Below are 54,590 nucleotides of genomic sequence, written 5' to 3' on the forward strand. Positions count from 1 at the left end.
CGCCGACGACGACTTCCATCCGGTACGCGATGGCGAACCGACCGACGATGCCGTGACCGACAGCCTCTATGTCGTGATGTCGAACAGCCAAGCCGTCGTCGACCTCCTTGCCCTCTTCGCGCGGTGGCAGGAAAACCGCCAAGCAGCAATGCCTTTCGGCTTGGCACCGCTACGTGATGTCTTTAATCTGTTGCGAGAAGTGAGGCGCTGGGGACCCCAAGATCGTGTCCGCGAGACCGGTCTGCTGGAGCGCTGGCGCGAAGACGTCGCCGTCGTGGGCCAGTCAGCGACCATGGCCCGCGTCGAAATCGAACTCTGGTTCCGCCGCGACGCCGCACGCCGAGCGGCCGCCGAAACGGCAGTGCGAGCACTCATCACCGACGCTGGCGGCCAAGTCATCACCCAAGCCGCCATCACCGGCATCGGCTACCACGCCATGCTCGCCGACGTCCCTTCCAGGTGAAGTCCTCGATCTTGCCGCGGCCCNGCAGCCAACCGGTGTTGGGATAGTGCAGCCGGATGAGATCGCGCCACACCGACACCGGCATGTCGTAGCGTTCCTCCGATGAACCCCTTGACTCCGAGACGCTCTCGGCGAAGCCCACCGATCAGCGTCCCCGCATCGCGCTGCTCGACGGACTGCCGATGGCCGGCCACATCGCCCTCGCAGAACGACTGGTCATCGACGATCCAGATGAGATCGCCGTCTCGTACACGGCACCACAAATGCAGCACGGTACCGCCATGGCATCCCTCGTGGCGGCGCGCTGTTTAAGCCGTTCCCTCACAACATCTTCGACACGGCCATCGGGGAGCGACAAGACATAACGGCGCATGACGTCCAGCGCGAATTCTTCGATGTCGGCGTAGCTTGAGCCGGCAAGCTTGTCAGCGAGAGTGCGCGGCGCCATACCAAGGTTCCCGCCGAGTCGCACGCGCAGCTGCTCCAGGAAATCTGTTGCTTGCGCCCGAGATGGCGGAGCCAGGATTAGCCGGACCTGGAATCGGCGCCACGCCGCGCGGTCGAGCAGTTCGCCGTGGTTGGTCGCGCATACGGCGACAACATGTGAGGGCAATCGGTCGATCTGTAGGAGCAGCGTCGACACGACGCGTTTGATCTCGCCGGTTTCGTGCGCATCGGCGCGCTCTTTGGCGATGGTGTCGAACTCGTCGAAGAAAAGTACACACCGCCGTGTCCGGGCGAACTCAAACACATGATCGATTCGGCTCGTCGTTTCCCCAAGGAAGCTGGACACCACCCCGAGACAGTTGGGTTCCTAAGGGGGCCCGCAATGCCCTTAATATGTCACAGTGACGAAAAACGGTGGGCGTGCCAAGGTGGCGCAGGTGGGTGTCCGTTCTCATTGATTCTGGGGCATTCTCATTGAATCTGGGGTAAGTGCGTGTCTTTCTCATTGAATCTGGGGCACGAGGCTTAGCGTTTATGTGTGCTGACGTCGGCTGTTTCGGCTGGGCCAGGTGTAGCGAGTGCAGTGGACTTGGAGTTCAACACCCGCGAGGGATGCACGCGGCAATCGCTGGACCGATGTGCTGCAACCCGGTTTGAGTTGGACTGTTCACCAGTGCGGAATTTCCCCTCGTTTCGAGGTCAGCGTAACTTTCCCGGGCTGTGGTGGTTCGCCACAACCGGCGCACATGTAGGTCACGAGTCCTGGGTAGAACGTGACCAGTTGATGGCGTTGGATGCCGATCCGGATGTTGTTGGTGTTCTGTCGCAACCATTTTGGATTCATTGGCGTGACGGCACGCGGCATGCTCCTGACTACTTCGTGCGGCGCCGCGATGGATCTGTCGTCGTAGTCGACGTTCGTGAGGACGACCGGATCTCTGACGCTGATCGGGACGTGTTCGATCGGTCTGCCGCCACGTGCGCGATGGTCGGTTGGGATTACCTGCGTGTCGGTTCCCTCGATCCAGTGCTGCGGGCGAATCTACGTTGGTTGTCGGGTTATCGGCATCCGCGAGTATTGAAGATCGGTTTGGCTGATCAACTGGCGGAGGTCTTCGCTCGGGTCCGTCCGTTGATGGCTGGTGTGCACGCGGTCGGGACTCCTTTGGTGGTGCTGCCCGTACTGTTTCATCTGCTCTGGCACGGCCGTTTAGTTGCCGATCTGCAAGGAGCGGCACTTGGCGACGACACGGCGATTGGCCTCGGGACCGGGTGGTGACCTGACGTGCGAACGGGTGTCGTCCGAGAGGGAGACGAAATCCGTTTATCAGCAGGTGTTTTCACCGTCGTAACCCTGTCGGGCGGATCAGCTCGACTGGTTGACGCTGTCGGCGAGCAGATTGTGGTGCCGCTCTCGCAGCTGATGGTTGATCCGGCATTGGAATTGGTGTCGGGGTCGCGACCGCCACTGTGTTCTGAGGAAATGCTGGCTGGCATTCCCGAGGCAGCCGTCGAGCAAGCACGGTGGTGGGAGCGCCACATCGTGGAGATCCTCAGCGGCCGCCCGCCTGGGACGGCCGCGGGCATTCGTCCCCGCCCAGAGTTCGACACGGCGAAACGATCTCTGCGGCAGCGTGAGCTGGCCAAGTTGGACGAGCTGCGTGCCGCCGGCCACGACGTGAGTCGGAATGCGTTGCAGCGTCGCCGATTTGCCTACGAACGGGACGGGCTCCTGGGAGTGGTTGACGGGCGCCATAATCGGCGGCGCGCGGTATTCGGCCGTGTGGACGACCGTGTCGTCGCCGCGGTGCGGGATGCGATCGAGGGCGAGACCGACCTGTCAACGGGAACGGTGCAGCGTCTGCAACGGCGGGTCGCCAAGACGCTGGTGGCCACCTATGGTGCCGACGACGCGCCCGCGATGCCGTCGCAGCCCACCTTCTACCGGCTGGTCAAGCGCCTCGCGGAAGGACGGCACACGTTCGGGTCAGCACGGACGCGGCGATCGCTGTCCAAGCAGCCCGATGGCCCATTCGGGTCGATCACCGTGGTGCGCCCCGGCGAGATGGTGGAAATCGATTCAACCCTTCTGGATGTACGGGTAGTGCTCGATGACGGCATGGTAGACCGAGTCGAGCTGACTGCGATGGTCGACAACGCTACGCGGTCCATCCCGGCCGCGGTGCTGCGACCGACGACCAAAGCAGTGGACGCGTCACTGCTCTTGGCGCGGGCATTGACGCCCGAACCGATGCGCCCGGGATGGGCCGATGCGCTGCGGATGTCCCGGTCGGTACTTCCGCACCACAGCCTGACCAGTGTCGATCAGCGCCTGGCCGATGCTGCGGCCAGGCCGGTGATCGCTCCCGAGACGATCGTCTGCGATCACGGGAAAGCGTATCTGTCCCAAACATTTCGGCAAGCGTGCTGCACATTGGGGATCAATCTGGAGCCGGCTCATCCCGACTGCCCGACCGATAAGCCGAAGATCGAGCGGACATTGCAGTCGGTGGGCACCCTGTTCGCACAGTACGTGGCCGGTTACGTCGGTTCATCGGTGGAGCGGCGTGGGAAAAACGCCGAGGACGACGCGGTGTGGTCGATGATTGAGCTGCAGGCGCTGCTGGACGAGTGGATCATCGCGGTGTGGCAGAACCGCCCCCACGATGGCCTGCGGGATCCGGTGACGCCGGGGAAAGCGTTGTCTCCCAACGAGAAATACACTGCCCTCGTTGAGGTGGCTGGCTATGTACCGGTCCCACTGGACGCCGACGACTATATCGAATTGCTTCCCGTGCAGTGGCGCACAATCAACAGTTACGGGGTCCGGATCAACCATCGCACCTATGACGCCAAGGCGCTCAACCCATACCGGCGCCAGCATTCCGGGGTCGATGCCCGTAACGGACAGTGGGAAGTGCACTACGACCCGTATGACGTGTCGAGGATTTGGGTGCGCAATCACCACGAAGACGGATGGCTGGCCGCGACGTGGACGCACCTTCGGTCCTCGCCGGTGCCGTTCGGCGAGACACTGTGGCGCCACGCCCGCTCCGTAGCCGACCGCAGAGGGGCCCAGAAGACCCAGGAAGCGGAGATTGCGGCCATCGCGGAGGACTTGCTGGACCGCGCCGCCGCTGGGCCGCAGCAGCAGACGAAAGCCGAGCGCCGAGTGACTGGACGGACCAGCGCCGCGAGCGCCGGCCGGGACTGGCCGGACCCGACGGAATCATCCGAACATCATGGCCCGTCACCGTCGGAACGGGCCGCCGACAACGAGACTTTCGACGATGACGGCGAGATGGCGGAGGTCATACCCCTGCCGGTGTTTGATGCACGCAAGGAGGCCCAAACGTGGCGACTGTGACCGAGATTGCGGCGGTGGGTCAGTTAGAGGATCGCCGCCAGCCGACCACGACGCTGGAGGGCTGGCGGCGTTTTGTTGATGCCGATCCGCCGGAGTTCACGTTGCTCGCCGACGACGAGTGGGCCAGCCTCGGTGAGGACGAGCGGACGGCCTACAACGAGGCCCGGGTTGCGCATCATTCGGAGCTGGTGGTGGTCACCACGTCGGCGATCGAAGCGATCACCCATCAGGGCCGGCTGTTGACATTGCTCAACCAGCGCGAGATCGGGGCCCGGCGCGGGCTGATCATCTCCGGCGGGGCAGCGACGGGGAAAACTACGGCGATCAAGCAACTGGGTCGGTTTCACGAATTGCGCACCCGTGCACGGTTTCCCGGCGATGAGAGCCGGATTCCGGTGGTGTATGTGACGGCCCCGCCGAAAGGGTCGCCCCGCAAGTTGGCGATGGAGTTCGCACGGTTTCTGGGGCTTCCCACGCTCAATCAGCGGATGAACGTGACCGATATTTCCGATGCCGTGTGCCAGGTGCTCATCGATGCCCGTACCGACATCGTGGTGGTCGATGAAATCCACAACCTCAACCTCGACACCCGCGCCGGCGAAGAACTGTCCGACCACCTCAAATACTTCACCGAGCATCTGCCTGCGACATTCGTTTACGCCGGGATCGAAGTGGAACGCTCGGGGCTGTTCACCGGCACGCGGGGACGGCAGTTGGCCGGCCGTTGCGGGGTGATCCACACCAGCGCATTCCCCGACGCCAAGGAGTGGCGACAACTCGTCGCCGCCATGGAAGGTACCTTGCGTCTGCATCGACACGAACCGGGAAGCCTTGTCGCCCAGGCCCGTTACCTGCACCGCCGCACCGGCGGGATGATCGGCAGCCTGGCCCACTTGATCCGGGCTTCAGCAATCCAAGCGATGCTCGACGGCACCGAGCACATCACCCGCGAGGCCATGGACGATATTTTGATCGACTACGCCGCCCACACGGCCGCGGCCCGCACGGCCAGCTGACGTGGCAACTGTCAGGCCGTGGCCGCGCGGACCACGCCAGCGGCTCCCGCGAACGATCGCACCGTTCCGTTGGGAAGCCGTATCGTCCTACATCGACAGGCTGGCCCGCGCCAACCATATCGGCGTCTCCACACTGCGCGGCCATGTCGCCGAATCATGCGCAGCCCGGCCGCGACCGGACTGGTTGGCCGTCGTCAGCGGCCAACCTGAGCAGGTAATCCGGTCCCGTCTCTGCGGGCTTGCTGGCGACCCCACCGCGCTCAAGCAATATCTCCGCCGCCCTTTGTGTCAAAGATGTATGGCACGCAAGGGAATACACGAACCCGTCTACTGCTACCTGCCTGCACATGTCTCCGTATGCCACCGTCACCGACGCTGGATCGGTTCACCAACGCGCGTTCTTGACGACCAGGTGGATCTTCGTGACCGGCCCACGGTGCTCAGTGCCGGGCGCACGCATCGGCGCTTGGCCCGTCAGTATTCAGAGGTCGACCTTCATGACGCCTTGGGCGACGCCCGCCACATCCTGGTCTTCTGGGCTCACGCAGAGCGTCACGTGGCGGCGGGGATTCTGCAGAATGGCCTAGAAGCGCACGTGGTGGCCTACCCCGATGTGATCGCCGTAGCCGCAACATTGCTCACAGCTCGCCCTCGGGTTGAACAGCCCAGGACGCCAACGGAACCCGCCTGGCCGACGCTACTGCTCGACCGCATCAACGAACGCACCGGCGCCCACCATGCCGACGCCACCCCCGTCGAGCAATGGGCGCAGTACCGACGCCTATTCGCCACTGCCGTATTGACGACACGCTCAGACGGCGCAGAACTGGCGTGTCGCGCTGAGGGGTCGGCAGTCTTGAATGTGCCTTATCAGTAAGGCACTTGTGGTGTGCATCTGACTGTGTCCGACGGTTGTATCTATCGGCTTTCTAATCGTTAGGGACAGTGGTATCTGGCTGGGTGTATCGGCCGGTGAATCATCACCGGCGGCGCTGCTTGCCGGTGATTGGCCGGCGGTGGGTGGTCCAGTACGCGGCCACCGCGCTGACCACCACAGCGAAGGCGGCAATGACGCTGGCCGGGAGGGCGTGGTCCTGCAGCCATCCGGTCGCGGTGGCCGACCAGCCGGTGAGCAGGTTGCCGCCGCTGGCGGTGTGCCCGGTGGCCGCGGGCAGCCAGTACCACGCGAGGTAGGCGCCGGTGGCGATGAGGACAACGGCGGTGACGCGGGTCCCGTGGCGGGCGAGGATACCCAGATGCCGGGTCAGGGCCGTGCCGGCGATGGCGGTGCCGACGCTGACCAGCATCAAGATGGTGGCGGCACCGGCTGTGTATGCGGTGAACACTGCCAGCAGACCGCCCCATCCGCTGGTGGCCTGGGCCTGGGCGATCACCGCGAGCAGTACCCCGAAGGTGCAGGACAGTGACGCCAGGGCGTAGCCGATTCCGGCCGCGAGCACACCACCGGCTGTTGGGGAGTCCGGCCGATGACGCGTCCGGGCAGGCATACGCAGACCGATGGTGCGGCCGGTGAGCATGAAGCCGCCCAAGATGGCCAGGGTGAGCCCGATCGTGATCCCGAGCCAGGGAGCAGCCGTCACCAGGGTCCGGGCACCGGCACTGATCGCGATACCGGCGAGGGTGAGGGTGCCGGTGAACCCGATGGTCAGGACGGCCCCGGTGCGCAGTGCCCGGGCCAGCCGCACGAGCACCGCATCGGTGCCGCCGGTGGCGATGGTGCCGGTGATCCACGCCGGTAGCAGCGCGAACCCGCAGGGGTTGACCGGGGCGAGCATGCCAGCGGTAAACGCGAGCGCGAGCAGGTTCACCGTGCGGCGCTGCTGCCGAGGGCGGCCAGGATCTGATCCTGGGACGGGGCGTGGCCGCGGTAGCTGATCTGCCCGGACGGGTCGATGACGAGGGCGGTGGTCGGCGCGGTCACCTGGTAGCGGCTGGTCAGGGCCCCGTTAGTATCGACGACCGCGGGCAGGCTGGTGCCGCCGATCTGGTCCAGGAAGTGGCGAACATCGGCGGGTTTCTCGGTGGGGACGATGTCGACGGCTAGGAACTTGGCGCTGCCTCCGGCTTTCTCCACGGCCGCCCGAGCAGCGGCCAGGGATTTACCGCCGCCGACGCATTCGCCGCACCCGTAGGAGAAGAACAGGATCGCGGTCGGGGCGGCAGCGGGCAGTTCGACGGTTTTGCCGTCCACCGTGGTCAGTGTCGCCGCCGTCGCCTGGGTTGTGGCGTTGGCGTGTGGCGGTGAGGTCGGATTGCTGGTTGTGGCCGATTGGCCGCACGCGGTCAGCGCGCCCGCTGCCAGCATCACAGCCGTAACGCCCGCCCACCTGTGGGGTGTAAACGAACGCGTTTCAGACATTGTCGATGCTTCCTTTCGTCAGGTCGTCGAGCGTGTGCGTCGCGGGTGAATGGCTGTCGGCGGGACAGCAGTGATCGCCGCGTTGACCGCGGCGGGCGAAGGCGACCACAGCCGCCAGCAGCAGCGCGACGGCTGCCCCGATGACCCATGGATTCTCGAGCAGTCCACACACGGCGGCGAGCGCGCCGCCGGCGATCAGGACTGGCGCGGCGCAACACAGGGCCGTCACCAGCACCGCTGCCGCACCCAGCAGCACGGGATTTCTTCGTGGACGTTGATTCATTGATTTCTCCTCATCAGGTTGGGTGCGGCTGGTCAGCTGCAGCAGCCGGGGTGGGCAGTTGGCGGGGTATGGAGCTGGGTAAGGATTTGTGTGGTCAGGGCTGCGCCGAGTTGGTGGGCCTCAGCGACGCTGACGATCTGACCTTCGGGGTGCTCGGCGAGCCACGGCGCGGCGTCCTGCGCGCAGGTGAAGTAGTGCACCTGGTTGCAGAATGAGGACCGGATCGAGGTGAGGTCGTCGGGGTTGACCAGCGAGACCACCGCGGTCTCGGGCTGCACGCTGGTGACACCGTTTTCGCCGACCGAGACCCTGATCGGGTGCCCGCTGACGGGTGATTCGGATTCGATGCTGGCGGGCCGGTCCAGGATGGTGGGAAAGATGAGGGTGTCCAGGGCGCACCAGGTGTAGAGCTCTTGGCCGGCCACGGTGAATCGGTGGCGGGTCGGGCGCAGGGTCAGGCCCTGGCCGACGATGCGGCCCTGCTCGTCGTATTCGGTGTCGGGTACCGCGGCCAGACGCCGGGTCACCTCGTCAACCGGGAGGCCGACGGCCGCGGCGAGCGCCTCCACGGTGACCGGCTCGCCGGCGGCGAGCAGCCGCAGCAACGGCACCAGCATCGTCGGGTCGAGCCCGGACTCTTCCGGAATGGTCAGGCGGTCAAGGAAATTGGGCATCAGGAACCTTTCGAGTGAGCCATGCGTCAGGATGCGCAGCAGGACAGTCGGGACATATCGGCGCTGAAGGACTGGGCGGCGATTTTGATGCCTTCGGCCATGGTCAGATACGGGGCCCAGGACCCGGCGACCTGGTCGACGGTCATCGCGGCGTCGAGGATGTAGACCGCGGCGGCGGCGATCTCGCCAGCATCCTTGGCGACGGCGGTGATGCCGTGGATGCGGCCGGTGCCGGCGTCGGCGACGAGTTTGATGAAACCGCGGGTGTCTCGGTTGACCACCGCACGCGGCACATGTTTTAGCGGCAGCACCCGGCAGTCGTACCGTGTCCCGGCGGCGAGGAGCTCGGCCTCGGTCGTCCCGGCCGCACCGACCGCGGGGCTGGTGAACGTCACGCGGGGCAGATGGCGGTAGTCGACCCTGCGGCCGGCGTCGGTGAAGATGTTGTCGGCGACCATCGCGCCGTGATGGGCGGCGACGTAGACGAACTCGCGGTGCCCGGTCACGTCGCCGGCCGCCCAGATCCGTGGGTTCGACGACTGCAGCCCGTCGCTCACCACGACCTCGTTGTTCTCGCCGGTTTTGACCTGCACCGCTTCGAGATTCAGGCCGTCGGTGTTCGGACGGCGGCCGGTGGCGACGAGGACTTTCGCGGCACGGAACTGCTGCGTTCCGCCGGTGATGGTCGCGGTGACCGTGACCTGATCGTCGGCCTGCTCGACCTCGCTCACCGTGGCGCGGCGCACCACCCGGATGCCGTCGTCGGCGAACACCTCCAGCAGCGCCATGCCGACTTCCGGCTCTTCCTTCGATGCCAGCGTGGAGCGGACCAGCACCGTCACCGTTGACCCGAGCCGGGCGAACAGTTGCGCCTGCTCCAACGCGACGTAGCCGCCGCCGATCACCAGCAGCGACTCCGGGACCTCGGTGACTTCCATCGCGGTGGTCGAGGTCAGGTAGGCGACGCCCTCGAATGCGGGCGGGATGACTGGGTTCGCGCCGGTGGCGATCAGGTAGTGCTCGGCCTCGATGGTGGCATCGCCGACCTCGATGACGGGCGCGTCCGGGGTTCCGGCGAACCGCGCTTGGCCCTGAATGCGCTGCCAGCCATACGATTCGGCCACGTTGAGGTACTTCTCTGAGCGCAGCGACTCCACCAGATCGTGCGTGCCGGCGATCAGGGCCGCCATGTCCACCGGGCCGGCCGTGGTGGCGATGCCCGGGAACCGGGCAGTGTCGGCTGCGGTATGCCGGGCCTCGGCCGCTGCGATCAGGGCCTTTGACGGCACGCAGCCGGTGTTGACACACGTGCCACCGAAGATGCCGCGCTCGATCATGACGACGGACTTGCCGAGCGCGGTAGCGCGGATCGCCGCGGCCATCGCCGCGCCGCCGGAACCGATGACCGCGAGGTCCAATCCCTGACTCATGCACCCATCCTTGACCTTCAAGTAGGCTTGAAGGTCAAGTGTTCTGAGGAGACATCGTGAGAATCGGGAAGCTCGCCGAGGCGACCGGGGCCACCACCGCGACGCTGCGCTACTACGAAGACGAAGGCCTGCTCCCGCCCGCCGAACGTTCCCCGGCGGGGTATCGCGACTATGCCGCCGACACGATCGCCCGGGTCGGCTTCATCCGACGGGGACAGGCCGCCGGGTTCAGCCTCGCCCAGATTCGGCAGATCCTCGACATCCGTGACAGCGGCCACGCGCCGTGCACGCACGTGCGCGACCTGCTCGACATCCGACTGACCGACCTCGACGAGCAGATCAGCGCACTGGTGGCACTGCGCGAGACCATCGCCCGGCTGCGGCAGGGCGCCGAAAGCGTCGACCCGGAATCATGCAGCGCCGATGACGTATGTCGATACCTCTAGGAGCCACCTCCGTGGCACCGGAGGCATGTATTTCGTCAAGTCCGTTGACCCCGGCAGTCGTCATGAATTTCCGCCCCACTGGAGGTCGTTGGTGCGCGGGAGCGCGGGGCCTGCTGAGCAGTAGGCTCACCCGATGCGGTGGGATTTCACTCGAAGCTGGTCGCATTGGCCGTGCTGAGCCCAGCCACACTCGTTCAGGCGATCGCCACCTTCGCCATCACCAATATCGACGACATCGTGGTCCTCGCGGTGATGTTCGGCCAGGCGCCCGGTCATCGTGGCGCAGCCATCCGAGTGACCGCCGGTCAGTACCTCGGCTTCACCGCCATCTTGGCAGTTTCGGTCGGCGGCGCACTCCTGGGTGCCACGCTGCTTCCTCCAGCCGCACTGCCGTACTTCGGGCTGCTGCCCATCGTGTTGGGGCTGCGGGCGGCATGGCTGGCCTGGCGGGATCGCCGCACCCAACCGGCGCCGACCGATGATCCCGCAACACTGTTGACGCCTGGCACCTGGCAGGTCGCAGTCATCACCTTCGCCAACGGCGGCGACAACATCGGCGTGTACGTTCCGATCTTCGCCGTCTCAACGATCGCCACCATCGGTGTTTACATCATCGTGTTCCTCATCGGTGTGGCCATCTGGTGCGCGGCCGGCCGATATTTCGCCTCCCACCCGATCATCGCCAAAGCACTCTCACGCTGGGGCCACATCGTTCTGCCCGTTGCACTGATCACAATCGGGGCCCTCATCCTCATCAAAGGCGGAGCGTTCGCCCTCTAGCTCGGAGCAACTTCACCACTCAGGGCCAGGAGGCGCTCCTGCATCGGCATGTGTTGGCGTTCAACCACTTTGGTGATGTCCCGGCCCGTATCCGCTATGACAATCTAAAACGGGCGGTGGCCAAGGTGCTCAAAGGCCGCAGCCGGCACCCGAACTACCAACACGAGCGAGCGCACCACAGAATCATGATCGTGTGTCACGAGAGACACGATCACAGTAGTTATACCGAAGACGTACCCGAGCCAACGGAATCGACAGGAGACCATTCCGGCTACCCTGCTGCGCTCGCAGCCGGGCGCGGAAGCAGGGTTGCCCCAGATTCAATGAGAAACGTCGCGATCGAAATTCTCATCCAATCTGGGGCAATGCAGGTCAGACTAGTAAATGTGCCCCAGATTCAATGAGAACGGACAGTGGGGCAAGTGTGCCATCAGTGAACTCGATTGGCCGACTCGGCGCGAGGTCCGATCACACGGCCAGCGCGGAAGCATCACGAGACGCACAGCTCGATAGGCGAATGACTGAAAACCGTGTGCGCTCGGTCGGCGCATTAGTGAAAAAGTCGGAGATCAACTGCAAAACGACAACTATCGGCGCACGGAAAGCGCTGATCGGCATGCACACCTCGGCATATCGCTCTACCGATAAGCCACATTATGTCAACTGGACTCCGCCCTGTTGGGAATCAGGACTCCTTGGCCCTGTTGGGAATCAGGACTCCTTGGAGTAGTCGACGCTGAGCCAGTACTCAGGTCGCATCCGGAACAAAAGCGACTCAGCGTCTGGATGGTCCCTGGCGAACGACTCCGTGAATGCGTTGCCCCCCTCCTCGCCGAGGTAGCGAACGGCGATCGCGCGCATGGTGGCGTCGTCGGCTGTCTCGATCGAGGTCAACGATCCCTCGGCAGTGACGTAGCGGTATGGATAGGTCTCATCCTGAGCAGTAATGGAGAAGCGCCCGGCATTGGTGATGAGGCGAGCTTTGAGCGACCCCGCCAAGCTGGACACGAGAACCTCGCCTCCGGGCTCGTAGGCGTACCAGATCGGTACAGACAGAGGTGCCCGATCAGGGCGCTCGACGGCGATAACACCAACGTGCAGATCGGCCAAGTACGTCTCGCGTTCCGTGCTGGTCATTTTCGACATGCTCTGACCAACCCTGTGTCCCCCGGCACGATTCCCGACCTCAGTTGCGGGAGTCGATTTCCTGCTCGGAGGCTTTACCGGATTTCCGTCGGATGATCCCCGGACTCGGGTGGTAAGTACTCGGTGAAGAACGCCGTCAGACGCTCGATGGCCTGGTCGAGATAGTCTGGCTCGTCGTACATCTCATAGTGTCCCGCGCCCTCGACGACCATGAGATCGACCGGGTTGGGTGCGAGTTCCCACAGTCTCATCCCTGCCTCGTATTGCCCCGTGCTTCCCCGACGGCCCGCGACGATCACCTGCAGAGGCTGGGTGAGCAGTTGGTCGACGAGGTGGAAGGCGTCATAACCCATCAGCAGTGCGTCGCTGCGACGGAGGCGGCGGTTGGTCGAGTTGGGGTGCTGACCGCGGGGCGTGCGGTAATACCGGATCGCCTGGAGGGTGTCGATGTCGTCGATACCGGCGGCGTTGGCATCGTCGAGGGTGTCAGGCAACCAGTTCAGCCGGTCGTGGTCCTCGCCGGCACGTCGCGCTGCGGCGAGTTGGTCGAGTGCGGCGACGGGACCATCGGGCGAGAACGCGGCACTGCGCCATGACGTACCCATGTCGCCGGCGACCACGGTGGCCAGTGCTTTGATGCGGTGATCGGTGCGCGCGGTGTGCACTGCGTAACCGCCGCCCGCGCAGATCCCGAGCGCACCGATTCGCTGGGGGTCGATACCCGGCACGGTGGCGAGGTAGTCGATCGCATACGAAATATCCTCACCCCGCCGGTAAGGATCTTCCAGGTCACGGGGTTCTCCCCCGCTGCGTCCTTGGTGCGCAGGGTCGAAAGTGATTGCAGCCAAGCCATTTTTGGCAAGGCGTGAGGCGTAGGTGGCGCCGATCTGCTCCTTGACACTGCTTCCCGGTGTCGACAACACCACCGCGGGCGCGGAGCCGGCCGAGTCGAACCCGTCTGGCAGGTGCAGCTCACCAGCAAGGTCGATGTCACCGCGGGCAATGGATACCTGACGCGTCATCTGTTCGGGCTCCCCTTCGGTCGGCAGTGCGCGTGGACTGTGTCGATCGGTAGTAACAATCGTTGACGCCGCTCGTGTTCCGTAGTGCGCCGCAGACAATGAGCGACGTCGCCGGCCGGACAGTCACCCCACGGAGACATCGTCAAGCTATTGCGCCGCGGCCTCACCACTCGAAGCGGCCCGATTGCTCAGGGAACACCACCAGGGTGGACACTATCTCGTGGCCCTTTCTGCAACAGTCTTCAAAGTCGAACTCGGCGTCTCCGATGTCGATCACGGTTACTACGCCGATCACACGCTGACCGTGGCCCGTCATCCCAGTGAGACCGATGAGCGGATGGTGGTGCGGTTGTTGGCGTGCGGGCTGCGCGCACATCGGCTCAGCGACGCCGACGGTGAGTTGGCATTCGGGGCGGGCCTGTCCACCCCTGGCGTACCGGATTTGCGCCTCGCCGACTACACGGGCCGGATCCTGGAGTGGATCAACGTCGGCCAGCCCGATGAACGGGTCTTGGGCAAGGCGGCCAGCCAGGCCGACAAGGTGCTGCTCTTCCCGTTCGCCGCCGGCGTGGCCACCTGGTGGCGCACCGTCGGCCCCAAAGTGGCGGGGCTGCAGAACCTGTCGGTGGTCCAGATCCCGCACGAACCGGTGCAGCTACTGGCCCAGAGTGTCGATCGACGGGTCTCGGCGCAGGTGATGGTGATCGAGGGCCAGGTGACGATGACCGTAGGCGGAGTCGACGTCACCTTCACGCCCGAGCCATTGGATTGAGCATCTGAGCCTGTCCCCTCCCTTCGGCTACTCAGGCCATGTGTTGTTCAGGATGAGGTCGACGAAGTCGACCCGCTCGAAGGTCGGATCGAAGTGCGCGAGCACATCGTCGTTCATGGTCCCGAAGGTGGTGTCCGGCCGGTGCTTCATGCCCTCGTGAAACGCCGCGAGGATGCGGTTCTTGAAGTCGGGGCGGGGATGCGCCGCAGTCACCGCGTCGACTGCTTCAGCGGGCAGATCCTCGCGGCCGATGCCGAGGACGTCCGTCTCCACGCCGGCGATGACCAGGACGGTCTCGGGGTCGAGGAACTGCGGTACGCCCGGGGTGGTGTGCAGTGCGATTCCCAGCCACACCTTCCTGGCGTCCGCGACGTCGACGCCGTGCTGCAGCAGAAAGTTCTGTGCCGCATTGGCACCGTCGACCTCGAAGCGCTGATCGGACGTGCGGTATCCCTCGGTCAGACCGAGGTCGTGAAACATCGCTGCGACGTAGAGCAACTCGAGATCCGGTTGCAGGCCTCTGCGTCGGCCATGCAATGCGCCGAAGGCGAACACTCGGCGCGAGTGGTCGAAGAGCAGATCGTCCTCGGCATCGCGAATGAATGCGGTCGCCTCGCGCACCAATGTGCTGTCGGGGATGGTGATGCCGGCGATCGTCTGAAACGACTGGGTACTCATGTCAAAACCTCCTCAGCTGGACTACTACGGTCAAGTCAACGCACGTAAAGACGTCATCACATACGGCGAATGAGCCGTTCTGCCCACAAGTTGCGACACAATGACGCAGTGGCCGCAGCTGGTCCTCATGTGCGCGTGGTGGTGATCGTCGTCTTCGACGACGTGACGATGATGGATGTCGCAGGTGCCGGCGAGGTATTCGCTGAGGCCAACCGATTCGGGGGCGAATACTCGATCAAGATCGCGTCGGTCGACGGGAGCGACGTGATGACGTCGATCGGCGTCCGTCTCGGCGTCACCGACGCCATCGCGTCCATCGAGTCCGCCGACACGGTGCTGGTTGCGGGCAGTGACAACATCCCGGCGCGCCCGATCGACCCCGCACTCGTCGAGGCCGTCAGATCGCTGGCGGGTCGAACCCGGCGCCTGGGGTCGATCTGCACGGGCTCGTTCGTCCTCGCGCAGGCCGGCCTGCTCGGCGGCCGCCGCGCAACCACGCACTGGCGGAACATCCGCTCGCTCGCCCGGGCCTTCCCCGACATCACGGTCGAACCCGACGCGATCTTCGTTCGCGACGAGCACGTGTACACCTCCGCTGGAATCTCGTCCGGCATCGACCTCGCGCTCGCACTGGTGGAACAGGACCACGGTGCCGACCTCGTCCGCGATGTCGCCCGCTGGCTGGTCGTCTACCTCAAGCGCGCGGGTGGGCAGTCGCAGTTCTCGGCGTTGGTCGAAGCCAACCCACCGCCGCAGTCAGCGTTGCGAGTGGTCACCGAGGCGATCGCCGCCGATCCTGGGGCCGACCACAGCGTGCCGAACCTCGCTGCCAGGGCAGCTCTGAGCACACGTCAGCTCACCCGGCTGTTCCGGTCGGAACTCGGAACGACACCTGCCGACTACGTCGAGATGGTGCGCATCGATGTCGCTCGCGCTGCCTTGGACGCCGGCCGCACCGTCACGGACGCGGCGCATCTCGCCGGGTTCGGCAGCACTGAGACTCTCCGGCGGGCGTTCGTTCAACGGCTCGGTGTCCCACCGAAGGCCTATCGGGACAGGTTCCGGACCGCCATGCGAACCTGAGCCCATCCACGTCCTGATCGTTCATGCCGCGCAGACACTTCCGCCGCCGTCCGCCCGCAAGATCTGCCCGGTGATGTAGCCGGCATCCTCGTCCAGCAAGGCACAGATGGCATGAGCGATCTCGGCTGGTGCGGCCAACCGGCGCATCGGAATGGTGCGCAGCAATTCGGCCTCCTGTGCAGATCCGACTGGGCTGCGTGACCGGTACATCTCCGTTTCCGTCGGTCCGGGCGCCACAGCGTTCACGGTGATCCCCCACCGCGCCAACTCACCCGCCCACACCCGGGTGGCCGCCTCCAACCCGGCCTTGGCGGCCGCATACGGGGTTCGCAGTGGCGTACCCAGGGTGACCAGGCTGGTGACGTTGACGATCCGACCCCACGCCCGCGCCTGCATTCCCGGCAACGCCGCCTGTGTCATCTGCACGGCCACCCGCATGTTCAGGTCATAGGTGGGCAACAAGTCGTTCAGGTCGATGTCGCCGATTGCGCCCCACCGCGCATATCCGAAGTTGTTGACAACGGCATCGACGCGGCCTGCGGCCACGATCGACTCGAGTGCGGAGGCCGTTGCGGCGACGTCCGCGAAATCGACGGTGTGGAACTCGCCCGGGAAATCCTCCGGAGCCGTGCGAGCCAAGCCGACGGGCACATTGCCTGTCCGCGCCACCCGATCGGCCACCGCACGGCCAATCCCCTTGGACGCCCCGGTGATCAGAACACGCCGCCCACCCATTTCTTCGCTCCTTCGATCCTCGTCGACGATGACGTTGCTTCTCCCCTGGACTCGCGACCCGTATGCCTCGTTCATGGCTGCGGGTCGTCGACCTTGAGTTGGGATCCCGTGGTGGCGACGAAGACCACCAGCAGTTTCGCCTCGTCGGTGCCGCTGGTGTTCTCCGTGGCCACGTGGTGAGCGCCCGGCGGCTCGGACCAGCTCTGTCCCTGGTGGTAGACCTGTGCGGGCGCACCTTCGAGTTGGCTCCTCACGTCACCGGAGAGGACGTAGGCGTAGACGAAGGCGTCGCCGTGCCGGTGAGGCACCGCCCGTGCCCCTGGCGGAAACGTCACGATCGCCGACGTGAAGGTCTTGCCCGCAACGTTCGGCAGTGCCTCGGAGAACAAGGGCGTCAAGCTCTCCGACCGCGGTGCCGGCGCGGCGTCGGTCGGAGTCGATTCCGCGGTACCGCAGCCGACGATCAACGTCGCGGTCAGCGCAGTGACCAGGACGGTGGTGAGGCGTGTCTTCATCATCGCCGGTCCCCTTCCTGCTCATCGGCGATGCGGATGATCGTCTTACCCGCACCCCTGCGTGGCCCGGTGAACGCGTCGACCGCCTCGGTGAGGGGGCGCACCGTGCCGACACGGGGCCGTAAACGGCCTTCCCTCACGCGCGTGGCCAACGCCTCCAGTTGCGAGCGGTCCGGTTCGACGACGAAGAACACCGCGCGCCCGCCCCGTGGATACGCCGTGGGCGGTGCGGCGATGGTCACGACCGTGCCGCCGGGACGCACCACGTCGAGCGACCGCTCGAGGATGTCGCCGCCGATGACGTCGAACACCACGTCGACGTCGCCGATGCTGCTCAGGTCATCAACGCCGAGATGGACGAACGCGTGCGCTCCCAGGTCGAGTGCGACGTCGCGGTCATGCGGCCGCCCGGTGCCGATGACCCGAGCGCCCACCTCGCGCGCGAGCTGGACCGCGATCGATCCCACGCCGCCTGCCGCACCGTGGACGACGACGGTCTGGCCGGTCCGCAGACCGCCGTGGATGAACAAACCCTGCCACGCGGTGAGCCCTGAGATGGGCAACGCCGCGGCCACGACGTGATCGATGTCGGCGGCCAGCGGTGCAAGGTTGCGCGCCTCGACGGCGGTGTATTCGGCCAGTGAGCCGTCGCGGGCCCAGTCGGCAAGACCGAAGACGCGTTGACCGATTGTCAGACCGGTTGTGCCGTAACCCAACTCGACAACGACTCCGGACAACTCGTGACCGGGAACGCTGGGCGTCCGGTCACGGCCTGCCCGATCGGTCCACGTGGCGGGCCACTCCAACTCGCCGGGAGTGAAGCCGGCCGCATGAACGCGCACGACCACGTCGTTCTCCGCGGCGTGCGGATACGGCACGTCGGTGAGGGCCATCCCCCCGATGCCGGCGTCACGGTCACTTACTGTGATGGCTTGCATGACAGCTCCTTTCAGCTCGGCCAGGCGGAACCGAGAATGCGCTGGACCGAGGTCGTGCGCTCGAAGCCGGGGATGAAGTGCTCGAGGACGTCGGAGTTCACCGTTCCGTTCGTCGTCTCGGGGCGGTCCTTCAGTCCGTCGAAGTAGGCGCTGAGGAACTCCTTCTTGAAATCACCGCGCGGGTGAACGGCGAGAATGTGCTCCAGCTGGTCTACGTCGAGCCGGTCGAGCCCGAGACCGATGACGTCGGTGAGTACGCCGAGATTGGTGGCGGCGATCTCCGGGCCCATCCGATCCGGAATGCCCGGAGTGGTGTGCAGGGCGATGGCCGTCCACACCGTGTCGGCTGCCGCACCGGAGAAACCGTGCCCGAGCAGGAAGGCCCTGCCGTGGTCCGCACCATCGACCTCGAACCGCTGCTCCGTATCGGAGAACGGCCTCACCAGCCCGGTGTCGTGAAACATGGCCGCCAGGTAGAGCAGTTCAGCATCGGGCTCCAGGCCCAGCCGCTGGGCGTGGAGCTGCCCGAAGAAGAAGACCCGGCGAGAATGGTGGTAGATCAACGGGCTGGTGTCGTCCCGGACGCGCTGGGTGGCCTCGGCGACCGCCGCGGTGTCGGGGATCTCCACCCCGGCAATGACTTCGGACATCTGTCCTGTCCCTTCTTCTCGTTGGTGTGGGTGACATCCATGCTGATCCCGCCCGCACCCCGCGCGCTGCCTTCCTACGGCCACGAACCCCTCAATAAGCGACACGATTGGAGAAGGCCAGGAAAAGCGGATACCGCCCAAGAAGGTGAAAGGCGGACACGACACCGCCCGCTGCGGCCTCGCCGTCAGTGCGACGCCATCGACTCCGGAATGCTGACCGGCGACGTCGAGATGTCCCCCGTCAGTCCGTTTTGTCGTCGTCGCGGTGCGCCGCTTCGATGACCTCGGGCGGCGCCGGCTTCTGCAGCCAGGCCCTGATCCGCAGCAATCCGCCGGCGACAGCACCGACTGCGAACACCGCGACGACGATCCACACTCCCGAGGACATACACCCAGTGTCCGCCTACAGCTGGTCGCGTGCCGCCATTACGGACGACTCCCTACGAACAACCACGCATCCCCTCCGCGCAGCAACCCCATTGCCTCTACGCCCCGGCGACGGGCGCAAGCAGTGCTCGCCGACCGCGCAGGTGGCGGTCGGCGAGCACAGAAACCGATCAATCGGACGGCGGCTCGTACAACTGGAGATCGTTGCCTTCGGAGTCCTTGAAGGACGCGATTCGGCCCCACGGATGGTCGCTGATGTCGCCGACGAACGACACGCCTCCGTCTTTCAGCCGAGAGACCTCATCGTCGATACCGCCGTCTGGCTGGAACGTCAGCAGCGCACCGCCGCTGCCGTCCGCCCCGGACGACTCGCGAGCATTGAGGCCGACCATCAACCCGTTGGCGTCCAACTCTGACCATTCGTCCCCCTCTTGCTTCACCTCGAGTCCGAGTGTCTCGCCGTAGAAGCCCAACGCCCGCTGCATGTCCTTGACCGGTAACCACACCGTCGCCACGCCTGACACCATGTCTTGCCACCTCCATCTGGATGTTGTCGAACGCACAGTGCGATACCCCGTGACGTCATCGTGAGTCCTGCCGAATTGTGACGCCTCGGTGCAGCGATGAGTTCTCGCCGCTAGAGGGGTCAGTTCCGGCATGACCACCACAGACGGCCTGATCTCCCGCTCGCTCGACGTTCCCGGCGCCCGCCTGCATTACGAAGTCCGCGGCGCTGGTCCCCTGTTGCTCATCATCGGCTCGCCGATGACGGCCGCGGAGTTCGCTCCCCTGGCTCATGCCCTGGCCGGTGACCACACCGTCGTCACTTACGACCCGCGCGGCTTCGGGAGCAGCCCGGTCGACGACCCCGACGGCCCGTCGACCCCCGAACTCCGAGCCGATGACGTGGCGGCGATCCTCGACCATCTCGGCGCGACGTCGGCCGACGTGTTCGGGTCCAGCGGCGGAGCCGTCACCGGTCTCGCGCTGGTGGACCGTTTCCCCGGCCGTGTGCGTACGTTGGTCGCTCACGAGCCGCCACTGCTGGAACTGCTGCCCGACGCCCAGGAGCAGCGCGCGGCAACCCAGGACATCACCGACACGTTCCTGTCCGACGGACTGCACGCGGCATGGATGAAGTTCATGGTCAACGCAGGCTTCGACGTGCCCGCCCCCGGCTCCGATCCTGCCGGGCAACCCGACTCACAGGGCGAGCCGATGACCACCGAACGCGAAGTCGCCGAGGGCGCCCGCTTCTTCGTGCACGACCTGGCGCCGACGACGCAGTACCTTCCCGACTTCGACGCGCTGCGGGCGTCGACCTCACGCATCGTGATCGGGCTCGGGGCCGAGTCCGGCCACCTGCTCACCCACCGGACGTCCGTTGCCGTCGCGGAGCGACTCGGCGTGCAGACCACCGAGTTCCCCGGCGATCACGGTGGATTCATGAGTGCGCCAGGCGAATTCGCGCAGCGTCTGCGCGAGATCCTCGCGGCTTGACCCACGCAACTTCGGTCAGACGGCTACGTCGCGGCTCCAGACCCGGTGCTCGCCGAGACTCTCGATCAGCGAGGCACACAGTGCGGACGCCTCCGACCCGCTGAGAACACCCGCGGCGCTCTCGCTCACCCCCGCCCGGGTCAGCAATTCGGCGCCCTGCTGCAGTACGGCGATCCCCTTGAAGTGCCGGAAGACCTCGTCGACGAGGATCTTGGCCTGCACAGTGCCGGGCGAGCCGGCGATCACCAGCGCGTCGAACTCGATCGAGCGTGCGGTCGCATACGTCCGAGAGACCGGCACGCTGCCGCCATCGTGGGTAAGCACGCCGCCGTGCGGCGCGATCACCAGGGGCACCAGCTTCGCCGCCCCGAGCGCGTCGACCACGGTCGACACGTCAGCGAGGTCGGAGTCCGGACCGACGAGGACGCCGATGTTGCGGCCCTCCACCGGCCAACGCCGGCCCACCTGAGAGACCGCGGGACTGATCACCGTCGGCTCTTCGGGTGGTGTGGTGGGTGCGGGCGGCTCGAGGCCCAGCCCCGCGGCGACCGTCGCGCACAGCTCGACGTCGATGTTCGCCAGCACCGCCAGCTGCCGCTCCTGGATCGCCCTCTCGTAGCACTTGCCCAGTTCGAAGGTGTACGCGTCGGCCACGTGAGCCTGCTCGACGGCGCTGAGGCTGCGGTAGAACATCGTCACCTGGCTGAAGTGGTCGTCGTAAGAGGCTGGTGCGGCACGGACTTTCGTCGACTCGGCCACCGCTGCCGGCGCCTCGATGAACGCGCCGGCGTCTGCGCCCGCAAAGAACGGGCATCCGCCATCGAGTGAATTCGGCTTATAGGGCGCGACCCCCGGATGCACGCCATGCTGGTGGAAGCCATCGCGGAGCATGTCGTTGACGGGTGCGTGCGGGCGGTTGATCGGGATCTGCCCGAAGTTGGGTCCACCCAGCCGGGTGAGCTGGGTGTCCAGGTAGGAGAACAGCCGTGCCTGCAGCAGCGGATCGTCGGTGACGTCGATGCCGGGCACCAGATGTCCCGGATGAAAGGCCACCTGTTCGGTCTCGGCGAAGAAGTTGGTGGGGTTGCGGTTGAGCTGCATGGTGCCGATCACCTGCACCGGCACCAGCTCCTCGGGCACGAGCTTGGTCGGGTCGAGCAGGTCGATGCCCTCGAACATCTGATCCGGCGAATCCGGCATGACCTGCACGCCGAGGTCCCATTCGGGGTAGGCGCCCTTCTCGATCGCGTCGGCGAGGTCACGGCGATGCAGATCCGGATCCATTCCGGCGGCGATCTGCGCCTCCTCCCACACCAGCGAGTGCACGCCGAGGCGCGGCTTCCAGTGGAACTTCACCAGCGACGTGGAACCGTCCGGGCCGGTCAGCCGGAAGGTGTGCACGCCGAAGCCCTCCATCATCCGGTAGGATCGCGGGATGCCCCGGTCGGACATGTTCCACATCGTGTGCGCCTGGGCCTCGGTGTGCAGGGACACGAAGTCCCAGAAGGTGTCGTGTGCACTCTGGGCCTGTGGGATCTCACGGTCGGGATGCGGTTTGGCGGCGTGCACGACGTCCGGGAACTTGATGCCGTCCTGGATGAAGAACACCGGGATGTTGTTGCCGACCAGATCGAACGTGCCTTCGTCGGTGTAGAACTTCGTGGCGAAGCCGCGGGTGTCGCGCACCGTGTCGGCCGATCCGCGCGAACCCAGCACCGTCGAGAAACGCACGAACACATCGGTTTCCGCGCCGGACTTCAGGAATCCCGCCGTGCTGATCTTCTCCGCTGCGCCGTTGGCGTGGAACGCGCCGTGCGCGGCCGCGCCGCGGGCGTGCACCACGCGCTCGGGGATCCGCTCGTGGTCGAAGTGGGTGATCTTCTCCCGCAGGTGGTGGTCCTGCAACAGCGTCGGCCCGCGCCGCCCGGCCTTCAAGGAGTGGTCGGTGTCGTAGAGCCGCGCACCCTGCGCGGTGGTGAGGTACTCCCCCTGTTGCCCCCGCGCCGTCTGACCGCCGCCGACGGAAAGGCCTGTGGCCGTGCGCAGATCTGGTCCGCCCTGATCGGGTTTCGGCGGAAGCGGCACGCGCGCGCTGGTCGGCTCGTCGAACGGCGCCGGCTCCGGAGCGGGCGCCCCGGGGATGTACTTCGGGCTGTGCTGCTGGAGCCGCTCGGCGGCCTCCATCACCTTGTCCTTGGCGTCCTTGACGACGCTCTTGATGGTCTCTTTGGCTCCGCGGTCGGTTGCCATGGCCTCCCCCTCATCACGGAGCAGGCCCGCGAATGGGCCCGCTCGGTTCGACCGCCCGACTTCCCACTGCGGCGCTCCCTAAACGCGGTGGCGCAAGTGGAGTCGGCAGTGTCGGTCCACGCGTCCCGGGCGCCGATCAGGTCGGAGGCAGAGCCCACCGCCATTCGTGGTGGACGTCCCAGCCGTCCACCGCCTCCACCAATGCCATGAGTCCAGTGGGATAGACCAGGGACACCAGCCAACGGCGCGAGCCGCCTTCGCTGCCGGAAAAGCCCGCGTTCAAGAATCGTTTGAGCCACAAGAAGACTCGCTGGCACGTCCCCTACTCTCCCAGTCGGCAGAGCGCCGCGGAAGGTGAGGGTCCGGTATTCTCGTGTATCACGAACCGGCTGCGATCATGACAACTCCGGCCATGGCGCCGCCGACACCGAGGTTCTGCATGATCGACATACGTTCGTGGTCGATGATTCGCGCCAACAGCACGGTGGCGGCCGGATAGAGGGATCCGAGGACCGCCACAACGGAAAGTGCTCCCGAAACCGTCGCCTGGGCGAACGCCAAGTTGGCGCACACATCGAAGATGCCGATGATGATGAGCACGACGATCACTCCCGGTGGAAAGCGCCGAGCGGGTCCGTGGTGCCGGTGTCGAGAGCGCAGCGTCAGGACGGCTGCCAGGCAGAGCACGGGGATCGACGCACTGCGCATGACGAGCATCGTCATCACCGTCGAGTAGGTCGAGCCGCCGGCGATGGCAAACTGCAACAACCCGAATCCTGCAGCGGCGCCGATCGCCAACATGATCGAGCGGGTGTGCCGGCGCGTACGGGCCCCGGAATCAGCAGGTCGTGCCGTGACGACCACGCCAACGATCGCAACGACGATCCCGACCAGGCACAGCGCCGAGGGTACGGTGCCGCCGATGATGTCGATCAGCACGGGGATGATGACGCCGAGCGCGGCTATCGGGGCCACTATTCCCATCGTGCCGATCGCCAACGCTCGGTAGAAGAGCCCCACCGCCGCGGCACCAGCCAAACCTGCGCCCATCGCCCACGGAACGTATCCGGTCGGTGCGTCGCTGGAGCCCGACACGAGCGCGGCGACGAGGGCGACGAGGAACCCCGCCAATTGCGATATGAGTACGACGACCACGGTGGGGCGGCCACGGGAGGACTTGCCCCCGAGGAAGTCGGCCATCCCCCACATCAGTGAAGAACCCAACGCCAGCAGGATCGTCACCAGGCCGCATCCCGGCGGCGGCGAAAGGGCTGCCGTGAACGACGCTCGTGCGGAACGGCCTCGACCCAGCGAGGCGGCGACTGCGCCACGATGGGCCACGACTTTCTCAGACGGGCATTGCGATATGAGCGATGCATATCAACCAGGTTAGCCGGGGGCGGCTTCAACGGTGAATGCGCGGTGGGTGAGCGGTTCTCACCGATCTTCCGGAAGCGCAGCCGGACAATCCATGCAGACCTTGCGGTTGCAGAGTCGGCACAGGCGTCGCATGGAATCGACGTCGGTGATGGCGCTGCCCAAGACGGGCTCGACGAGACCGGCCACAGTATGCACATCTCCGTTCGGCATCGCTGACAGCAGTTCCTTCACGGCTTGCTCCCGTGCGGCGGCCAGCCTGCGCTCGGCTTTGGTGCCCATCCGTGTGGGTACCAGAAGCATTGTGCGGCCGATGCCCTGCTGACGACGGATCCAGCCCTTTTCGACGAGGCGATCCACCAGTCGCACAGTCCCGGGATGGGTCAGGTCCAGCACTCGACGCAGCTCGTCGATGCTCATCCCCGGGTCGGCGACGATGGCGACCAGGGCTGCGGGGCCACTGCCGGCCATGCCGGTGGCCTGCTCGACCGCGGCACGCACGCCGTCGGAGATTGCGATCGCCCATGCGGCCAGCACGTTCCGATCGCGGCTGCTCTGCTCAGCATGCACGACTCATAGTGTATTCACGGTTGCGTCGCAGGGTTGACGGGTATGTGTTGGCGCCTCGCGGACCCCTAAGCTACCGCGTATTGCCCTGCTGCTCAACGGTTCTCGATTCCCGAGACGAAGGTAGAGCCGAGGAGTGCCGTTCCCGCATACCTGACCTCGGCTCTTGCTCCGCTGTGGAACGATGCAGCAATGGACCCCGTCGCCGAATTCGACTTCGTCATCGTGGGGGCGGGCAGCGCGGGCTGTCTGCTCGCCAATCGGCTCAGTGCCAACCCCGATCACCGAGTGCTCGTGATCGAAGCCGGCGGCGCCGACAACTGGTTCTGGATCAAGGTGCCCGTGGGCTACCTCTACACCATTGCCAACCCCCGTACCGACTGGTGCTTCACGACGGAGGCCGATCCCGGTCTGGCCGGCCGCAGCATCATCTACGCGCGGGGCCGCGTGATCGGCGGTTGCTCGTCGATCAACGCCATGATCCACATGCGCGGGCAGGCCAGCGATTACGAGCTGTGGGCGCACGCCACCGGTGACGAACGTTGGCTCTGGGGTGGCCCGGACCGTCCGGGCGAGACCCTGGCCCTCTACAAGGAGTTGGAAGATTATTTCGGCGGAGCCGACGACTGGCATGGCGCCGGTGGTGAGATCCGGGTCGAGCGGCCGCGGGTGCGCTGGAAGATCCTGGACGCCTGGCAGGCCGCCGCCGCCCAGGTGGGTATCGCCCCGATCGACGAGTTCAACCGCGGAGACAACGCCGGCAGTGCGTACTTTCACGTCAATCAACGGCGTGGCCGACGGTGGTCCATGGCCGATGCTTTCCTTCATCCCGTCTCCCACCGACCAAATCTCACCATCTACACCGACACCCAGGCCGTGCGGCTGCTGATGGACGACCAGGTCCGCGAGGATCAGCGGCGCGGCGCCTGGACCACGGCGCAGCACCGCGCCACCGGGGTTCGATTGCTCAAAGACGGCCAGACCGTTGACGTCCGAGCCCGCCGGGAAGTGATCCTGAGCGCCGGAGCGATCGGGTCGCCACACCTGATGCAGGCCTCGGGATTGGGTCCGGCCGGGCTGCTCACTGAGTATCACGTGCCGGTGGCTGTCGATCTGCCGGGCGTGGGTGAAAACCTGCAGGACCATCTGCAGCTGCGAACGGTCTACCGGGTGCGGGGTGCGCGGACGGTCAACACGCTGTACCGGAACTGGATCACCCGCGCAGGTATGGGGCTGCAGTACCTGTTGATGCGATCAGGGCCCATGACCATGCCGCCCTCCACGCTTGGCGCCTTCGCCAAGAGTGATCCCACGCTGGCCAGTGCTGATCTGGAGTGGCACGTGCAGCCCCTGTCGCTGGCCAAGTTCGGGGAACCGCTGCATCCGTTCGGGGCGATCACTCCCTCGGTGTGCAATCTGCGTCCCAGCTCGCGTGGTCATGTCCGCATCGCCGACGCAGACCCGCTGACCCACCCGAAGATCTCCTGCAACTACCTGTCCACAGACGCCGATCGCGATGTCGCGGTACGGGGCCTGCGGATGACCCGGCAGATCATGGCGGCGCCGTCCCTGGCTCCCTACCACCCGGAAGAAATGCTTCCCGGCCCGGAACTGTCGAGCGACGACGACCTGCAGCAAGCGGCTCGTGAGCTGGGCACCACCATCTTCCATCCGGTGGGCACCTGCGCGATGGGAGCTTTCGACCCCCACGGTCGGCCGAGGTCGGCCACGACGGTGCTCGACACCGACTGCCGCGTGTACCGCGTCGCCGGGCTCCGGGTCGTCGACGCTTCGGCGATGCCCACCATCACCTCCGGCAACACCAACGCGCCGGTCATGCTGATCGCAGAACGCGCAGCGCGGGCAATCCTGCGATGAACCGGTCGCCTGTCGAACCGCAAGAGTGAGCCCTTGGCGCCTGGTGGGGTTGAGCACTGCTCAGACGGGGCAACCTCCGCTCGTCGTACGCACACTGACGAAAGAGGACCATCACATGACGATGCCCAGTGACGCCGCGAAGTCGGTCGAAACTCACGGGTCCAACGAAGGTCCCCGCGATCATGAGGGTGTGGACACCGACCACACCGCCTATGTCGATGAGAACAACGTCCCCCACCCCGGTGACGCGAACGAGGCCGAGTAGAGGCGGCAGTCGAACGCACTGACCAGGAAGGCTCCCTCATGGCCGTCAGTTCCCCAGGCAACCGACGTGTCTGGCTGATCACCGGGGCGACCAGTGGCTTCGGCCGGGCCCTGGCCGAAGCCGTCCTGGCCGACGGCGATGTCGTGGTGGGGACAGGCCGACACACCGGCGCACTCGACGATCTGGTTGCGGCACAACCGGATCGGCTCCAGGTACGTGCTCTCGATGTGACCGACACCGCGGCGGCAGCGGCCGCAGTCGACGACGTCGTCGATCGACTCGGACGTCTCGATGTGCTGGTCAACAACGCCGGCCGCACCCAGGTCGGCGCCCTGGAAGAAACCACCGAGGACGAGTTGCGCTACCTGTTCGAATTGCACTTCTTCGGACCGGCCGCCATGACCCGGGCGGCGCTGCCCCACATGCGACGTCAGGGTGGTGGGACAGTCGTACAGATGTCGAGCGTCGGCGGCCAGGTGACCGCGCCGGGATTCGCCGCGTACTGCGCCACCAAGTTCGCCCTCGAGGGTTTGACCCAGACGCTGGCCCAAGAGGTCGATTTCGGCGTGCGGTTCATCATCGTCGAGCCCGGAGCGTTCCGCACCAACCTCTTCGCGCCGGGTGCGGCCTACCAGTCCACGCCGATGCCCGAGTATGCAGCGACCGTCGGCCCGACACGGGACTACCTACACAGCGACGGCACCCAGCCCGGCGACCCGGCGAAGGCCGCCCGTGCCATCCTGACCGCGGTGCACTCGTCTGACCCGCCGCTGCGTCTTGTACTCGGCGGCGACGCGGTCGACGGCATCCTGGAGCGGTTGAGCGCCATGGAGGCCGAAGTGCGTCAGTGGGAACAGCTGTCGCGTGATACGTCGATCACCGACTGACCGGTCGGTGATCCGCCGCGAGCATCGGTCTCAGAGTTCGTCGGAGAAGTCCGCCGTGAGCCATTTGTCCGGCCGCACCGTGAAGAGCACGCTGGCCGAGTCGCCCATCCCGCGGATGAACGCGCGCCCGCCCTCGTCGCCGAGATAGCGGATCGCGATCTCGTTGCGCGCGTCCAGCGGCGCCGGCTTCTCAGTCTGCACGACGGTGCCCTCGACCACCACGTACTGGTAGGGCGGCTCCTCGCGCTGCACCACAAGAGTCACGACGCCCGCCTGCTCGATCAACCGCGCCTTGCGCGAGGCCGCCCCTGTGTTGATCCGGATCAACCCGTCTGTGGTGACGTCGTACCAGATCGGAACGCTGGCGGGCGGTCGGCCGTTCTCGGCCGCGACCGAGAGCACCGCCACTCGCGTGTCCTGAAGAAACTCTTGACGTTCGCGCTCGCTGAAGGCTTTCATGTCTGCGCGAACATGAGGTCTCGCCTGCGGTATTCCCAGACCCCCGGTGCAGGTGCACACGGCCCACGGATCAGGCGGTCGTGGCGATCCCTCCATCGACGGGGATGATGGTGCCGGTCAAGTACGCGCCGGCCCGGCTGGCCAGGAACACGGCGACGCCGGCCATGTCGTCGTCGCGACCGATCCGGCCTAGCGGGGCCGACGCCGCGATCACGTCGCCGAGCTCGTCGAGGGTTTCTGCCATCATCGTCGAGGGGAACGGTCCCGGCGCCACTGCGTTCACCGTGATGTGCTGCGGACCCAGTTCCTTGGCGAGCACTCTGGTGAGTTGGTGCAGTGCAGCCTTGCTGCTGGAATACGAGTAGTTGGGTCGCGCCGGAATGTGGATGGCGGCGATGCTGCCGATGTTGATGATCCTCGCGGGATCGTCGGCCGTGCCTGCGCTGCGAAGCGCCGGCAGCAGCGCCTGCACCAGCCAGAAGGGCGGCTTCAGATTGAGGTCGATGACCGAGTCCCATGCTGCGTCCGGGAACGTTTCCAAGGGTTCGTCGATCATGGCGCCCGCGTTGTTGACGAGGATGTCGAGACTCGCTGACTCGGCCGTGACGAGGTGAGCGAGGCGCTCGCACTCCTCGTGCTCGGACAGGTCAGCGGGGACCGCCCAGGCGTCACCGAACTCGGACAGTTGCTCCTGCGCCTCGGCGCACGCTGCGGCGTTGCGTGAGCTGATGATCACGCGCGCACCCGCCTGGACGAGCCCGCGCGCGATCATCATCCCGATGCCCCTGGTGCCGCCGGTGACGAGGGCGCGCTTACCACTGAGATCGAAAAGTTCTGCATGCTTCGCACATTGGCTGTTCGCCACGTATCGCCTTTCACTGGTCGGACACGACCGTCAGTCGGGCACCGTCGATTCACACATCCGCCGGTACCGGTATCAAGTGGGCCACTCGTCGGTGTATTCCGCCGGCCGGAATAAACCCCGCGCCTCCTGAACTTGGCTCAGGAGTTGCCCTCTCCCCGACCCAGGAGCTTTCATGACCCGTCCCCTCCGCGTCGCCGTCCAGATCCAGCCCGGTGGCGCGCCTGACTATCGCACGTGGCGGGATGCCGTGCTGGCCGCCGACGACCTCGGCGTCGACGTCATCTTCGGCTACGACCACTTCCACCGACCGGTGATGGATGCGCTCGTCGACGGCAAGCCCATCCTGTCCGACGTGCAACCCGACGTCGCCAACTTCGAGGGCTGGACCGCCCTCGCTTCCTGGGGCGAGATCACCTCGCACGCGGAGATCGGGCTCCTCGTCACCGGTGTCGGCTACCGCAACCCGGACCTACTCGCCGACATGGCGCGCACCGTCGACCACATCAGCGGCGGACGGCTGATCCTGGGCCTCGGCGCAGGATGGTACGAAAAGGACTACATCACATACGGTTACGACTTCGGCACCTTCGGCTCCCGCTTCGATCTCTTCGACGAGAGCCTGATCCGCATCGAGAACCGGCTCGCTGCACTGATTCCGCCGCCCGTGCGCAAGGTGCCGATCCTCATCGGCGGTACGGGTCCCAAGCGCTCGCTGCCCGCCATTGCCCGGCACGCCGACATCTGGCATGCGTTCCAGGAGCTCGATGCGTTTCGGAAGCTCAGTGACCGCGTCGACGAACTGGCGGCGGCGTTCGGCCGCAACGGCGCCGATATCGAGCGCTCGACGCTGTGGCAGGGCGAACGTAGTGCCGAGGGGTTCCGCGAGGCAGGCGTCACCTTGTTCCAGACCGAACTCACTGCCGACGACGGCTACGACCTGACGTCGCTGAAGGAGGTGCTCACCTGGCGCGACAACGGATGACCACCGAGTCGCGTCGGGTTGTTCGTCTGCTCACTCGCGGGGCTCGCCCGTCTCGTAACGGCCGGTCTTCTCCGTGAGGCGGATCCGGTACACGGTCCCCGGAAAGCCGGCGCCGGAATGGGCGTGACCGGCGGCGAACTCCGGCCCGAGGAGGGGCGCCAAACGATCCAGGAGCAGGTTCAGTCCCTCTCGCGCGGCGGTTCCCTCCAGTAGTTCTGTTGTCCCCCAGGCGATCACGCTGCGCCAGTTCGACAGGTCGGTAATGTTCTCGACCTCGAAGCACACCGCGCCGTCCTGCTGCAGGGCCGTGAGCTTCGCGCCCGGCATCGAGTGCCCGTACACGCAGCCTTCGTGGTAGACGTAGCACACCGGCACCACATACGGTCGCCCGTCGCTCAAGCATCCGATGCGGCCGACGACGCCCTCACACAGCTCGGCCTCCACATCCGCAGGATCGAGGTTGCCCAGCATCCACTGCCTCCCAGCTACCGTGCACTCCTGTCATGGACACCTCGATGCTGCGCCACCCGCCGCGTCGGGGTAATGGGCGAAAGACCCTTGGTCTGCGGCCGTCGGTCACGGGTGCCGATCCAGCGGATAGGGTGACACCCACTGCACCGTCTCACGAAGCGATCGATACATGGCCGACACGATGCGCAGCCTGCCGCTGGCGCCGCCGGGACACACCCCGCGCCGCGTCATGACGATCGCCGGCTCGGATTCCGGCGGCAGTGCCGGTCTGCAGGCCGACATGCGGGCCTTCGCGATGCTCGGTGCGCACGGATCCGCCGCCCTGACGGCCGTGACGGTCCAGAACACGTTGGGCGTCAGCGCTTTTCACGAGGTGCCGGCGGAGGTGGTGGCCGCCCAGATCAGTGCGGTGGCGTCCGACATCGGGATCGAGGCGGCCAAGACCGGCATGCTGGCCTCGGCCGCGATCATCCGGGCCATCGTCGCGACCTGGTCCGCCGAGGGGCTGCGCGGCGCTGTCCCCCTGATCGTCGACCCGGTATGCGCCTCCAACGTGGGAGAGCCCCTTCTGCACCCCAGCGCACTCGACGCCATGCGCCACGAACTGATCCCCCTGGCCACGCTGGTGACGCCGAACCTCGACGAAGTGCGACTGCTCGTCGGCATCGACGTCGTCGACGACGACACCCAGCGCGACGCGGCCAGGGCGCTGCACGCGCTGGGGCCGCAGTGGGCCTTGGTCAAGGGCGGCCACCTGCGTACCTCACGCATCAGCTCCGACCTCCTCTTCGACGGTTCGGAGTTCCACCAGTTCGCCGCGGCTCGCGTCGACACCCGCCACGACCACGGCGCCGGCGACACGCTGGCCGCCGCGATCACCGTGGCGCTGGCGCATGGTCTCCCGGTGCCCGATGCGGTGGCGTTCGGCAAGCAGTGGGTGACCGAGTGCATCCGCGCCGCCTATCCCCTGGGCCACGGCCTCGGGACCGTCAACGGAATGACCAACCTCCACCGCTGACTCGCGTGGCGTCGCGATGAATGCTGTCCGTCGGTGCAGTCTGATCTGCGTGGGCACACTCATCTATGGCTTCAACGTGTCGGTCGACGGGTACATCGCCGACGCGCACGGCAACATCGACTGGAGCGAGCCGAGCGACGAACTGCACCAGTACTGGAACGATTACGAGCGGGACACCGCTCTGTCGTTCTACGGGCGGCGACTCTACGAGCTCATGTCGTCCTACTGGCCGACCGCCGATCAGGCTCCCGACGCCACCCCGATGATCGTCGACTACGCCCAGGTGTGGCGCGACATGCCCAAGGTGGTGTTCTCGCGCACCCTGGAGTCCGTCGACTGGAACTCCCGCCTGGAACGCGGCGACCCGGTCGAGGTGGTCAGGAAGCTCAAAGCCGAGACCGCGGGCAGGCTGGAGGTGGCGGGTGCGACGCTGGCCGCACCGATCGTGCAAGCCGGTCTGGTCGACGAATACCGGATCGTGCTCGCGCCCACCGCGGTCGGCGGTGGTCTCCCGTTCTTCCCTGCCCTCCCGTCCCGGATCCCACTGCGACTGGTGGAGAACCGGACGTTCCCGGGTGGCACCGTGCTGCTGCGCTACGAGGCGAAACGCGACTGATCGGACGGCATGTCATTCAGCGGCGCAGCAGCGGCGCGACCTCAGTGCCGACGAAGTCGACGAACTCCTCGATCGGCGCTGCGGCCCGCGGCTGAAACACCAGCGTGTCCGTGCCGGCACGCAGCCACCGCTGCGCCGCGACGGCGATCTCTTCGGCGGTCCCCGAGACTCCGACGTCGGCGCCGGGATCGAAGCCCCACTCCCCGATCTCGTCGAGGAGATCTCGGTGCGCCCGCGCCCCCGTCGTGCACAGCAGATACGTGACGACCGCGTGCCGGTGGGCCCCGGATCCCTGGCCGGCGCGGATGTGAGACACCGCGTCGCGCAACTGATCTGGAGACGTTCCCCCGGTGATCACCGTCCCGGCCGCGAGTTCGCCACTGAGGCGCAGCGTCTTCGGTCCCACCGCCGCGGCCAGGATGCCCGGTGCCGGATCGGGTGGCCAGTCGAGCTGCACCTCGTCGAGGTCGACGTACCGACCATGGAAGGTGACGCGTTCTCCGCGCAAGAGTCCGTTCAGGCAGGTGAGGTACTCGCTCAGGAGCGTCATCGGCGAACTGACCCTCTCGCCGATCTGCGCCATCCAGTCCTGGACGCCGTGGCCGACGCCGATGCGAAGCCGACCGGGGAACGCGCGGGCCAGCGTCGCGATCTCCATCGCCGCCAGCGCGACGTTGCGCACCGGTACCGGCAGTACCCCGACCCCCACCGTGAGACGAGTGCTGTGCGACAGCGCGATGGCCGCCGCGGAGATGCCGCCGGCCAGGAAGCAGTCCTCCCACAACCACAGCTCGTCGAGCCCGGCGGCATCGGCCGCGGCAGCCGCTGCGCCGATTCGCTCCGGGGCCGTCTGAGGGCGGTAGACGCATCCGACCCGCGGGGTCGGGCCCGTCTGCGGTCCGTCTGTGGTCACGAGCGAATCCTCGCACAGTGGCCGGCATCACTCGCCGACGCGATGTTCTCGGCCTTTGCTGAATTCCCTCTCAGTTGCGTCTCAGTCGTCGTCGGCATGGTCGAAGAAGCCGCACGCATTCTGACGACCGAAGGGAACGACACTGATGATGCACCCGCCCCCATCCCCCGGGTACCGACCGGGACCGGGCTTCGAGTGGGCCGGCGGGACAACGCAGCACCCCCCGAATTCGTTGCCGCACAGCGCGCACCCCGAAGGCCGCCGCCGCGCGCCTCGCGTCGTCGTCTTCGCGGGCGCCGCGGCGATCGCTCTCGCCGGCGGCGGCATCGGCGCCGCGACGGCGTTCGCTGTGCAGGACCACGCCCCGTCGGCGGCGACGCCGCCGCCCGCCGAGCGCGTCCAGTCGCTGAAGCCTGCCGCCACTGCGGCCCCGGGTTCGGTCGAGCAGGTGGCCGCCACCGTGATGCCCAGCGTGGTCAAACTCCAGATCACCACGGGCCAGGGCGTCGCCGAGGGCTCGGGAATCGTCCTGAGCCCGGACGGACTCATCCTCACCAACAATCACGTGGTCGCCCCGGTTGCCGAGGGTGACACGACGGGCGCTCAGCCCGCGGGGTTCGACGGCGGGAACACGATGAGCACCGTGACATTCTCCGACGGTCGCAGCGTTCCGTTCACCGTCGTGGGCACCGATCCGACCGGCGACCTCGCGGTCGTGCGCGCCCAGGGCGTCACCGGACTGACGCCCATCGCCATCGGTTCCTCGAAGGACGTCCAGATCGGCCAGGAAGTGGTCGCCATCGGATCCCCACTCGGCTTGCAGGGCACTGTCACCAAAGGCATCGTCAGCGCACTGAACCGCCCGGTGACCGCCGGTGACGGCGCGGGTGGCTCCGGCGTGGTGCTCGAGGCGCTGCAGACGGATGCCGCCATCAACCCCGGTAACTCGGGCGGTCCCCTCGTCAACATGAAGGGCGAGCTGATCGGCGTCAACTCCGCCGGCGCCAGTACCGGCTCCGGTGGCGGTTCGATCGGGCTCGGCTTCGCGATTCCGTCGGACCAGGCCAAGCGCATCGCCGACGAGTTGATCTCCTCGGGCACCGCCAGCCACGGATCGCTCGGCGTGCAGCTGAGCACCGACGCTGCTGACACCGCGGGCGCCGCCGTCGCCGACGTCGCGGCGGGAAGCCCTGCGGCCCAGGCGGGTTTGTCCAGCGGCTCGGTGATCACGAAGATCAACGACCAGGTCATCGACGGGCCGGAGGCTCTTGCCGCGGCCGTGCGGTCGAAGGCGCCCGGCGATCAGATTTCGCTGACCTACCAGGACGGCTCGGGCGCGACCCGGACCGCGCAGGTCACGCTCGGGTCCGCGTAGGCCGTTCGGATCACCGGCGCGGGTCGATGATCGTGATGCCCGCGGGTGCCGCACTGTCGAGAGCCGGCAGTGCCGCACCCGCGTCCTCGAGCCCGATGGTCCGCTCGATGAGCTCCTGAGGCCGTAGCTCCCCGCGCTCGATCATCGTCAGCATCGCAGGGTAGTCCGCCGCCGCCATCCCGTGGCTTCCCAGAAGATCGATCTCCCAAGCGATCACGCGATCCATCGGAAGACGCGGATGACCGTGCACCGGCGGCAGCAGACCCACCTGGACGTGTCGGCCGCGACGGCGAAGGCTGAGGATCGACAACTGGCAGGCCGCTTCGTGCCCCACCGCGTCGACGCCGACATGGCTTCCGCCGCGGGTGATCTCGTGGACCCGGTCGGCGACGTCGGCGCCGTCGGCAATCAGGGTGTGATCAGCCCCGAGTGCCTCCGCCGCAGCCAGCGCGCCGGATGTCCGGTCGATCGCGATGACGTTGGCGCCCAACGCTTTACCGATCATGACTGCGCTCAGGCCCACGCCGCCCGCGCCCACCACGGTCAGCCACTCCCCGTCTGACAGATGGGCCCGGCCGATGAGCGCCCGATAGGCGGTGGCGAACCGGCAGCCCAGACTCGCCGCCGCCGCGAACGAGACGGATTCGGGAAGGGCCACCAGATTCGTGTCGGCAGCAGGCAGGGCGACGTACTCGGCGAAGGAACCCCAGTAGGTGAATCCGGGCTGCTCCTGACGGGGACAGACCTGCGCGCTGCCCGATCGGCACCACGCGCAGACGCCGCAGCCGCACACGAACGGCACGGTCACCCGGTCACCGACCGTCCATCGCTGCACGCCGGCGCCGACCGCTTCGACGACACCGGCCAGCTCGTGGCCCGGAACGTGCGGAAGCGAGAGCGTCTCGTGGCCGACCCACGCGTGCCAGTCGCTGCGGCACAGTCCCGTTGCCCGAACGGCCACCACGACCCCGTCATGGGGCGCAACAGGATCCGGCACGGTCCGGACGTCGAGCGGGCCGCCGACGCGGTCCATCACCAGTGCGCGCATCGTGCTTCTCAGAATCCGAAGTAGACCGCGGCCATGTCGTCACCGCCGTGGCCGGCGCTGCTGGCCGCATCGAAGGCCGCGCGAACGCCGTCGATCAGCACCGTCGACACGCCGGAGGCGCCGAGCGCATCCCCGATCAGCCCGGCGTCCTTGCGGACCCCGTCGACGCTGAACTGGGGAGCGTAGGAGTCCCGGATGATCGCCGCACCTTTCATCTGGAGGTAAGCGGAGTTCGCGGCTGATCCGTCGAACGCGTCCAACACCTGCTGCTGGTCGACGCCGAGCGCTTTGGCCAGGGCGAGTGACTGCCCCGCAGCGGCAGCGAGCGTGGCGATCCACGCATTGCACGCCAGTTTGAGTTTCGAGCCGAGCCCCGGTTCGTCGCCCACCCAGATCGTCTTCGTGCCAACGGCATCGAACGCCGGCTGCACCCGGTCCCGCAGCGCGGGATCACCGGACGCCAGCATCACTAGTTGGCCCTGCTCGGCCGGCGCCTTCGTGCCGAGCACCGGACAGTCCAGGAAAGCGACACCGTGCCGGGCGGCGACCGACGCGGTCTGTGCGGCACCCTCGACGCCGACGGTCGCGCACTGGACGAAGACCGCGTCCTGCTGCATGTGCGGCAGCACGGTCTCCATCACGTCCAGGGTGGATTCTGCGTCGAACAGCATGGCCATCACGACGTCGGCGTCGGCGACGGCCGCAACCGGATCCAACGCCACCGTCGCGCCGTCGTCGGCCAACGGCTCCGCCCGCGCGACGGTGCGGTTCCACACCGTGACGTCCATGCCTGCACGCAACAGAGACTGTGCCATGCCGGCACCCATGGCGCCCGTACCCAGGATTGCAACTCGCATGGGCTTCATTGTGCGCGTCGCGCGCGCGTCGCTCGCGCTACCCTCGCCAACCATGGGTATTCCCGAGGTCGAACCGACAGCGCCGTCGCCCCTGTTTCTGGCGGGCGCCAAGCTGATGGGCACCGACACCGCGCGCCGGTTCCTCAAGCGGTACGGCTGGCGCATCGACCGGGCCGTCATCAAGCTGACGAACGGGCACGTGTCGATGTCGCTCGTGCTTCCCGAAGTGCTGCTCACCCACACCGGCGCGAAGACGGGTCAGCAGCGCAGCACGCCACTGACCTACTTCACCGATCGCGGCAGGGTCATCACCATCGCCTCGAACTACGGCGGCGACCGCCACCCCGCCTGGTACCACAACGTCATGGCGCATCCGCACGTGACGCTGTCGACGCGCGGCTACACCGGCACCTTCGTCGCCGAAGAGATGACAGGTGCCGAACGGGACCGGCTGTTCGACCTGGCCAAGCGATTCGTCCCGAACTACGCCGACTACGAACGGATGGCCGGCAGCCGGCGGATCCCGGTCGTGGCGTTCACCGAGACGACGTCGGGCTGACACGGGGGTCTCGTCCGCCTGCCCTCGTTGACAGTGCTCTCGATGAGGCGTTGACTGGACTCTGTTAGGAAAAGACCGGCATGGGGCCGGGTTCCACACTGCCCGTCATGGGCCTGTGATCCCGTCGACGTCGAGTAGCCGCCCAAACATCCTTGTTTCGTGCGCGCCTGCACAGTGTGTCGTGGGTCGACTTCCTTTCTCTATCCCGGTGTCCGGCCTTAGAGGTTTGATGGCTGACGCTCGTCTCCGACACCACCAGGACCCGCCGAGCACGGCCCGTGTGCGGGGCTGTCCCCCGCGCCCCGCGCACGGGTCATCCACATGTCTGCGAGCGATTCACGGGGGTGGGTCGATACTCCACCCACCGCCAGGTCAATCCCGATTACGCTGCCTCACAAGAATTTCAAGGTCCGCAAGCAGGGCGGGGCGGGCATCAGAATCGCTGATCAGAATTTGTGCCGTCTGGGTCAGGTGCTGTCCGTGCACACGGGCGTGTTGCCGCAACATCGCGAACGCGTCTTCTACGGATATGTCGAAACGCTCCCTCAAGTAGCCTTTGGCCTGCTCGACGACGACCCGGCTGTTGAGTGCGGCGCGCAGTTGCGTGCCGACTGTCGCTTCGTTGGGGGCGTGATCTTGGAGGATGGTGACCGAGGCGATGTGGGCGAGGGTCCGGGCGACCAGCAGATCGGCTTCGTCGAGGTCGCCACTGTGGGTGCCGAACAATCCCAAGGCTCCGAGCACCGAGCCACCGGCGCGCATGGGCACGGCGTGCACCGACACGTAGCCCGCGTCCGTGGCAGCGGGCACGAACAGCGGCCATCGCTGTCGTTCCAAGGACAAGTCGGATACCACGACGATCTGGCCGTGGGCATAGCACTCCAGGCAGGGGCCTTCGTCGGCCTGAATCTGGAACAGCTCCAGCTCTTGGGAGCGTTCAGAGGTTGCGGCCATCAGGTGGAGGTGTTGCCGTGTGTCCGCCAAGAGGAGGCCCGCAGCTTCGACGTCGAGCAGTAGGGCGCAGTGTTCGGTGAGATCGGTGAGAAGCTCCACGGTGTCGAAATCGTCGAGCAGGGTGTCGACGAGGGAGACGACGGCGTTCAGAACGCGGGCTTCTCTGGGTGTTTCACTCATAGTGGTGTCCCTTCTGCGTCGTTCGCCTTGCCAGCATGGCGGCGGGAGCGGCGCATCACTCGCCGTCCAAGCGTAAGCGTCGTTCGAGGATGTCGCGGGCGACCTCGGTGGCGCTCCGACCGGTGGCGTAGGCGTGCGCACGTAAACGGACCAATGCGGCTGGCGCGCTGATCGTCAGCTGTGCCATCAACATGCCGGTGGCCTGGCTGACTTCCGCCCGGGTCAGTGTGTTGAGCTCGTTCCAGGCGTCGCTGCCCGGCTTGGCGGCCATGTCGTCCAGATTGTGGTGGAGAAGATCCAGCATAGGCATCTGAGCCAGTTCGGCGGCCGCCGTCACGCCGGCAACTTGCTCTGCCACCAGAGCCGTCGGGGCCGCCTGGAACAGATCCAATGCGCCAATGTATTCGCCGGCGATCATGATCGGCACCGCGTACACACCGTGGATGTCGTGGGCCAGCATCGCGGGACCATAACCCGGCCAACGGGTTTCGGCGGGGTCGGCCAAATCGACCACTACCACCGGTGCCCGGTACGCCACAGCATCCAGACAGGGCCCCTCGCCGTGGGTGAACTGCTCCTCGTCATACATCCGCGCGGCGGCATCGCTTGCTCCCAGGGTTCCGATATTGGCGCCGTCGAACACCAGCGATACCGCGGCAGCATCAATGCTCAGGAACTGCACACAGGCTTCGCAGAGCCGATCTGCGGCGGCCACACCTCGGCTGTCCCCAACGGCTTCCAGGAGTTGTTCTAGGATCGCCGTCATGGTCTGAGGCGCGTCGCAGCAGTTGCGGCAGAACCACGTTCAGCTCTCACTTCAAGGCCCATCTCTACGGTCACAGCCAGGGGGTGTCCCCCACTTCCCTGGTCGTGATGATCAGACGTACCCACCACCGGAGCTTCGAAACGCAGCCATCGTCAGCGGAGTGACGCGATCGTCGGCGCCGGACTGTTTGAGTTGTCCAGGCAGGGTCATCCCCGGACATGGCCGACAAAGCTCCGGACATCGACGTCGCGTACGTCGAGATACACGGCGAGCGGTCGGTCACTCGCTCGGCGGTGGTATCGCGATGCAGTTCTTCTATCAGCATCCGGAGTACTGCCAGCGCTTGGTATTGGTCAGTAGCGGCGGTCTGGGACCCGATGTGGCTTGGGTTTTGCGTATTCTGTCCGCTCCGGGCGCCGAGTTGGTGCTTCCAGTGATCGCGCCGAAGCTGCTTTTGGCCCTCGGCAACAAGGTGCGACCGTGGCTGGGTCGGACGCGGCTGGGGTCGGTCGAGGCCGACCAGGCCTGGCAGGCATACAGCTCGCTGTCCGAGCGTCCCACTCGTTCAGCATTCCTGCACACGCTGCGGTCGGTGGTCGACTACCGCGGCCAGGCGGTGAGCGCACTGAGCCGTCTTCAGGTGCGAAGCGAGGTACCCACTCTGGTGATCTGGGGGGCCCGGGATCCCATTATTCCCGTCGAGCACAGCCACACGGTGCGGACCGCGCGCCCTGACAGCACCGTGACCGTCCTGCCTGGTCTGGGCTTCCCGCACGTCCAGGCACCCGCGGTAGTCGCCTCAGTGATCGACGAATTCATCGCTGCCAACCCGGTGCACGAACAGAACTCGGTTGCAGAACGCACTCTGGTCGAAGACCTCGGCGGCGATCTCCGGATCCGCCACCAGATCCACGTCGCAGTGGGCCTCCTGATGGGTTTGCGTGGTTGCTCGCAGTCCGAAGCTCACAACGAATTTCACGCCGCAGTCGCCGAAACCGGTCTCTCAGCCGAAGCTCTCGCGCGTGCGTTGATCTCCATATACAGCGGCACAACCGAGCCCGAGAACGCGGCAGACCAGGTCAACCGCCGCTTGGTCGTGCGGTCCCGGTGGCAGCCGCTGCTGAGCGCTCGGGGACTCGGTCATGTGCCCGCGACGATCCCCCCGGGATTACGCGCTCGCTATGGCCCTTCGAATGAATCGGTGATGTGCTGAATCTGGGCGGCAGCCTAGCCGATCGCGACATGTCTGCCGCACGTGCCGGTATCGTCGGGACAGGCGACGCCGAGGGGAAGTGCCGATGATGGCCGACGACGAGCACCGCGAGATCGTCGCGAAACTCGCCGCGCTCGTCGGTGAGCAGCAGCGTCGCGAGGCGCCGATGGAGTCCGGGTTGCACGAAATCATTGCGGCGGCTGTCCGCAACGTCACCGGCGCCGATTATGCCGGGATGACCATGGCCAGTCGGTCTCGGGGAATCAGCACCGCTGCCGCCACCGACGGCGTCGCCGCGCTGCTGGACGAAATCCAGCAGCGCCACCAAGAGGGCCCGTGCATTTCGGCGGCCTGGGATCACCACATCGTTCGCATCGACGACATGGAGACCGAACAACGCTGGCCCCGGTACCGGAGTGCTGCGCTCACCGAGACCCCAGTCCGGTCGGTACTCGCTTTCGAGCTGTCCGTCGGCGACGGCGTGCTCGCGGCGCTCAACTTCTACTCGGAGCGTCCGCGCGCGTTCGAACGGGAATCCCTCGAGCTTGGTCTGATCTACTCCACCCATATTGCTCTGGCGTGGAGCATGTTTCGGCGCAACGCGCAGTTTCGCAGCGCACTCGCCTCTCGCGACCTGATCGGTCAGGCCAAAGGCATGGTCATGGAGAGGTACAAAGTCGATGCGGTGCGCGCGTTCGAGTTGATCGCCCGCTTGTCACAGGACTCCAACATCAAGTTGATCGATGTCGCCAGGCAGATCATCGATCACCCGTAACCGTGCCGTGCCGGCGTCATCTGTTGCGCCCCAACATGGCGGCGAATTCTGCCATCATGGCGGGACGCACGAGGCGGTCCGTGACGAGACGGCGCGCGAGGTCGGTGAGATACTCACCGTGCTCGCGGCTGTAGGTTCGCAGCAGGGTGAACGCCTCATCGGGGGTCACATCCAGAGTGCCACGTAGGAATCCCTTCGCCCTTTCGACCGCGTGCTGTCCCGCCAGCGCAGAGTTCAGACGCGGCGCGGCAGTGGAGGAGTCCGGCCCGCGCTGCCGCAGCAGTGCCATTCCGGCGATTCGAGCAAGAGCCTGCGCCATCAGTACGTCAGCGTCGTCCATGCCCCCGTCGTCGCTGACGAGTCCCAGTGTGCCGAGCACCGTCTCGCCACCGCGTATGGGAACGGCGTGCATCGACGAGAATCCGAATTCCCCTGCGGCCGCGACGAATCGCGGCCAGCGATCTGTCGCAGCGCGAACGTCGTCGACACCGATGACACTGCCGCTGGTGTAGCAGTCCCGGCAGGGTCCCTCCTGTGCCGCCAGCCGGAAGAGTTCGACCGCGCCCGGCTGTGCAGACGACGCCGCCATCAGGTGCAAATCTGAATCCGGATCGGCGACGAGCAAACCGGTCTGCTTGCCGAGAATCTCCGTGGAGCTTCGCGTGAGATCGGTGAGGAGCTCGACGATGTCGAAGTCGACGAGCACCCTGTCCACAAGCGATACGACCGTCTCGAGGAGGCGGGTGTTGACGAAGACGTCTGTGTGTGCGGTGATGGCGTGATACTCCTGACGTTCGACTCTCAAACGGTGACTGTTCGTGCTGCTGGCGGCCAGGGGGGACTTCCCGCCATCCGACCGAGGTCTTCGGCGTTGGTGATGGTGATGTGCTTTCCGGTCACCGTGATCCATCCCCGCCGGCGAAAATCGGTGAGGATCTTGCCCACCGTTTCCCGCGACGAGCCGACAAGCTGTCCGATGTCGTCCTGGGTCAGGCCGTGACCCACGTGGATGGTGCGGCCCTTCGGTGCACCGAATCGATCGGCCAATGTCAGGAGCTGAACGGCGAGCCTGACTGCGATGCTTGCGGAGCACAGATAGGCGACGTTCTCCTCGGTGCGTTGCAGACGTCGCGCCAGCGCGGTGAGCAGAAGTTCGGCCAGCTCGGAACGCTCCCGCATCCAGGTGTGCATCGCCACGCGATCCATGGCCAACAAGATCGTGTTCGATGTCGCTGTCGCGGTGACCGTGCGCGGGCTCGGATCGAACACGGCCAGTTCGCCGAAAACATCCGACGGTCCCAAGACTGCAGTCAGGCAGTCTCGACCACCGGCAGTGCGTCGGCTCAATCTGATGCGGCCGGCCACCACCAGATAAATCGCATCGCCGGGGTCTCCCTCGGTGAACACGATGTCGCGGCGCCTCAGGACCACCGGCGGGTGAAACAGCTGCATTGCCGCGATCACATCGCCGGGGCGGCACCCCTCGAAGATGGCCGCTCCGGACACGATCCGCGTCACGCTGTCGCGAGCCGGACCAGCTCTGCTCTCCGCGAAGGCCACGGGGCCCTGTGCGGAACTCATCGCGGTTGTGGCGCAGCCACGATGCCTGCTGCTGTGATCGCCCTCGGCGCACAATCGACACAATTGGCCTCGTGTCGCAGGCAGTCGTTGATCACGGCGAGGTGGGCGGCGAGTTCGACGGCGCTCATCGCGGAGTCGGCGGGATCGACCACGACCACCGTGTGAGGAGGCGAGCCCGGACATCGCCTGTCCGCCCAGACGAACCACATCGAGGCGGGCGATGCGCCCAATAGTGTTGCACAACAAGGGCTCGAACACTCCTGGCCCAGCCAGCGAAGGGCGGAGGCCAGGGTGAATACAGGTGCCATCGACGCCCGCGGCGGGCAGAGAACACGAAGCATAGTGACTTCTGTCCATGGATGTCGCCCGTGTGTCCGGCGTGAGCTGAAGCTCGGTTACGACGGCGGCGGACGGCTGTCGAGTTCCGGAACGGCTAAGTTTCTAGCGCACGCCACGCTACCAGGCGAGTTGACCGGCCGCAGGGTTGTCCATCGGGAAGCCCGCTCAACGCTGCTTGTGACGCGCACGCGCTCGGGCGGCCGCTTCATCGACAAGCTGCGCGGCGACCACAGCGAGCTTGACGTGCTCTCGCTGGCTCATGTTCTGCAACGCGGTGAAGGCCTCCGAGGCGGTACCGCCGCTGCGACTGATGATGATGCCGATGGCCTGGTCGATGATCGCGCGGCTGGTCAGCGCCACCTGAAGCTGGCGGGTCAGCCGTTCGGCCTGGTGCAGCACCCTGACGTTGTGCACGGCAACGGCGGCAGACGCGGCGAACAGCTCGCCGAACTGTCCTGCGTTCTCATCGAAGACGTCTTTGGCGTGGGCGTACACATTGATCGCGCCGATCACCTCATCGGACACGAGCAGAGGCAGAGACAGCGCGCTGTGCACGCCGAGGCGTCCCACGCGCGGACCGAATCGTGGCCACCGTCGCTGTTCACCGCCGAGGGATCCGGTCACGAACACGCGCCGATGCGCGGTGGCGCTGACGCAGGGCCCTTCTCCGAGGCCGTACTGGATGTCATCGATGTCGCGCACGAACGGCGCACTGGCCACCACGGTGGAAAGGACACCGTTCTCGTGCATCGCCACGCCCGCCCCGTCGGCACCAGGGATGGCCCGCACCGCAAGGTCCGCCACCCGCGTCAGTAAAACCTCCAGCGGTTGACTCCCGGTGATCAGGAGCGACAATCCCGCCAGCCCGGCGTTCAGATCGTGTTCGTCGTCACTGACCGACTCCGGAGCTCCCACGCCATCACCAGCTCGGGTGTGTTCCTGGCGAGGATCGGGCATCTCGCTCCCTGAGTCGCTGGGTCACCAGGTTGGACCACCCGGTGCTGCTGCACCTGTACCTCCGGACACTATCGCTGCTTCCGCGCTGTGGGTTCACATCGGCGAGTGCGGGTGATCGGCATGTCGCGATGTGCGAGCCCACGACGACCACTGGTCGGCGAATCTTCCTGGAAGATCGACGAACTCGATGCACGCATCGCGAGCGTGAATTCATCTGCCGGTCTGTGGATCGGCTGGTGTGCTCCACTCCCCGTGCCGACGTAGGGTGCCTTGCCGAGGTACGCGGACACCGATAGCCTCCGGGTCGGCAATGTGGAGGACGGCTCCGCTGACGGTTGGCCGGTGATGCTGTGCCACGGATTCCCCTACCACGTCCACGCTTTCGACGACGTGGCGCTCAGACTCGTGCGCGAGGGCGCCCGCGTGATTCGCCCGTACACCCGCGGGTTCGGGCCACTCATTTTTTCGCCGCCGACACTCTGCGCTCCGGCGAGCAGGCGGCGCTGGCCGACGATCTACGCCAGATCATCGCCGCGCTCGGCCTCGACCGCCCGTTGGTGGCGGGCTACGCGTGGGCACGAACGAACACGTCGCCTGGTACCAGCATCTGTTCCAGACGTCCCGGGGCCGCGAGAGCCTGTCGGGGTACCGGCGCCCACCGTCACGCTGGACGGCAAGCGCGACCTCTCAAACCCGGGGGAACGGCCGACCACGCGCCGATGTTCACCGGGCGTCACGAGCACCGGGTCGTCGACGCAGGTCACAACCTCCCCCGGGAGCGCCCCGCCGACTTCGCCGACGCGATACCCACCGCGGCTCGATGGCTGGGCGTCAGGACGACGTCTCGGCCGCCAACCGACTCAACGTGTCGCTGAGCTGATCCTCGGTCACCAGCGGGAACTTCACCTTCTGGAGCAGATCCTTGTCGGTGACCTTGGACCAGTCATAGGTGTGGCGGACGAGGGTCGCGTTCGGACCCTGAGGTTCCAACTCCCACAACCACTCCCAGCCGGGCGGCTCGGTTCCCGCGGGTGCGGTCTTCCATGCCAGCAGCTTGTCCTTGACGTACCCGGAGACGTGATTGTCGGTCTTGTACTCCCCGCCCATGTGGTCGCCCTGCATGTTCATCGTGAACACCTCCCCGACCTTCTGGATCCGGTCGGCGTGATCCACGCTGCGGACGAACCCGGATCCGTCGAGCGCGGGATGCCGCTGAGGATTGGACAGCACGTCGAAGACGGCGTCAGCGGGTGCGTCGATGGTTCGTTCGACCGTGACTTTCTTGTCGTCGCTCATGACTCCCACAGTGCCCACACCCGGCCCGTGCCCAAACCTGCCCCCGGCGGCGGTAGCGTGGCGGCGGTGAAATTCCGGAGCCTGCCGTCCTCGTTCGCCTTCGCCGCCTGTGCCGTGTCTGCCGCGGCACTGACCGCCTGCGGGTCCGCGCCCTCGTCGGAGGCGCAGGCGCCGGCCTGCCCGACCGCAGCGCCGCAGAACCCCGGCACGCCGGAGTGGACGCTGCCGGGCGCGACAGGCAGCGTCGCCGTCACCGGATCGACCGAGACCGCGGCACCCGTGGTCACCGTGACGCCGCCTTTCAGCGTTCCCGAGACGCAGGTGCACACCCTGCAGGCCGGCTCTGGACCCGTCGTCGCGAACACCGCCACCGTGTCGGTCTGCTATATGGGCGTCAACGGCCGCGACGGCTCGGTGTTCGACAGCAGCTACGAACGCGGCACCCCGGTGGACTTCCCCCTCGACAGTGTGGTGCCCGGCTTCCAGAAGGCCATCGCCGGCCAGAACGTCGGCTCCACCGTGGCAGTGGCGATGACCTCCGCGGACGGGTATCCCGCCGGCCAACCCGCGGCCGGCATCCTGCCCGGCGACTCGCTCGTGTTCGCGATCAAGATCCTCGACGTCACCGGCTGACGGGCCGCGAGGTCGTCGGCGTCGCGCCGAGAGCGCACCCGATGGCAGCTGGCTTTGCCACAGCTGTCACACCAGGTGTAAAACCGGCTTCGACTGGCTACTATTCCGTACCGTGACGTTAGCCAGTTTCGCCGGCACCCGCGCGGTGCGGGCGCTGGCGGTCGGCGTCGTCATCTTCACCGCATCGGTTGCCGGGATCGACAGCCGCCTCCCGGAGTCCCTCGCGGTCCTCTGGCCTGCGAACGCCATCCTGCTCGCGGTCCTGATCCGCCACCGCGCAGCACGTCGCCATCTCGAGGTGTGGAGCGCGGCGGCGGTCGGGTATGTGGCAGCGGATCTCTCGCAGGGCACCGCCGCGACTCCCGCGGTCGTGCTGGCCGTCGCCAATCTGGCCGGGGTCTTCGTTGCCCTGCTGGTGTTGGTCCGTCTCGACGTCGCCGACGTTCGCGTGGCGACGCCGTCGACCGTCGTCAGGTTGGCGTCGGGGTGCGTCGCCGGGTGCGCGGTCGGCGCCGTCATCGGCGCCACGGTCGCCGTCAGCTCTTTCGGCGGCACCTGGCCCGAAGGGTGGCTCAGTTGGTTCGCCTGCGATCTGGTGAACTACGCCTGCCTGCTGCCCGCCCTCCTCACGGTCCGCCGGTGGCGCTTGACAACGTGGACCGGGGCGGTGTCGGCGCTGAGAACCGTCGCGACGCCCTGGACGCTGCTGATCGGATTGCTCGTCGTCGCCTGGCTGATGCGAGACAGCGGCAGTGCGGTGGCCTTCACCATGCCCGCGCTGATGGCGTGCGCACTGGGCGGCCGGATGTTCGCCACTGCGCTGATGGTGATGACCTCCACGATCACGATGCTCGCGCTGTCGGTCGGGGTCGGCGCCAGTGCGGCGCCGGCACCGGTGAGCACCACCACCCAGATAGCGCTGGCCCTTCTCGCGCTCGGCCCTCTGCTCGTGGCGGCGGCGACTGCCGAGCGGCGCCGTCTGCTCGACGAGATCCGGCAGGCGACCACCCGCGACGACCTGACCGGCGTGCTGCGGCGGGGCGAGTTCGCGGCCCGGGCGCAGGAACTGCTGGCCCACGGTGACTCGACCGGGATGCCGACGGCGTTTCTGATGATGGACCTCGACCACTTCAAGCTGCTCAACGACCGACGTGGGCACCGCGCCGGCGACCAGGCGCTGGTGGAGTTCAGCGCAATCCTGCGCGACGTGCTGGGCTCGGCTCAGCGCGACGATCCGCGCGGAGCGATCATCGGCCGAGTCGGGGGCGAGGAGTTCGCGGCACTCCTGCCCGGAGTGAGCGTCGAACGGGCGCGCGCGCTCGCCGAGGAGATCCGCCGGCGTCAGGAAGAGCGCGCCCGCGCCGACTTCGGCGCCGACGGCAGCACCGTGAGCATCGGAGTGTCCGGCTACGCCGGCCGTCACACCCTCGACGAGTTGATGATGTCGGCCGACGCGTCCGTCTACAGCGCCAAGCGGCAGGGCCGCAACGACGTCGTCGTCTTCGCCGACACCGTGCTCAGGGCGGTCGGCGACTAGCGGGGTCGAGGAGTCGGCGGAGTCCGGTTCACGGCAGCACCTCGTTGCGGCGACGCTCCTCCCACAGCGCCATCCGCGTCCGCGCCGGCTCCCCGATCGCGTCCATCACCAACGGGATCAGCACCTCCGTGAGCAGGAACCCCGCCGACATGCTCTGGTACACCGTGCCGACGGTGCTCGACGCGGCCAGCACCACCTCGGCGTCCGGCGCCACGGGACACGCCATGTCATCGGTGATCAGCAGCAGCGTCGCTCCGGCCCGGTGCACGTCGGCGGCTAGCTCGGCGGCGCTGCGGTGATACCGGTGATAGTCGAACAGCACCACGACATCTCGCCGGGTGAGGTCCATCATCGTGCCGAGATCCCTGCCCTTCGGATCCGACAGCAGCCGCACCCCCGGGCGCAGCTGCTCGAGATGGGCGGCGAGGTGCACGGCGAGCAGATGGGAGAACCGGCCGCCGTGCAGGTGCAACGGGCGCGACGCGTCGGCCATCAGCGCCACCGCGGCCTCGAGCATCGGCGCCGGCAGCCGCGCCAATGTCTCTTCGGCACAGGCATTCTGGGCGCGCGCCTGATGCAGGAGACGGTCGAGTGGACTGCCTGCCGGCGGAGCGTCGGCCAGCCGTGTCAACGGTCCGCTGGACTGCTGGGTCAATTCGGCCCGCAACGCCACCTGCAGATCGGTGAACCCGTCGTAGCCGAGCGACTGCGCGAACCGCAGCACCGTCGGCGCACTCACCTCGGCGCGCTCGGCGAGGCGTGCGGCACTGGCCAATCCGGCGCTGGGGTAATCGGCGAGCAGCGCGCGGCCCACCCGGCGTTCGGCGCGACTGAGCCCGGCCAGTGCAGCGTTGGTGCGGGCCGCCACCGTCTCGCCGCGTTCGTCCATGCCGATCAATCTGCCATGATCGGCACGACGGTCACCGACAAGTCCGCCAGCGACACCGACGCAACGCTCTCGGCCGGCAGCGGGCTCCACGTCAGATCACCGAAGCCGGTAGAGCCGATCACCACGGTGTTCTCGTCGGGCCGTGCGATCCGCAACGAGAAGTAGTCCTCGAGATGCTCAGCGGGCAGGTCGGTGGCGCTGATCTCCTCGATGTCCTCGTCGAGCAGCCGACTTCTGGCGTGGGCGTGCACGGCGATGAGTTGGCCCTCCCCCAGCAGGAGCGCGTTGAGGCTCGCGTCGGGATAGAGGTGCCGCAACTCGGCGACGGCCCGCCGCACCGCCTCGACGAGATCCGTTGCGGCCGCGCGGTGCTGGCGCAACAACGCGAAGTAGCGCTCACTGTCGGTAGTGCCCCGCAGCGTCGACGCGACGCTGGGTTCGAGCAGCGCCTCGAGGGCGCCGATCGGTTTTATCGACCCGTTGTGGGCCATCGCCACCCCGTCGGCGGCGAACGGATGCGAGTTCTCCGGCTGCACGGCGAGCCCATTGGTCGCCCATCGCAGATGGACCACCGACCCCCGCGCGGCCTCTTTCGTGGCGGTGCCGAAGCGGGGATCCTCCAGGGCGCTGTCAGCGGAAACCTCCACGCGCGGAGCATCATCGACGTCGAGTACTGACGCCACCCCCCAGCCGTCGCCGTGAATCTTGGTCAGCGCCAGGAAGTCCGCGAGCACCGTGTCGCCGACGGTGTCGGCCACCGAAGTCGGCGACACCGACGCGACACCCAGCAGACGACACATCCGCATCTCCGTTCACCCGACGACACGATCTAATGAATCGATCATAAAGGTCGAGAATTAAAGACGCTGAAACATTTATGACATAGCGTGAACATGACACCCACCGTTGGAGGAAGTTCGTTGCCCATGGGACACCCCGACCTGCGTGCTGAAGGCGTGGCCATCGTCGCCGGATCGGTGACCGACCTGGCCGGCGTCACCCGGGCCAAGTACGTGCCCGCCTCGCGGCTGGACGCCTTCGCGCGTTCGGGGATGGGGGTCTCCCCCTCCTGGAGTGTGTTCTGCGTGGACAGCGGTATCGCGTTCACCCCGACCATCGGTGTGGCCGGTGACCTGCGCATCCGCATCGATCCCGATGACCTCCGGGTCGTCGAGGACGGTGTCGGCTGGGCGCCCGGATCGCTGCACGACCAGTACGGCCGGCCGGCGGCCCTGTGCACCCGCACGCTGCTCGCCCGGTCCGAGCGGGCTGCGGCCGACCGCGGCCTGGACGTCCGGATGGGCGCGGAACTGGAATGCACGATGCTGGCGCCGGACGGCGGTCCCGCCACCACCGAACCGTGGTCGCCCTACGGCATCAGGACCTCGCTGGACCGGTCGGCCTTCCTGGTCGACCTGGCCGCCACTGCGCAACGCGCCGGCCTGCCGGTCGAGCAATTGCACACCGAGTACGGTCACGACCAGCTCGAGATCTCGCTGGCACCCGACACGCCCGTGGCGGCGGCCGACGCGGTCATCCTCGCCAGGATCGTGCTCAGCCGGGCCGCCGCGCGCCATGGGCTGCGAATCTCGTTCTCGCCGGTGCCTTTCGACGGTGCCGCCGGCAACGGCGCGCATCTGCACCTGTCCCTGTCCGACGGCGACGGGCCGCTGCTGTCCGGCGGAGACGGTCCGCGGGGGCTGCGCGCCGGCGGCGCGGCCGCCATCGCCGGGGTGCTGGACATTCTTCCCGACCTCATCGGGCTCTACGCAGGATCGGCCGTGTCGGCGCTGCGGCTCAAGCCCGGCAACTGGGCCGGGGCCACGGCGTGCTGGGGGTTGGAGAACCGGGAAGCCGCGGTGCGGTTCATCGCCGCAACCCCCGGAAACCCGCACGGGGCCAACATGGAGCTCAAACTCATCGACCCCAGCGCCAATCCCTACCTGGCCGCCGCGGCATTCCTCGGCAGCGCGCTGCGCGGGATCGACCGCAGCCTCGACCTGCCCGAGGAGATCCCGGAGAACCCGGCGCAGTCCGGCGTTCCGACCCGTCCGCTCCCCCTCGCCCAGCGCGACGCACTCGACGCGATGGAGACCTCCGCCGCAGCCGCCGAACTGCTCACCCCCGACATCGTCGACGCCCTTGTCGCCGTGCGCCGCTACGAATGCACCACCTTCGGCGATATGACCCCCGCTCAGATCTGCGACGCCCTCCGGCTCGCGTGGACCTGCTGAAGTGAAGGAGAACCCCATGGCGCCAGAGACCCCGATGTTCTCGGAGCACCCCGATCAGATCCCGCACCGCCGACTGCCGTTCTGGGTCGCGCTCGCCCTGTCGGTGGCGCTGGTCGGCCCGACCCTGGCCATGTCGGGCAACGGCCAGGGTCTGATCGGCACCGTCGGCAAGTCGATCCCGCTGGTCTTCCTCATCGGCCTGGTCGGCGTCTCGCTGGTCGGCTACAGCTTTGTGCGGCTCACCCGGCACCTCAACCACGCCGGATCGGCCTACGGGCTGGTGGGCGGGACCATCGGACCGCGCACCGGGTTCTTCTCCGGCTTCGCGATGCTCGGTGCCTACTGGGGGTTCTCGATCGGCACGCTGGCCCTGACCGCGGCCTTCGTGAACTCGTTCATCGCGGCCCTGCAGCCGGGTAACGACAACCCCTACCAGGTGCCCTGGCTGCTGGTGGTGGTGATCGGTGCCGTCATCTCGTTCCTGCTGTCCGGCAGAGACATTCAGCTGCTGGCCAAGATCCTGCTCGCCATCGAGGGCATCGGCATCCTGGCGATGATCGTGCTCGTGGTGGCGATCTTCGCCCAGGGCGGCGCCCCCGCGACGGGTATCGACTTCTCGGTGTTCTCCTTCTCCGGCGGCGTCTCCGCGTCGGCGGTGCTCGCCGGTGTGGTGGCGGCCTTCCTGTCCTGGGCCGGATTCGAGGCGTGCGCGTCGATGGGTGAGGAGACCGATGACCCGAAACGCAACATCCCCCGCGCGCTGGCCGGAACGCTGATCCTCACCGGCGTGCTGTTCGTCGTCGTCATGTTCGCCCAGGTGGTCGGATTCGGTACCGACGCAGCGGGACTCGAGGCGTTCCAGGGCTCCGGCAACACGCTCGGCGATCTCGGCGGCACCTACATCGGCCAGTGGTTCTCGCTCGTGATCATCTTCACCGCGATCGTGTCGGCGTTCGGCTGCCACCTGGCGACCTCGGCGACGTCGGGCCGCATGCTCTACGCCTTCGGCCGCGACGGATTCGGCCCGAAAGCGTTGGCGCACATCCACGCCGACACCGGCGGTCCGCGCCGGGCGACCTGGTTGGTGGTGGTCGTCGCGCTGGTGGTCGACCTGATCTGCGGGGCGCTCGGCTGGCCCGACATGGGCACCGGCAACGCCGCGATCAACACCTACTTCCTGTTCGCGGTCGCCGGCTCCGTGTGCCTGATGGTGTGCTACCTGCTCGTCGAGCTCGCGGCCGCCTACTTCGTCGGCGCTCCGAAGTTCGGATCGGTGCACGGCGGCACGGGCAGGGTTCCCGGCCTGGTGCTCCCCCTGCTCGGTGCCGTCGTGATCGTCACCGTGCTGTGGTTCAACGTCAAGGACGCCGACAGCTGGTCGGCCGCACCGTTGCTCGGCCTCTACTGGTGTGCGCTCGGATTGGTCATCGCGGTGGCGCTGTCCGGCATCGCCAAGCGCGTCGGCGAATCGCTGGCCGTAGAACTGGAGCTCGCCCCCCGCGGCGCCGGTGCAGCCGAGCCGACCCGACCCGCGTGAGCACGCTCTACGCCCGCGACGCGGCCGTCATCGCCGGCATCGAGAAGCTGCGGTTCTTCCCGCTGGAGGTGCAGTCCGGCCACGGGTGCCTGCTCACCACCCCCGACGGCCGTGAGCTGCTGGACCTGTCGGCGACGTGGACGGCGTCCGGGCTGGGGCACGGTCACCCCGCGGTGGTCGAGGCGGTCAGCCGCGCGATCCGGAACGCGCCCGGCTCCGGCGGACTGTCGGCGGTGCACCCCGATTCGGTCGGCCTGGCCGAAGACCTGCTCGCGCTGGTGCCCGGCGACGGTGAACGCCGTGTCTACCTCGGGCACGCGGGCTCGGACGCCAACGACGTCGCGCTGCGCGCATGCCGGCACGCCACCGGGCGGCGCACCGTGGTCGCGTTCGAGCACAGTTACCACGGCGGGGTCGGTCTCGCGATGGGCGTCTCCGGCGTGCACGTCGACGCCGGTGCGCCCGCCGACCCCGACGCCGTCTTCCTGCCCTATCCCAACCCGTTCCGTCCCGGGCCGGACGGTGTCGAGGCCGATGTGACAGCCTGCCTGGAACTGGCTGATCAGCATCTGCGCGGCGGTCGCGTCGCGTGCCTGATCGTCGAACCGATCCTGTCCGACGGCGGTCTGGTGGTACCCCCGGACGGCTTCCTGGCGCAGCTGCACGAGGTGTGCCGGCGCCACGGCGTGCCCATGATCTGCGACGAGGTCAAGATGGGGCTGGGCCGGCCGGGCACCCTGCACGCCTTCGAGCACGACGGCGTGGTGCCCGACATCGTCACGTTCGGGAAGGTGATCGGCGGCGGGCTGCCGCTGTCAGCCGCGGTCGGACCCGCCGAGATCCTCGACAACCCGCCCGCCGCGGCGCTGCTGACCACAGCCGGCAACCCGGTGTGCACCGCCGCGGGCCGGGCAGTCCTGGAGACCATCGTCTCCGACGGGCTCGTCGAGAACGCTGCCACCGTCGGTGCGGTACTCGCGGATTCGCTGCGCGGTCTGGCCGACTCCCCTGGCGGTGACCGGATCGGCGACGTCCGCGGCCGCGGCCTGGCCGTCGGTCTGGAACTCGTCGATCCCGAGACGGGTGACCGGGATCCGCGGCTGGCCGCCGCGGTGGTCTACCGTGCTTGGGAGTTGGGCGCGGTCGTCTACTACGTCGGCGGGAACGTCCTCGAGATCACCCCGCCGCTGGTGCTCACCGAGAGTCAGGCGATGCAGGCGGCGGAGATCCTCGGGGCGGCGATCGGCGACGCGGCCGCGGGGAAGGTCGACGCCGAGGAGGTCGCGAAGTATGCCGGCTGGTGAACTGCAGGACGTCTTCGACGGCGTGGAGGCCCAAGTCCCCGCCGGCCTTGCCGACCACCTGCGCACCGTCACCCTCATCGACCACCACGTGCACGGCACCTTCACCGAAGCCGTCGACCGGGCCACGTTCGAGTTCTCGATCAACGAGGGGTCCAACGATCCGGTGCCGAGCTGGATGACACAGTTCGACTCTCCTCTCGGCCTGTCGATACGGCGTTGGTGCGCACCACTTCTCGGTCTGCCCACGCACGCCGACGGCGAACAGTACTGGAAACGCCGCTGCGAATTCGGTCCTGACGAGCTGGCGACGACGATGCTGCCGGCCGCCGGCGTGTCGCGCTGGATCGTCGACACCGGCTTCAAGGGCGACCGGATCACCCCGCACGGCCGCCTCGCCGAACTCGCCGGTGGGCAGTCCTCGGAGATCATCCGGCTCGAACGGGTCGCCGAGGATCTTCTCGAGGACGGCACCGCCCCCGACGACTTCCCCGACGCGATGCGGGCGGCGCTGGCGCGCGCCGCCGACGACCCGGCGGTCGTCGGCACCAAGACGATCGTGGCCTACCGCACCGGCTTCGACATCGACTGGAGCGCGCCGGCCGACGCCGACGTCGTGACCCGCGCTCGGGACCTCGCGGCGCGGCCGGGTTCGCCGCGCATCGACGACCCGGTGCTGATCGCGTTCGGTGTGCACGAGGCGGCCGCCCACGGCCTGCCGATCCAGGTGCACGTCGGTTTCGGCGATCGTGACCTGGATCTGCACCGCTGCGATCCCCTGCTCCTGCTGCCGCTGCTGCGAACCATGCCGCCCGTGCCCCTCCTGCTGCTGCACTGCTACCCGTACCACCGCCAAGCCGGTTATCTCGCACAGGCTTTCGACCACGTGAACTTCGATGTCGGGCTGGCGATCAACTACCTGGGCTCCCGCTCCACCGGACTGGTCGCCGAGGCCCTGGACACCGCGCCGTTCGCCAAACAGCTGTACTCGTCGGACGCGTTCGGTCCACCGGAACTCCACGTGCTGGGATCGGTACTGTGGCGGCGTGCCATGGGGCTGGTGCTCGGTGAGTGGGTCCGGACCGGTGACTGCGCCGAGGCCGACGCGATCCGCATCGTCGACATGATCGGCGTCACCAATGCCCAACGTGTCTATGGGCTCTGACCACACCCGCGCACCCCTGTTCGCCTCGCTGCGCGAGTTCGTCGAGCGCGGGCAGGCGCCCTTCTACTCGCCGGGGCACAAGGGCGGCCGCACACTCGACCCGTGGCTGCGGCAGAACATCGCCGCCGTGGACC

General features: G+C 67.0%; 57 protein-coding genes and 2 pseudogenes (2 of these 59 only partly in view). 26 read left to right on the plus strand and 33 right to left on the minus strand.

From position 1 onward, the window contains the following. Positions 1–463, plus strand: the 3' portion of a protein-coding gene (locus MCHUDSM44219_RS31055) for a hypothetical protein (RefSeq protein ID WP_048419050.1). It extends 194 nt beyond the left edge of the window; only the last 463 of its 657 coding nucleotides appear in the window; the start codon falls outside the window, past its left edge; its stop codon occupies positions 461–463. 24 nt (positions 464–487) lie between these two features. Here MCHUDSM44219_RS31055 and MCHUDSM44219_RS31060 read toward each other — a convergent pair. Further along, a pseudogene (locus MCHUDSM44219_RS31060) lies at positions 488–548 on the minus strand (DUF6084 family protein); the annotation flags it as partial. A 216-nt stretch (positions 549–764) separates the two neighbouring features. Further along, positions 765–1,262: pseudogene (locus MCHUDSM44219_RS15040) on the minus strand (AAA family ATPase); the annotation flags it as partial. Positions 1,263–1,448: 186 nt separating this feature from the next. On the opposite strand from MCHUDSM44219_RS15040, the gene MCHUDSM44219_RS28980 reads away from it, so the two are divergent. The 3 genes from MCHUDSM44219_RS28980 to MCHUDSM44219_RS15050 all read left to right on the plus strand — a co-directional run bounded on the left by MCHUDSM44219_RS28980 (position 1,449) and on the right by MCHUDSM44219_RS15050 (position 5,293). Next, positions 1,449–2,189 carry a TnsA-like heteromeric transposase endonuclease subunit gene (locus MCHUDSM44219_RS28980; protein ID WP_011894084.1) on the plus strand — a complete coding sequence of 247 codons (741 nt, stop codon included), beginning with the start codon at positions 1,449–1,451 and terminating at the stop codon, positions 2,187–2,189. A gap of 123 nt (positions 2,190–2,312) precedes the next feature. After that, positions 2,313–4,277 (plus strand): TnsB C-terminal domain-containing protein, encoded by a 1,965-nt coding sequence (locus MCHUDSM44219_RS15045; RefSeq protein ID WP_048419051.1) that lies wholly within the window; start codon positions 2,313–2,315, stop codon positions 4,275–4,277. Beyond that, the gene (locus tag MCHUDSM44219_RS15050) at positions 4,265–5,293 is read left to right on the plus strand and encodes a TniB family NTP-binding protein (RefSeq protein WP_005148661.1); all 1,029 of its coding nucleotides are present in this window, start codon (positions 4,265–4,267) and stop codon (positions 5,291–5,293) included. Before MCHUDSM44219_RS15045 ends, MCHUDSM44219_RS15050 begins: the two co-directional genes overlap by 13 nt. Positions 5,294–6,273: 980 nt before the next feature. On the opposite strand, the gene MCHUDSM44219_RS15060 is transcribed toward MCHUDSM44219_RS15050, so the two are convergent. From MCHUDSM44219_RS15060 to merA, 5 genes are read right to left on the minus strand one after another with little or no spacing between them, the layout of a single operon-like run. Further along, complete coding sequence (locus MCHUDSM44219_RS15060) at positions 6,274–7,089, minus strand: cytochrome c biogenesis CcdA family protein (RefSeq protein ID WP_236695472.1); 816 nt, start codon at positions 7,087–7,089, stop codon at positions 6,274–6,276. Positions 7,090–7,118: 29 nt separating this feature from the next. Then, positions 7,119–7,673, minus strand: a complete 555-nt coding sequence (locus MCHUDSM44219_RS15065) for a TlpA family protein disulfide reductase (protein ID WP_005148658.1) — start codon at positions 7,671–7,673, stop codon at positions 7,119–7,121. Continuing rightward, a complete protein-coding gene (locus tag MCHUDSM44219_RS15070) occupies positions 7,666–7,956 on the minus strand; it encodes a mercuric ion transporter MerT (protein WP_005148657.1) in 291 nt (96 codons plus the stop codon). The genes MCHUDSM44219_RS15065 and MCHUDSM44219_RS15070 overlap by 8 nt, the downstream gene beginning before the upstream one ends. Positions 7,957–7,988: 32 nt before the next feature. Next, complete coding sequence (merB, locus tag MCHUDSM44219_RS15075) at positions 7,989–8,630, minus strand: organomercurial lyase MerB (RefSeq protein WP_005148656.1); 642 nt, start codon at positions 8,628–8,630, stop codon at positions 7,989–7,991. Positions 8,631–8,656: 26 nt separating this feature from the next. Continuing rightward, entirely contained in the window at positions 8,657–10,060 is a 1,404-nt protein-coding gene (gene merA / locus MCHUDSM44219_RS15080; RefSeq protein ID WP_048419053.1) for a mercury(II) reductase, read from the minus strand. A gap of 56 nt (positions 10,061–10,116) precedes the next feature. Between merA and MCHUDSM44219_RS15085 the strand changes: the two genes are divergently transcribed. Continuing rightward, positions 10,117–10,506 (plus strand): heavy metal-responsive transcriptional regulator, encoded by a 390-nt coding sequence (locus tag MCHUDSM44219_RS15085; RefSeq protein ID WP_005148625.1) that lies wholly within the window; start codon positions 10,117–10,119, stop codon positions 10,504–10,506. A 171-nt stretch (positions 10,507–10,677) separates the two neighbouring features. After that, positions 10,678–11,286: a cadmium resistance transporter gene (locus MCHUDSM44219_RS15090; RefSeq protein WP_013471561.1), complete on the plus strand. Its 609-nt coding sequence runs from the start codon at positions 10,678–10,680 to the stop codon at positions 11,284–11,286. 711 nt (positions 11,287–11,997) lie between these two features. Here MCHUDSM44219_RS15090 and MCHUDSM44219_RS15095 read toward each other — a convergent pair. Next, positions 11,998–12,432 (minus strand): pyridoxamine 5'-phosphate oxidase family protein, encoded by a 435-nt coding sequence (locus MCHUDSM44219_RS15095; protein ID WP_172506263.1) that lies wholly within the window; start codon positions 12,430–12,432, stop codon positions 11,998–12,000. 74 nt (positions 12,433–12,506) lie between these two features. Continuing rightward, on the minus strand, positions 12,507–13,553 hold the full coding sequence (locus MCHUDSM44219_RS15100) for an alpha/beta hydrolase (protein WP_201778148.1): 1,047 nt from the start codon (positions 13,551–13,553) through the stop codon (positions 12,507–12,509). 121 nt (positions 13,554–13,674) lie between these two features. On the opposite strand from MCHUDSM44219_RS15100, the gene MCHUDSM44219_RS15105 reads away from it, so the two are divergent. Next, on the plus strand, positions 13,675–14,226 hold the full coding sequence (locus MCHUDSM44219_RS15105) for a YaeQ family protein (RefSeq protein ID WP_048419056.1): 552 nt from the start codon (positions 13,675–13,677) through the stop codon (positions 14,224–14,226). 27 nt (positions 14,227–14,253) lie between these two features. Here the strand turns inward: MCHUDSM44219_RS15105 and MCHUDSM44219_RS15110 are convergent, their stop codons facing one another. Beyond that, complete coding sequence (locus MCHUDSM44219_RS15110) at positions 14,254–14,904, minus strand: HD domain-containing protein (RefSeq protein WP_048419057.1); 651 nt, start codon at positions 14,902–14,904, stop codon at positions 14,254–14,256. Between the two features lie 69 nt (positions 14,905–14,973). On the opposite strand from MCHUDSM44219_RS15110, the gene MCHUDSM44219_RS15115 reads away from it, so the two are divergent. Further along, entirely contained in the window at positions 14,974–15,987 is a 1,014-nt protein-coding gene (locus MCHUDSM44219_RS15115; protein WP_172506262.1) for a GlxA family transcriptional regulator, read from the plus strand. 21 nt (positions 15,988–16,008) lie between these two features. On the opposite strand, the gene MCHUDSM44219_RS15120 is transcribed toward MCHUDSM44219_RS15115, so the two are convergent. The 6 genes from MCHUDSM44219_RS15120 to MCHUDSM44219_RS15140 all read right to left on the minus strand — a co-directional run bounded on the left by MCHUDSM44219_RS15120 (position 16,009) and on the right by MCHUDSM44219_RS15140 (position 19,727). Next, positions 16,009–16,722, minus strand: coding sequence for an SDR family oxidoreductase (locus MCHUDSM44219_RS15120; RefSeq protein WP_048419058.1), 714 nt, complete (start codon positions 16,720–16,722; stop codon positions 16,009–16,011). Between the two features lie 71 nt (positions 16,723–16,793). Further along, complete coding sequence (locus MCHUDSM44219_RS15125) at positions 16,794–17,240, minus strand: cupin domain-containing protein (protein WP_048419059.1); 447 nt, start codon at positions 17,238–17,240, stop codon at positions 16,794–16,796. Next, positions 17,237–18,175, minus strand: coding sequence for an NADP-dependent oxidoreductase (locus MCHUDSM44219_RS15130; RefSeq protein WP_082162217.1), 939 nt, complete (start codon positions 18,173–18,175; stop codon positions 17,237–17,239). Before MCHUDSM44219_RS15130 ends, MCHUDSM44219_RS15125 begins: the two co-directional genes overlap by 4 nt. An 11-nt stretch (positions 18,176–18,186) precedes the next feature. Then, positions 18,187–18,825, minus strand: coding sequence for an HD domain-containing protein (locus tag MCHUDSM44219_RS15135; protein ID WP_048419061.1), 639 nt, complete (start codon positions 18,823–18,825; stop codon positions 18,187–18,189). A 241-nt stretch (positions 18,826–19,066) separates the two neighbouring features. Beyond that, positions 19,067–19,213 (minus strand): hypothetical protein, encoded by a 147-nt coding sequence (locus MCHUDSM44219_RS30310; RefSeq protein ID WP_165762022.1) that lies wholly within the window; start codon positions 19,211–19,213, stop codon positions 19,067–19,069. Positions 19,214–19,382: 169 nt separating this feature from the next. Beyond that, positions 19,383–19,727, minus strand: coding sequence for a VOC family protein (locus MCHUDSM44219_RS15140; protein WP_201778149.1), 345 nt, complete (start codon positions 19,725–19,727; stop codon positions 19,383–19,385). 142 nt (positions 19,728–19,869) lie between these two features. Here MCHUDSM44219_RS15140 and MCHUDSM44219_RS15145 point away from each other — a divergent pair, with 142 nt between their 5' ends. Further along, on the plus strand, positions 19,870–20,712 hold the full coding sequence (locus MCHUDSM44219_RS15145; RefSeq protein WP_048419063.1) for an alpha/beta fold hydrolase: 843 nt from the start codon (positions 19,870–19,872) through the stop codon (positions 20,710–20,712). A gap of 15 nt (positions 20,713–20,727) precedes the next feature. On the opposite strand, the gene MCHUDSM44219_RS15150 is transcribed toward MCHUDSM44219_RS15145, so the two are convergent. The 3 genes from MCHUDSM44219_RS15150 to MCHUDSM44219_RS15160 form a co-directional block, all read right to left on the minus strand. Further along, positions 20,728–22,896 carry a catalase gene (locus MCHUDSM44219_RS15150; RefSeq protein ID WP_413783612.1) on the minus strand — a complete coding sequence of 723 codons (2,169 nt, stop codon included), beginning with the start codon at positions 22,894–22,896 and terminating at the stop codon, positions 20,728–20,730. A gap of 444 nt (positions 22,897–23,340) precedes the next feature. Continuing rightward, positions 23,341–24,204: an EamA family transporter gene (locus MCHUDSM44219_RS15155; protein WP_048419065.1), complete on the minus strand. Its 864-nt coding sequence runs from the start codon at positions 24,202–24,204 to the stop codon at positions 23,341–23,343. 195 nt (positions 24,205–24,399) lie between these two features. Then, a complete protein-coding gene (locus tag MCHUDSM44219_RS15160; RefSeq protein WP_048419066.1) occupies positions 24,400–24,909 on the minus strand; it encodes a MarR family transcriptional regulator in 510 nt (169 codons plus the stop codon). Positions 24,910–25,098: 189 nt separating this feature from the next. Between MCHUDSM44219_RS15160 and MCHUDSM44219_RS15165 the strand changes: the two genes are divergently transcribed. The 3 genes from MCHUDSM44219_RS15165 to MCHUDSM44219_RS15170 all read left to right on the plus strand — a co-directional run bounded on the left by MCHUDSM44219_RS15165 (position 25,099) and on the right by MCHUDSM44219_RS15170 (position 27,936). After that, complete coding sequence (locus tag MCHUDSM44219_RS15165; RefSeq protein WP_048419067.1) at positions 25,099–26,784, plus strand: GMC family oxidoreductase; 1,686 nt, start codon at positions 25,099–25,101, stop codon at positions 26,782–26,784. Between the two features lie 115 nt (positions 26,785–26,899). Next, complete coding sequence (locus MCHUDSM44219_RS30315) at positions 26,900–27,049, plus strand: hypothetical protein (protein WP_165762023.1); 150 nt, start codon at positions 26,900–26,902, stop codon at positions 27,047–27,049. A 38-nt stretch (positions 27,050–27,087) separates the two neighbouring features. Continuing rightward, entirely contained in the window at positions 27,088–27,936 is an 849-nt protein-coding gene (locus MCHUDSM44219_RS15170; RefSeq protein ID WP_048419068.1) for an oxidoreductase, read from the plus strand. Positions 27,937–27,966: 30 nt separating this feature from the next. Here the strand turns inward: MCHUDSM44219_RS15170 and MCHUDSM44219_RS15175 are convergent, their stop codons facing one another. Continuing rightward, positions 27,967–28,395 carry a pyridoxamine 5'-phosphate oxidase family protein gene (locus MCHUDSM44219_RS15175; RefSeq protein ID WP_048419069.1) on the minus strand — a complete coding sequence of 143 codons (429 nt, stop codon included), beginning with the start codon at positions 28,393–28,395 and terminating at the stop codon, positions 27,967–27,969. A gap of 70 nt (positions 28,396–28,465) precedes the next feature. Next, entirely contained in the window at positions 28,466–29,260 is a 795-nt protein-coding gene (locus MCHUDSM44219_RS15180; RefSeq protein WP_048419070.1) for an SDR family oxidoreductase, read from the minus strand. 172 nt (positions 29,261–29,432) lie between these two features. On the opposite strand from MCHUDSM44219_RS15180, the gene MCHUDSM44219_RS15185 reads away from it, so the two are divergent. Next, positions 29,433–30,242 (plus strand): LLM class F420-dependent oxidoreductase, encoded by an 810-nt coding sequence (locus MCHUDSM44219_RS15185; RefSeq protein ID WP_048419071.1) that lies wholly within the window; start codon positions 29,433–29,435, stop codon positions 30,240–30,242. Between the two features lie 30 nt (positions 30,243–30,272). On the opposite strand, the gene MCHUDSM44219_RS15190 is transcribed toward MCHUDSM44219_RS15185, so the two are convergent. Continuing rightward, entirely contained in the window at positions 30,273–30,713 is a 441-nt protein-coding gene (locus MCHUDSM44219_RS15190) for a pyridoxamine 5'-phosphate oxidase family protein (RefSeq protein ID WP_048419072.1), read from the minus strand. Between the two features lie 169 nt (positions 30,714–30,882). Between MCHUDSM44219_RS15190 and thiD the strand changes: the two genes are divergently transcribed. Continuing rightward, a complete protein-coding gene (gene thiD / locus MCHUDSM44219_RS15195; protein WP_048419073.1) occupies positions 30,883–31,731 on the plus strand; it encodes a bifunctional hydroxymethylpyrimidine kinase/phosphomethylpyrimidine kinase in 849 nt (282 codons plus the stop codon). Between the two features lie 49 nt (positions 31,732–31,780). After that, on the plus strand, positions 31,781–32,347 hold the full coding sequence (locus tag MCHUDSM44219_RS15200) for a dihydrofolate reductase family protein (RefSeq protein WP_048419074.1): 567 nt from the start codon (positions 31,781–31,783) through the stop codon (positions 32,345–32,347). A 16-nt stretch (positions 32,348–32,363) separates the two neighbouring features. On the opposite strand, the gene MCHUDSM44219_RS15205 is transcribed toward MCHUDSM44219_RS15200, so the two are convergent. After that, on the minus strand, positions 32,364–33,260 hold the full coding sequence (locus MCHUDSM44219_RS15205) for an LLM class flavin-dependent oxidoreductase (protein WP_048419075.1): 897 nt from the start codon (positions 33,258–33,260) through the stop codon (positions 32,364–32,366). A 148-nt stretch (positions 33,261–33,408) separates the two neighbouring features. Here MCHUDSM44219_RS15205 and MCHUDSM44219_RS15210 point away from each other — a divergent pair, with 148 nt between their 5' ends. After that, on the plus strand, positions 33,409–34,635 hold the full coding sequence (locus tag MCHUDSM44219_RS15210) for a S1C family serine protease (RefSeq protein ID WP_413783609.1): 1,227 nt from the start codon (positions 33,409–33,411) through the stop codon (positions 34,633–34,635). Positions 34,636–34,645: 10 nt separating this feature from the next. On the opposite strand, the gene MCHUDSM44219_RS15215 is transcribed toward MCHUDSM44219_RS15210, so the two are convergent. Together MCHUDSM44219_RS15215 and MCHUDSM44219_RS15220 are read right to left on the minus strand one after the other, a co-directional pair. Further along, positions 34,646–35,683 carry a zinc-dependent alcohol dehydrogenase family protein gene (locus MCHUDSM44219_RS15215; RefSeq protein WP_048419077.1) on the minus strand — a complete coding sequence of 346 codons (1,038 nt, stop codon included), beginning with the start codon at positions 35,681–35,683 and terminating at the stop codon, positions 34,646–34,648. Between the two features lie 8 nt (positions 35,684–35,691). Beyond that, the gene (locus MCHUDSM44219_RS15220) at positions 35,692–36,705 is read right to left on the minus strand and encodes an NAD(P)-dependent oxidoreductase (RefSeq protein WP_330218626.1); all 1,014 of its coding nucleotides are present in this window, start codon (positions 36,703–36,705) and stop codon (positions 35,692–35,694) included. Between MCHUDSM44219_RS15220 and MCHUDSM44219_RS15225 the strand changes: the two genes are divergently transcribed. Next, positions 36,593–37,099: a nitroreductase family deazaflavin-dependent oxidoreductase gene (locus MCHUDSM44219_RS15225; RefSeq protein WP_048419078.1), complete on the plus strand. Its 507-nt coding sequence runs from the start codon at positions 36,593–36,595 to the stop codon at positions 37,097–37,099. The genes MCHUDSM44219_RS15220 and MCHUDSM44219_RS15225 overlap by 113 nt on opposite strands. 372 nt (positions 37,100–37,471) lie before the next feature. On the opposite strand, the gene MCHUDSM44219_RS15230 is transcribed toward MCHUDSM44219_RS15225, so the two are convergent. Both MCHUDSM44219_RS15230 and MCHUDSM44219_RS15235 read right to left on the minus strand, forming a co-directional pair. After that, entirely contained in the window at positions 37,472–38,233 is a 762-nt protein-coding gene (locus tag MCHUDSM44219_RS15230; RefSeq protein ID WP_048419079.1) for a GAF and ANTAR domain-containing protein, read from the minus strand. Positions 38,234–38,288: 55 nt separating this feature from the next. Further along, positions 38,289–38,999, minus strand: a complete 711-nt coding sequence (locus MCHUDSM44219_RS15235; RefSeq protein ID WP_048419080.1) for a GAF and ANTAR domain-containing protein — start codon at positions 38,997–38,999, stop codon at positions 38,289–38,291. A 160-nt stretch (positions 39,000–39,159) separates the two neighbouring features. On the opposite strand from MCHUDSM44219_RS15235, the gene MCHUDSM44219_RS31715 reads away from it, so the two are divergent. Together MCHUDSM44219_RS31715 and MCHUDSM44219_RS15245 are read left to right on the plus strand one after the other, a co-directional pair. Next, positions 39,160–40,212, plus strand: a complete 1,053-nt coding sequence (locus MCHUDSM44219_RS31715) for an alpha/beta fold hydrolase (protein WP_413783611.1) — start codon at positions 39,160–39,162, stop codon at positions 40,210–40,212. Between the two features lie 88 nt (positions 40,213–40,300). Further along, positions 40,301–40,987, plus strand: a complete 687-nt coding sequence (locus tag MCHUDSM44219_RS15245; RefSeq protein WP_048419119.1) for a GAF and ANTAR domain-containing protein — start codon at positions 40,301–40,303, stop codon at positions 40,985–40,987. Positions 40,988–41,003: 16 nt separating this feature from the next. On the opposite strand, the gene MCHUDSM44219_RS15250 is transcribed toward MCHUDSM44219_RS15245, so the two are convergent. From MCHUDSM44219_RS15250 to MCHUDSM44219_RS15265, 4 genes are all read right to left on the minus strand, one after another. Then, positions 41,004–41,693, minus strand: coding sequence for a GAF and ANTAR domain-containing protein (locus MCHUDSM44219_RS15250; protein ID WP_236695474.1), 690 nt, complete (start codon positions 41,691–41,693; stop codon positions 41,004–41,006). A 95-nt stretch (positions 41,694–41,788) separates the two neighbouring features. Then, positions 41,789–42,547, minus strand: coding sequence for a Crp/Fnr family transcriptional regulator (locus MCHUDSM44219_RS28985; RefSeq protein WP_162232095.1), 759 nt, complete (start codon positions 42,545–42,547; stop codon positions 41,789–41,791). A gap of 525 nt (positions 42,548–43,072) precedes the next feature. Next, a complete protein-coding gene (locus MCHUDSM44219_RS15260; protein WP_082162223.1) occupies positions 43,073–43,864 on the minus strand; it encodes a GAF and ANTAR domain-containing protein in 792 nt (263 codons plus the stop codon). 831 nt (positions 43,865–44,695) lie between these two features. Next, the gene (locus MCHUDSM44219_RS15265; RefSeq protein ID WP_048419083.1) at positions 44,696–45,160 is read right to left on the minus strand and encodes an SRPBCC family protein; all 465 of its coding nucleotides are present in this window, start codon (positions 45,158–45,160) and stop codon (positions 44,696–44,698) included. A gap of 66 nt (positions 45,161–45,226) precedes the next feature. Between MCHUDSM44219_RS15265 and MCHUDSM44219_RS15270 the strand changes: the two genes are divergently transcribed. Continuing rightward, the gene (locus tag MCHUDSM44219_RS15270) at positions 45,227–45,793 is read left to right on the plus strand and encodes an FKBP-type peptidyl-prolyl cis-trans isomerase (RefSeq protein WP_048419121.1); all 567 of its coding nucleotides are present in this window, start codon (positions 45,227–45,229) and stop codon (positions 45,791–45,793) included. Between the two features lie 112 nt (positions 45,794–45,905). Continuing rightward, entirely contained in the window at positions 45,906–47,330 is a 1,425-nt protein-coding gene (locus MCHUDSM44219_RS15275) for a GGDEF domain-containing protein (RefSeq protein ID WP_048419084.1), read from the plus strand. A 28-nt stretch (positions 47,331–47,358) separates the two neighbouring features. Here the strand turns inward: MCHUDSM44219_RS15275 and MCHUDSM44219_RS15280 are convergent, their stop codons facing one another. Next, positions 47,359–48,219 carry a MurR/RpiR family transcriptional regulator gene (locus MCHUDSM44219_RS15280; RefSeq protein ID WP_048419085.1) on the minus strand — a complete coding sequence of 287 codons (861 nt, stop codon included), beginning with the start codon at positions 48,217–48,219 and terminating at the stop codon, positions 47,359–47,361. Positions 48,220–48,224: 5 nt separating this feature from the next. After that, positions 48,225–49,019, minus strand: coding sequence for a class II glutamine amidotransferase (locus tag MCHUDSM44219_RS15285; RefSeq protein WP_048419122.1), 795 nt, complete (start codon positions 49,017–49,019; stop codon positions 48,225–48,227). A 126-nt stretch (positions 49,020–49,145) separates the two neighbouring features. Between MCHUDSM44219_RS15285 and MCHUDSM44219_RS15290 the strand changes: the two genes are divergently transcribed. The 5 genes in view from MCHUDSM44219_RS15290 to MCHUDSM44219_RS15310 are tightly spaced (at most 16 nt apart) and all read left to right on the plus strand, a layout consistent with a single transcriptional unit that may run on beyond the window. Continuing rightward, the gene (locus MCHUDSM44219_RS15290) at positions 49,146–50,453 is read left to right on the plus strand and encodes a type I glutamate--ammonia ligase (RefSeq protein ID WP_048419086.1); all 1,308 of its coding nucleotides are present in this window, start codon (positions 49,146–49,148) and stop codon (positions 50,451–50,453) included. Between the two features lie 16 nt (positions 50,454–50,469). Continuing rightward, positions 50,470–51,990: an APC family permease gene (locus tag MCHUDSM44219_RS15295; protein WP_109777783.1), complete on the plus strand. Its 1,521-nt coding sequence runs from the start codon at positions 50,470–50,472 to the stop codon at positions 51,988–51,990. Beyond that, complete coding sequence (locus MCHUDSM44219_RS15300; protein ID WP_048419088.1) at positions 51,987–53,294, plus strand: aspartate aminotransferase family protein; 1,308 nt, start codon at positions 51,987–51,989, stop codon at positions 53,292–53,294. The genes MCHUDSM44219_RS15295 and MCHUDSM44219_RS15300 overlap by 4 nt, the downstream gene beginning before the upstream one ends. Then, entirely contained in the window at positions 53,281–54,456 is a 1,176-nt protein-coding gene (locus MCHUDSM44219_RS15305; protein ID WP_048419089.1) for an amidohydrolase family protein, read from the plus strand. The genes MCHUDSM44219_RS15300 and MCHUDSM44219_RS15305 overlap by 14 nt, the downstream gene beginning before the upstream one ends. Beyond that, positions 54,431–54,590 carry the 5' portion of an aminotransferase class I/II-fold pyridoxal phosphate-dependent enzyme gene (locus MCHUDSM44219_RS15310; RefSeq protein WP_236695475.1) on the plus strand. It continues 1,310 nt past the right edge of the window, so 160 of the gene's 1,470 nt are visible here — the first part of the coding sequence; its start codon is at positions 54,431–54,433; its stop codon lies off the right edge, out of view. The genes MCHUDSM44219_RS15305 and MCHUDSM44219_RS15310 overlap by 26 nt, the downstream gene beginning before the upstream one ends.

Origin of the sequence: Mycolicibacterium chubuense (assembly GCF_001044255.1) — a bacterium.
Lineage (GTDB): Bacteria > Actinomycetota > Actinomycetes > Mycobacteriales > Mycobacteriaceae > Mycobacterium > Mycobacterium chubuense.

What these genes read in the sequence shown, in the direction of transcription:
- MCHUDSM44219_RS15060 (WP_236695472.1), bottom strand. Translation starts at nt 7,089, where the DNA reads ATGCTCGCCCCGGTCAACCCCTGCGGGTTCGCGCTGCTACCGGCGTGG.
- MCHUDSM44219_RS15065 (WP_005148658.1), bottom strand. Translation starts at nt 7,673, where the DNA reads ATGTCTGAAACGCGTTCGTTTACACCCCACAGGTGGGCGGGCGTTACG.
- MCHUDSM44219_RS15070 (WP_005148657.1), bottom strand. Translation starts at nt 7,956, where the DNA reads ATGAATCAACGTCCACGAAGAAATCCCGTGCTGCTGGGTGCGGCAGCG.
- merB (WP_005148656.1), bottom strand. Translation starts at nt 8,630, where the DNA reads ATGCCCAATTTCCTTGACCGCCTGACCATTCCGGAAGAGTCCGGGCTC.
- merA (WP_048419053.1), bottom strand. Translation starts at nt 10,060, where the DNA reads ATGAGTCAGGGATTGGACCTCGCGGTCATCGGTTCCGGCGGCGCGGCG.
- MCHUDSM44219_RS15095 (WP_172506263.1), bottom strand. Translation starts at nt 12,432, where the DNA reads ATGTCGAAAATGACCAGCACGGAACGCGAGACGTACTTGGCCGATCTG.
- MCHUDSM44219_RS15110 (WP_048419057.1), bottom strand. Translation starts at nt 14,904, where the DNA reads ATGAGTACCCAGTCGTTTCAGACGATCGCCGGCATCACCATCCCCGAC.
- MCHUDSM44219_RS15115 (WP_172506262.1), top strand. Translation starts at nt 14,974, where the DNA reads ATGAGCCGTTCTGCCCACAAGTTGCGACACAATGACGCAGTGGCCGCA.
- MCHUDSM44219_RS15120 (WP_048419058.1), bottom strand. Translation starts at nt 16,722, where the DNA reads ATGGGTGGGCGGCGTGTTCTGATCACCGGGGCGTCCAAGGGGATTGGC.
- MCHUDSM44219_RS15125 (WP_048419059.1), bottom strand. Translation starts at nt 17,240, where the DNA reads ATGATGAAGACACGCCTCACCACCGTCCTGGTCACTGCGCTGACCGCG.
- MCHUDSM44219_RS15130 (WP_082162217.1), bottom strand. Translation starts at nt 18,175, where the DNA reads ATGCAAGCCATCACAGTAAGTGACCGTGACGCCGGCATCGGGGGGATG.
- MCHUDSM44219_RS15135 (WP_048419061.1), bottom strand. Translation starts at nt 18,825, where the DNA reads ATGTCCGAAGTCATTGCCGGGGTGGAGATCCCCGACACCGCGGCGGTC.
- MCHUDSM44219_RS30310 (WP_165762022.1), bottom strand. Translation starts at nt 19,213, where the DNA reads ATGTCCTCGGGAGTGTGGATCGTCGTCGCGGTGTTCGCAGTCGGTGCT.
- MCHUDSM44219_RS15145 (WP_048419063.1), top strand. Translation starts at nt 19,870, where the DNA reads ATGACCACCACAGACGGCCTGATCTCCCGCTCGCTCGACGTTCCCGGC.
- MCHUDSM44219_RS15150 (WP_413783612.1), bottom strand. Translation starts at nt 22,896, where the DNA reads ATGGAGGCCGCCGAGCGGCTCCAGCAGCACAGCCCGAAGTACATCCCC.
- MCHUDSM44219_RS15165 (WP_048419067.1), top strand. Translation starts at nt 25,099, where the DNA reads ATGGACCCCGTCGCCGAATTCGACTTCGTCATCGTGGGGGCGGGCAGC.
- MCHUDSM44219_RS30315 (WP_165762023.1), top strand. Translation starts at nt 26,900, where the DNA reads ATGACGATGCCCAGTGACGCCGCGAAGTCGGTCGAAACTCACGGGTCC.
- MCHUDSM44219_RS15170 (WP_048419068.1), top strand. Translation starts at nt 27,088, where the DNA reads ATGGCCGTCAGTTCCCCAGGCAACCGACGTGTCTGGCTGATCACCGGG.
- MCHUDSM44219_RS15175 (WP_048419069.1), bottom strand. Translation starts at nt 28,395, where the DNA reads ATGAAAGCCTTCAGCGAGCGCGAACGTCAAGAGTTTCTTCAGGACACG.
- MCHUDSM44219_RS15185 (WP_048419071.1), top strand. Translation starts at nt 29,433, where the DNA reads ATGACCCGTCCCCTCCGCGTCGCCGTCCAGATCCAGCCCGGTGGCGCG.
- MCHUDSM44219_RS15190 (WP_048419072.1), bottom strand. Translation starts at nt 30,713, where the DNA reads ATGCTGGGCAACCTCGATCCTGCGGATGTGGAGGCCGAGCTGTGTGAG.
- thiD (WP_048419073.1), top strand. Translation starts at nt 30,883, where the DNA reads ATGGCCGACACGATGCGCAGCCTGCCGCTGGCGCCGCCGGGACACACC.
- MCHUDSM44219_RS15210 (WP_413783609.1), top strand. Translation starts at nt 33,409, where the DNA reads ATGCACCCGCCCCCATCCCCCGGGTACCGACCGGGACCGGGCTTCGAG.
- MCHUDSM44219_RS15215 (WP_048419077.1), bottom strand. Translation starts at nt 35,683, where the DNA reads ATGCGCGCACTGGTGATGGACCGCGTCGGCGGCCCGCTCGACGTCCGG.
- MCHUDSM44219_RS15225 (WP_048419078.1), top strand. Translation starts at nt 36,593, where the DNA reads ATGGGTATTCCCGAGGTCGAACCGACAGCGCCGTCGCCCCTGTTTCTG.
- MCHUDSM44219_RS15220 (WP_330218626.1), bottom strand. Translation starts at nt 36,705, where the DNA reads ATGCGCCAGCCGTACCGCTTGAGGAACCGGCGCGCGGTGTCGGTGCCC.
- MCHUDSM44219_RS15230 (WP_048419079.1), bottom strand. Translation starts at nt 38,233, where the DNA reads ATGAGTGAAACACCCAGAGAAGCCCGCGTTCTGAACGCCGTCGTCTCC.
- MCHUDSM44219_RS15235 (WP_048419080.1), bottom strand. Translation starts at nt 38,999, where the DNA reads ATGACGGCGATCCTAGAACAACTCCTGGAAGCCGTTGGGGACAGCCGA.
- MCHUDSM44219_RS15245 (WP_048419119.1), top strand. Translation starts at nt 40,301, where the DNA reads ATGGCCGACGACGAGCACCGCGAGATCGTCGCGAAACTCGCCGCGCTC.
- MCHUDSM44219_RS15260 (WP_082162223.1), bottom strand. Translation starts at nt 43,864, where the DNA reads ATGCCCGATCCTCGCCAGGAACACACCCGAGCTGGTGATGGCGTGGGA.
- MCHUDSM44219_RS15265 (WP_048419083.1), bottom strand. Translation starts at nt 45,160, where the DNA reads ATGAGCGACGACAAGAAAGTCACGGTCGAACGAACCATCGACGCACCC.
- MCHUDSM44219_RS15280 (WP_048419085.1), bottom strand. Translation starts at nt 48,219, where the DNA reads ATGGACGAACGCGGCGAGACGGTGGCGGCCCGCACCAACGCTGCACTG.
- MCHUDSM44219_RS15285 (WP_048419122.1), bottom strand. Translation starts at nt 49,019, where the DNA reads ATGTGTCGTCTGCTGGGTGTCGCGTCGGTGTCGCCGACTTCGGTGGCC.
- MCHUDSM44219_RS15290 (WP_048419086.1), top strand. Translation starts at nt 49,146, where the DNA reads ATGGGACACCCCGACCTGCGTGCTGAAGGCGTGGCCATCGTCGCCGGA.
- MCHUDSM44219_RS15295 (WP_109777783.1), top strand. Translation starts at nt 50,470, where the DNA reads ATGGCGCCAGAGACCCCGATGTTCTCGGAGCACCCCGATCAGATCCCG.
- MCHUDSM44219_RS15305 (WP_048419089.1), top strand. Translation starts at nt 53,281, where the DNA reads ATGCCGGCTGGTGAACTGCAGGACGTCTTCGACGGCGTGGAGGCCCAA.